Source organism: Streptomyces sp. NPDC056600, assembly GCF_042792855.1.
Taxonomy (GTDB): domain Bacteria; phylum Actinomycetota; class Actinomycetes; order Streptomycetales; family Streptomycetaceae; genus Streptomyces.
This window is the reverse complement of record NZ_JBHTVQ010000001.1, coordinates 189,622-244,627: the sequence shown is the minus strand read 5'-3', so window position 1 is coordinate 244,627 and position 55,006 is coordinate 189,622. Positions and strand designations below refer to the sequence as shown.

Here is a 55,006-nt window from a genome sequence, read left to right as displayed (position 1 = left end):
GCCGGTCGCGGTCGCCGATGGTGATCCTGTCCTCGACCAGGTCCTCCCGGGTGACGCCCATGGACCGCAGGAAGGTGTCCAGGCCCGCGTCGGTGGTCAGGAACTGGACGTGCAGCCGGCTGGTCCGCCAGTTGTTGGTCTCGTACTGGGCGACCAGCTCCGCCGGGTGCGGGATGGGCACCTGGTAGATGCGGCGCTGCACCTTGGAGGGCCAGCCCCAGGTGAGGCCGGTCGCGGAGTACCGCGCCTCCTTGTCCTTGCCGCTGTCCCGGCTCTGGGCGCCGGAGATCATCAGGTAGACGGCCGGGATGCCGATCAGCAACACGATGGTCAGCAGCGTCAGCGCGCGGCGCCGGATCACCCTGCGGCGGGCCTCCGGGTCGTCGCCGGCCAGCAGCAGCGGGTCCTGGGGCGTGTCCGGGCGGGACGGCTCGACGTCACCGCCGGGCTGTGGGGGCCGGGCGTCGGTCACAGGCCGTCCCCGGAGGTGCGGGCGGCCGCGTCGGGGACCCGCTCGAAGCGCTCGGTGCGGCGCCGCTTGGCCCGGCGGAAGCGGCGGGCGACCAGCCGGGACAGGTCGGCGGCGCCGACCATGCCCGCCTCGGGGCCGAGCTGGGCGCGGGCGATCCGGGCCTCGGGGCGGTAGCCGCGGCCGGTGAGCTGGCGGCGGAAGGCGTCCCGGGCGGGACCGATCAGCAGGTCGTCGGCGGCCGAGACGCCGCCGCCGATCACGAAGCAGGAGGGATCCAGGGCGGCCGCCAGGTTGGCGATGCCGACGCCGAGCCACTGTCCGATGTCCTGGAGCAGCTCGACGCACATGGCGTCGCCCTCGCGGGCCAGCTCGGTGATCATCGGCCCGGTGATCGCGGAGATGTCGCCCTTGACGTGCTCGAGGACGCCGAAGGCGACCGGGGAGTCGGCCGCGGCCAGCTCCCGGGCCTCACGGACCAGGGCGTTGCCGGAGCTGTACTGCTCCCAGCAGCCGCGGTTGCCGCAGGGGCAGCGGTGCCCGCCGGGGACCACCTGCATGTGGCCGAACTCCCCGGCCACGCCGAACTTGCCCCGCTTGACCCGGCCCTCCTCGAGGATGGCGCCGCCGATGCCGGTGCCCAGCGTGATCATGACGAGGTGGTCCTCGCCCTTGCCGGCCCCGAACCGCCACTCCGCCCAGGCCGCGGCGTTGGCGTCGTTGTCCACGAGCACCGGCACCGACAGGCGCTCGGCCAGCCGGTCGCGCAGCGGCTCGTTGCGCCAGGACAGGTGCGGGGCGAAGAGCACGCGGTTGAGGTCGGCGTCGATCCAGCCGGCCGCGCCGATCCCCACGGCGTGCACGTCGTGCCGGTCGGAGAGATCCAGGACCAGCTCGGTGATGGTGTCCTCGACGACCTTGGGGCTCTTGGACTTGTCCGGCGTCTCGGCCCGGAGCTTCTCCAGGATGTTGCCGTCGGCGTCGACGACGCCGGCCATCACCTTCGTACCGCCGATGTCGATCCCGACCGTGGGCACGCGGGGCGCCGACAGGTGCGAACGGCGTTCCCGGGAGCCGACCGTCCTGAGGACGGGGGTACGGCGCGAGCCGATGGGGGCTCCGGCCGCCCTGGCCGGGTTCAGCGCCCGGGGCAGTGCGAGGTCGCGGTAGGTGCTCATCGCGCCGATTCTGCCTCAATCCGAGGAGCCGCCGCATGGCGCCGCTCCACCCGGCCCGTCCGCCCCGGGCGTCCCGCCCGTCCCACCGGCCCCGGAAGCCGGGTCCGTCCTGTCGCTCCGGTCACGGCCGCGGGCGCTCCTCGTCCGCCCCCTTCACGGCCTCCGGGCCGCCGGGAGCGGGCGGTCCCGGACGCTCCAACTCGTGCCGCAGGTCCTCCAGCTCGTCGCCGCCGGCCATCTGCCGGGTCAGCTCGTCGAGGGTGATCCGGTCGCGGGTGTAATGGCCCGCCATGGTGCCGCGCTTGAGCAGCACGAAGCGGTCGCCGACCAGGTGGGCGTGGTGCGGGTTGTGGGTGATGAACACAACAGCCAGCCCGGCGTCCCTGGCGGCCGCCACATATTTGAGAACCACACCCGACTGCTTGACGCCCAGCGCCGCGGTCGGCTCGTCGAGGACGAGCACCTTGGCGCCGAAGTACACGGCGCGGGCGATGGCCACGCACTGACGCTCGCCGCCGGAGAGCGTTCCGATGGGCTGGTCGACGTCCCGCAGGTCGATGCCCATGCGCAGCAGCTCGGCGCGGGCCGTGCGGCGCATGAGGTCGACGTCCATGCGCCGGAAGGGGCCGCGCCCCTTGACGGGCTCGGAGCCGAGGAAGAAGTTCCGCCAGACCGGCATCAGCGGGACGACCGCCAGGTCCTGGTAGACGGTGGCGATCCCGCGGTCCAGCGCCTCGCGGGGGCCGGCGAGCCGGGTCTCCTCGCCCGCGATGCGGAAGGAGCCGGCGTCGTGGCCGTGCAGACCGGAGATGATCTTGATCAGGGTGGACTTGCCCGCGCCGTTGTCGCCCAGCACGCAGGTGATCTCACCCGCCCGGGCCTGGAGGGAGACGCCCTCCAGGGCGCGCACGTTGCCGTAGTACTTGCTGACCCCTTCGAGCTCGACCAGGGGGGCCGCCCCGGGGGTCCGCTCGGCGGTCGGTTCGGTCGCCGTGGTCACTTCGTCGCCTCCGCGCGCTTGCGGACCCAGTGGTTGAGCAGGGTCGCCAGGAGCAGCATCGCCCCGAGGAAGAACTTGAACCAGTCCGGGTTCCACTCCGCGAAGACGATGCCCTTGCTGGTCATGCCGAAGATGAGGGCGCCGACCGCGGAGCCGACGGCGGACCCGTACCCGCCGGTGATCAGACAGCCGCCGATCACCGCCGCGATGATGTAGATCAGCTCGTTGCCGACGCCCTCGCCGGACTGGACGACGTCGTAGCTGAAGAGCAGGTGCTGGCCGGAGATCCACGCGGCCAGGGCCACGCCCATGTACAGGCCGATCTTGGTGGCCCGCACCGGCACGCCGACCGCCCGGGCAGCCGTCCCGTTGCCGCCGACCGCGAAGATCCAGTTGCCTGCCCGGGTGCGCAGCAGGATCCAGGAGGCGACGGCGATCAGCACCAGCCACCACAGGATGGTGATCTTGAAGTTGATCCCGCCGACGGTGAGCGTGGAGGCGAACACCGCCTTGGCCTGCGAGAAGCCGTCCATGTCCGCGATGGACCGGGTGGAGACCGTGTCGCTGATCAGCTTGGTGAAGCCGAGGTTCATGCCGATCAGCATCAGGTAGGTGCCGAGCGTGATGATGAAGCTCGGCAGCTTGGTGCGGGTCAGCATGAAGCCGTTGAAGGCGCCGACGGCGAGCGTCACCAGCAGGGAGACGCCGACGCCGACCCAGACGTTGGCGGTGGTCTGGTAGCTGAACATCGACGAGATCAGCGCCGACGAGGTGACCAGCACGCCCGCGGAGAGGTCGAACTCGCCGCCGATCATCAGCAGCGCCACCGGGACGGCCATGATGCCGATGGTGGAGGCGGCGTAGAGGACGGTGCTCAGGCCCGCGCCGGTCAGGAAGCTGTCGGCGGCGAAGGCGAAGAAGACGAGAACGGCGACGGCGCCGACCACGGCGCCCAGCTCGGGCCTGCCGAGCACCCGCCGCAGCGGCGAGGTGCGCAGCAGTCGTTCGTCCACCGCGGCGTCGGCCGGGGTGGTGGTGCTCATCGGGTTCCCCGCTCCGCGTACTCGGCCAGCTCGGCGGCCTGCTCCTTGGTGACGATCTGCGGGCCGGTCAGGACGGGCCGGCCGCCGCCAAGGACGTCGGCGTTGTACTTGTACAGCCACAGCAGGTCGACGGCCTGGTAGCCCTGCAGGTACGGCTGCTGGTCCACGGCGAAGCCGAGGGTGCCGTCCTTCAGGCCGGCGGCCACCTTGCCGTTGAGGTCGAAGGTGTCGATCTCGGCCTTGCTGCCGGTCTCCGCCTTCGCCTTCGCCGCGGTGTCGGCGAACGGGGCGCCCAGGGTGACGATGGCGTCGATCTTCTTGTCGGCCTGCAGCTTGGCGCCGATGGAGGACTGGACGTCGGGCATGTTGGTGCCCTCGACGTAGAGGTTCTCGACCTTGCCGTCGAAGGTCTCCTTCACGCCGTCGCACCGCTGCTCGTGACCGACGTTGCCCTGCTCGTGCAGGACGCACAGGACCCGCTTGCGCCCGCGCTCGTTGAGCTCCTCGCCGACGGCGCGGCCCGCCACGGTCTCGTCCTGGCCGATGTGGGTGAGGGCGCCGAAGTCCTTGGAGACGTCGGAGCCGGAGTTGACCGTGATCACCGGGATGCCGGCCTTCACGGCGCGGTCGACGGCGGCCTTCATGGCGTCCGGCTTGGCGAGGGTGACGATGATGCCGTCGACCTTCTTGTCCACGGCGGCGTCCACCAGCTGGGCCTGCTGCTGCGCCTCGGCGTCGTGGGAGTAGAGGAAGTTGATGTTGTCCTTGGCGGCGGCCTGCTCGGCGCCGTTCTGCACGATGTCCCAGAAGGTGTCGCCGTCACCCGAGTGGGTGATCATGGCGAACGTCCACTCGGGAGTGTTCACCGCCGCCTTGCCCGGGGACGCCGAGGCCTTCCGGGCGTCCTCGGCGCGCTTGCCGCCGGTGCTGCTGCAGCCCGCGACCGAGACGCACAGCGCCCCCGCCACCGCGATACCCACCCAGGTCCGAAACCGTCCCACGAGGCGTGACCTTCTTCCTTCTCGTTTCCACGGATCTTCGTCCGCGTTGTGCGGCACCGGGCTCCGGCCACCGGCGGCCGCACCCGAACGCAGCATTATCGAACATCCGGATGGGGGGAAGGTCGGCGGGGGGAGGCATCGCGGGCCTTCCCGCCGGAGGCGTGGAATGCGTCACGCCGACGCCCGGACGGGCCGGCGGAGGGGCATCGGGCCTCCCGGTCTCCGGGCGCGGGAGGGCGGAGCCGATCGGTGGTGGAAGTGAAACCGTATGTCCGGTCAAACGGACATGCGCTTTGACATCACGTCAGGTGAGGGCCATTTTTTGTCCTCATGCGCATCGGAGTCATCGGTACGGGACGGATCGGGGCCCTGCACGCCCACATGCTCAGCCGGCACAGCGAGGTGGGGTCCCTGGTCGTCACCGACACGGACCAGAACCGGGCCCACGAGATCGCCCAGCGGCTGGGGGCGACGGTGGCGCCCGGTGTGAACGAGGTCTTCAGCTGGGGCGTCGACGCGGTGGTCATCACGGCGGCGACGTCGGCGCACTCCGACCTGATCCGGCGCGCCGCCCGGTACGGGCTGCCGGCGTTCTGCGAGAAGCCGATAGCGCTGGACCTGCGGTCCACGCTGGAGGCGATCGCCGATGTCGAGGCGGCGGGCACGGTGCTGCAGATGGGGTTCCAGCGCCGCTTCGACACGGCGCACGTGGCCGCGCAGGAGGCGGTGTGGAACGGCAGGCTGGGGCGGCTGCACACGGTGCGGGCGCTGTCCGCCGAGCCGGCCCCGCCGCCCGCGGAGCACCTGGCGCTGTCCGGCGGGCTGTACCGGGACGTGCTGATCCACGACTTCGACTCGCTGCGCTGGGTGACCGGCCGCGAGGTGGCCGAGGTGTACGCCGCCGGGTCGGCCGCCGGTCCCTCGATGTTCCGGGACGCCGGGGAGGTGGACACGGCGGCCGTGGTCCTCACTCTGGACGACGGGACGCTGGCCACGGTGACCGGGACCCGGCTGAACGGCTCGGGGTACGACCAGCGGATGGAGCTGGCCGGGGAGCTGGACCAGATCGTGGTGGGCCTCGACGAGCGCACGCCGTTCTTCTCCGCCGGGCCGGGTGGCCCGGCCGCGGCGGAGAAGCCGTGGTCCGGGTTCCTGGAGCGGTTCGCCCCGGCCTACCAGGCGGAGCTGTACACCTTCCTCGACGTGGTGCGGGGCGACCGGCCCAATCCGTGCGACGGCCGCCAGGCGCTGGAGGCGCTGCGCGTCGCGGAGGCCTGCGAGCTCTCCCGTCGTGAACGGCGCCCCGTCCACCTCGGCGAGATCCCCTCCGGGCTGTACTGATCCCGCGGCGGGCCGGTCGGCGCGACGCGGGGCGGCGGCCGCCGCATCCGGCCGGCGCGCCGCGGGCCCGGTGCCGTCACCGGCGCTCGGGCCCGCCCGTCACCACTTCAGCGGCAGGGCACGCAGACCTCGGACGAGCATGCCGGGCAGCCACTCGCCGGGCGGGCCGTCCAGGGCGAGGCCGGGGGCGCGCCGCAGCAGGGAGCCGATGGCGATCCGGGCCTCGAGCCGGGCCAGCGGCGCGCCCAGGCAGAAGTGGATGCCGTGGCCGAAGGCAAGGTGCCCGGTGCTCACCCGGCGTATGTCGAAGCGGTTCGGGTCCAGGTGGCGGCCGGGGTCCCGGTTGGCGGCGGCGAGGCCGATCATCACCTGGTCGCCCCGGGCGACGGGCACGCCGGCCAGCTCCAGCGGCTCGGCGGCGAAGCGGAAGGTGGCCGTCTCGACCGGTCCGTCGTAGCGCAGGGTCTCCTCGACGGCTCCCTCGAGCAGCCCCATGTCCGCGCGCAGCAGCTCGAGCTGATCGGGGTGGGTGAGCAGGGCGTGGACCCCGCCGGTGATCAGGTTGACCGTGGTCTCGTGTCCGGCGAGCAGCAGGACGAAGGCCATGCCGATGAGCTCCCGGTCACAGAGGCGGTCCCCGTCGTCGCCGGCCACGTCGATGAGTTCGCTCAGCAGGTCGTCGCCGGGCCCGGCGGTCCGCTTGTCCTCGATCAGTCGCGTGAGATAGGCGCCGAAGGACTCCGCGGCCTTCTGCCGGTCGGCCTCCGTGGCCGGCGCGACCGCGTCGTTGGACATGGTGCGGAAGGCGGCGCGGTCGCCCTCCGGGACGCCCAGGAGCTCGCAGATCACCGCCATGGGCAGCGGGTAGGCGAGCGACTCGACGAGGTCGGCGCGGCCCGCGGGCAGCATCCGGTCGAGCAACTCGTCGGTGATCTCCTGGACGCGCGGGCGCAGCGCCTCGACCCGGCGCGGCGTGAACGCCTTGGAGACCAGGGTGCGCAGCCTGGTGTGCTGGGGCGGGTCGGAGGCCAGCATGTGCTTGCCCACCGGGTCGCCGTCGAACCTGCTGGAGCCGAGCTTCTCCGGGTCCTTGGACAGCCGCGGGTCGGCGAGCGCGGCGCGCGCCTCCTCGTGGCCCACGACCAGCCAGGTCTCGTACTCGTCGGGCGCCGGCAGCAGCACCCGGTGCACCGGCCCCTTGCGCCGTAACTCGGCGTACACCGGGTGCGGGTCGGCGCGGAAGCTCTCGCCGTACTGCCGAAGGTCCACCACGTCCGTCATCGGATCCCCCTGTGCGTCGCTCGGGGGCGCCCCGTGCCCCCCGGCCCGTAGAACGGGTGGGAGGCATGGCGAGTTCCGGGAGCGGTGTGGCGCGCGGGCGTCAGCGGCCCGGTCCGCGCAGCCGGGTGGTGAGGGTCCGGGCTCCGTCCCGGGTCAGGGCGCCGTGGAGGCGGAGACGGGAGATTCCGCCGTCGGGGTGGACGTCGAGGCGCGCGTGGGTGCCGGTGGCCGGACCCGGCAGGAGGAAGCGGTGGTTGGTGTCGGGCTGGAGCCGGGTGCGGGGGACGATCTCGGTCCAGGGGCCGCCCTCGCCGTCGCGCAGCGAGACGGACGCCCAGCCGGCGCTGTTGCCCTTGAGGCAGGCGGTGTCGATCTCCACGGCCCGTACCGACGCCTGGGCCGCGAGCCGATAGGTGATCCAGTCGTGGCCGCGGTCGCGCCGCCGCCGGGTCTCCCAGCCCTCGTCCATCCGGGACGACCGGCCGGGCAGGATCGTGTGGAAGGCCGGGGAGTAGAAGCGGTCGGAGACGTCCTCGACGACGCCGCCGTTGACGAGCGCGACGACGTCGAAGACGCCCAGCGCCGTCAGCCACCCGGGGTCGGGGACGACCTCGCCGTGGACCCGCAGCCGCGCGATCCCGCCGTCGGGGTACTGGCGCACCCGTAGGTGGGTGAACCGCTGCTCGACGGACACCTCGAAGCCGTTGGCCGCGTGGCCGCCGACGGGGGTGCGCGGCACCAGCGGGGTCCATGGCACACCGTCGGCGAGCAGTTCCCCGGGCGACGGTGTGCCCGGCAGGGCGGCGCCCTCGAGGGAGATCTCCTGCGGGTGGTTGCCGCGGAAGTGGGCGGTGTCCACCACGACGCCGCGGACCACGCCGGGGGCTCCGAGACGCACCAGCGCCCAGTCGTGGTCCTCGGCAGTGGGCCAGGGGTGTTCGGCACAGGCGCCGCGGCGCCGGCGGGTCTCCCAGCCGTCCATCACCTTGCCCTTGTGGCCGAAGACGTCCGGCTCGAAGACGGCGGGCCCGGGCAGCAGCAGGTTCTCCCGGGGGGCGAAGAACTCGTCGTTGGCGGCGATCACGGCCGCCCCGAGCCGGCGGTCCGCCAGGTCGGGCAGGCCGGAGAAGGGGAAGGGGGCCGTGCGGTGGTCGGCGTAGGGGTCGCCGCCCCGGTAGGGCTCGGCGGGGCCGGTGAAACGGGGGATCGCCGTCACGTGAGGGGGTCCTGCCTTTCGGGCGTGCGGTCGGCGGTGCGGCGGGCGGCCGGCCGGCGGTCCAGCAGGCGGCCCGAGGGTTCGGTGAACGCGCCGTCCCGGTGGATCCTCCGTCCGCGCAGCCAGGTGGAGCGGACGACACCCCGCAGGGTGCGGCCGGCGTAGGCGGTGACCGGGTTGCGGTGCTGGAGGCCGGCCGGGTCGACGGTGAAGGAGGCGTCCGGGTCGAAGGCCACGAGGTCGGCGTCGCGGCCCGCGGCGAGGGCTCCCTTGTGGTCCAGCCCGGCGAGGGCGGCGGTGCGTTCGGACATCCAGCGCACCACGTCGTCCAGTCCGTGCCCGCGGCGGCGGGCCTCGGTCCAGACGGCGGACAGGCTGAGCTGCAGCGAGGAGATGCCGCCCCAGGCCGTGGCGAAGTCCGGGGTCTTGAGGTCGGCGGTGGACGGGGAGTGGTCGGTGACCACGCAGTCGACGGTTCCGTCGGCGAGGCCCTGCCACAGCAGGTCCTGGTTGGCCGCCTCGCGGATCGGGGGGCAGCACTTGAACTCGGCGGCCCCGTCGGGGACCTCCTCCGCGGTGAGCGTCAGGTAGTGCGGGCAGGTCTCTGCGGTGACCCGGGTGCCGGCGGCCCGGGCGGCCGCGACCAGGGGCAGGGCGCCGGAGGAGGACAGGTGCAGGATGTGCACCCGGGCGCCGGACTCGCGTGCCAGGGCGAGGACCTGGGCGACGGCGCTGTCCTCCGACCCGCGGGGCCGGGAGGCCAGGAAGTCCGCGTACCGGGGACCGCCGCAGGGCGGAGCCTCGGCGAGGCGGTGGGGATCCTCGGCGTGCACGACGAGCAGGCCGTCGAAGGCGGCGATCTCGTCCATGGCGCGGGCCAGCCGCCCGAGGTCCAGCTCGGGGAACTCCTCGACGCCGGAGGGTGAGAGGAAGGCCTTGAAGCCGTACACGCCCGCCTCGTGGAGCGGACGGAGTCCGCCCGCGTTGGCGGGTACGGCGCCGCCCCAGAAACCGACGTCGACGTGGACGCGGCCCCGTGCGGCCTCCCGCTTGATCTCGAGGTGGCGCGGGGTGGTGGTCGGCGGGAGGGAGTTGAGCGGCATGTCGATCAGCGTCGTGACGCCGCCGGCCGCGGCGGCGCGGGTGGCGGTCCAGAAGCCCTCCCAGTGCTCCCGGCCGGGGTCGTTCACATGGACGTGGGTGTCCACCAGGCCCGGGAGGACGGCGAGGTCGCCGAGGTCCTCGAGGCGGGCGCCGGCCGGGACGGGGGCGTCGTGACCCGCCACCTCCGTGATCACCCCGTCGGAGACGGAGACCCTGACGGAGGCGGGGCGGATCCCCTCGGGGGTGACCACGCGGGTGGAGCGCACCACCAGTTCCGTCCCGGGCGTTCCTGCTTCGGGCACGAGGACGGCCCCCTCTCCCGCTCCGCGCGCCGGACCGGGTGAACCGGCGCGCTTCAACGATTTGTTGAAGGATTCCTCCGCGCCCCCGCCCCGTCAAGAGCCACCTGCCGACGCCGCGCCGCAGCGGGGTGCGGCTACGCTTCCCCCGTTCCGGACCCCGGCCGAAAGGACCATGCCCGTGCCGACGCCCAGCTCACCGAGCGGATCGGTCCAGTCCCTCGAGCGCGCCTTCGACCTGCTGGAGCGGATGGCGGACGCGGGCGGCGAGGTCGGCCTGAGCGAACTGGCGACGGACAGCGGTCTGCCCCTGCCGACCATCCACCGCCTGATGCGGACCCTGGTGACCTGCGGTTACGTGCGTCAGCAGCCGAGCCGCCGGTACGCGCTCGGGCCGCGGCTGATCCGGCTGGGCGAATCCGCCTCGCGACTGCTGGGCTCGTGGGCGCGGCCGTCCCTGGCCCGGCTGGTCGAGGAGACCGGGGAGACGGCCAACATGGCGCTGCTGGACGGCGACGAGGTGGTGTACGTGGCCCAGGCGCCGTCCCGGCACTCGATGCGGATGTTCACCGAGGTGGGCCGTCGGGTGCTGCCGCACTCCACCGGCGTGGGCAAGGCGCTGCTGGCCGACTCCTCGCCCCAGGAGGTGCGGGCGCTGCTCGCCCGCACCGGGATGCCGGCGGCGACGGACCGGACCATCACCACGCCCGACGCCTTCCTCGCGGCGCTGGAGGAGGTCCGGCGGGCCGGGTACGCGGTGGACGACAACGAGCAGGAGATCGGCGTCCGTTGCCTCGCGGTGGCGGTGCCCGGCTCGCCCACCCGGACGGCGCTGTCGGTGTCCGGACCGGCGGGACGTCTCACCGACGAGGCGACGGAACGGATCGTGCCGGTGCTGCGGGCGGTCGCGACCGAACTGGGCGAGACCCTGCGGGGAGCCGCGCCCACACCGTGATCCCCGCCGCCAGGGTCCGCCGTGGCGATCGTCCCGGCGGCCCGGCCGGCGGGCGGACAGCGCGTCAGGCGGACGTCGGAGGGCGACGCCCCGGTCCGCCTGGGCCGCCCTCGCCACCCGGCAGGCGGCCGCACCGGCGAGGCGCCGGCCCACCCGACGGACCGACCGACACCAACCGGCCGGCAGCGGGTGGACATCGGGCGGGCGGCAGCAGGCGGGCCCGCGTCGCAGGCGCGTCCGAGACGCGACGGCCCGGCGCGGCGACACCGCCCGGGGCGGCAGCAGCCCTACCGGGCAGGCGCCGAAAAGGAGTTCAGGCAGCGGTCCCCGTACGGGCAAACCGCTCGGTGGCGGACCCGGCGGACCAGCCGTGGAAGCGGAGTACCCGTCGAGGCGGGCGAACCTGACGCGCTGGCGACCCGGCCCAGGGCCCTGCCGACCGCTTCCGGCCGCCCCGCCGCACGCACCCCCTGCGATCGGACAGCCCGCCCCGGGACGCCTCGTCTGTGGTCGTCCGCCCCGGCTCGGCGGCGCCGGGCACCAGCGCCACCCCGCGGCCCTACAGCCCCGCCACCCCGCGGCGCCCGTGGACGAGCCGTCAGACCGTCGCAGCCGGGGAGTCGAACCGCTCCACCGCGTGGCGGACGTCGCGCATGCCGCCGGCCAGGGCGGAGACGGAGCCGACCGCGCTCGCGATCAGCAGCAGCGACCGCCGCAGCCGGGCCGGATCGGGCGAGCCCTCGGCCGCGAGCGCGGCGAGGCCCGCGATCTCCTCCTCGGCGACCGCCCGGTCGGTGAACTCCACCTGATAGGACGCCAGCTCCCGCCGTAGCCGCGCCACGGCGGCCTTCAGACCCGCCACCCGCGGGTCCTCCCCCCGGCCGTCGGCCGGCGGACGTTCCAAACTCCGCAACACCGCACTCCCCCTCACGTCGTCGGCCGGGCACCGTGTTTCGCACGTCGACTCCCCTGGGAACCAGGGCCACGAGCCGCCGCGCAGATCATGCGCTCGCTCATGCGCGACCCCTCCCGCGCACGGCACTGGTCAGGCGCCGAGGAACGCGGGGCAGCCAGTAAACGCCACCCCACCGCGCTCGCGCCACTCCAAGGCGACAAATTCCACCCATAGGGTTCACTCCCGGCAACGAAGCTGCCGGTCGTCCACAGGCCCGCGACGTCGTTCGCCCAGGTCAGGTATGCAATACCCATGACAGACGTTCATCAGGCCCCGGAGGCCGCCGAGAAGGTCGTCGGACTGCTGCTCGCCGCGGGCGGAGGCCGGCGGCTCGGAGGCCGCCCCAAGGCCCTGCTGGAGGACCGCGGCGCCCTCCTCGTGGAGCGTGCGGCCCAGGCCCTGCGCGCCGGCGGCTGCGCCCGCGTCCACGTGGTGCTCGGCGCGGCAGCCGAGGAGGTTCGGGCGCGGGCCCGCCTGCCCGACTGCGTCCTGGTCGACAGCCCCGACTGGCGGCAGGGCATGGGGGCGTCGCTGCGCGCCGGACTGGCCTCGCTGGAGGGGACCGGCGCCGAGGCCGCGCTGGTTCTCCTGGTGGACCAGCCCGGCATCGGCGCACCGGCCGTGCGGCGGGTGCTGGAGGCGGCTCTCGCCGAGGGCGCGCGGGCCCTTCCAGGGGCGCTGGTGTCGGCGGCGTACGCCGGGGCACGCGGCCATCCGGTGCTGTTCGGCGCCGCGCACTGGCCGGGGATCGCCGCGGATGCGGTGGGCGACCGGGGGGCACGTGCCTACCTGAAGGAGCGCGAGGCGGAGGTCGTGCGGGTGGAGTGCGGGGATCTGGCCGATCCGTACGACATCGACACCGAGGCGGATCTGGCCCGGCTGCGGCCTGGGCGTTGACCCCGCCTTTCCGCCATGAGGAAACTGTTGTCCACTGTCCAGAAGTACTGACGTGCAGATGTGCAGAATGCCCAGAAGTGCCGTGCCGAAGGAGTCCGCTGATGTCCGCTACCGCGCCGTCCCCGGCCGTCGTCGTCGACGCCGAGCCGCTGCCCAGGCAGGAGGAGGTCCTGACCGGTGAGGCGCTCGCCTTCCTGGCCGAGCTGCACCGCCGCTTCGCCCCGCGCCGCGGCGAGCTGCTCGAGCGCCGCGCCCGGCGCCGCGAGGAGATCGCCCGCACCGCCTCCCTCGACTTCCTGCCCGAGACGGCGGCGATCCGCGAGGACGACACCTGGCGCGTGGCCCCGTGTCCCGACGCGCTGCAGGACCGCCGGGTGGAGATCACCGGCCCCACCGACCGCAAGATGACCATCAACGCGCTCAACTCCGGCGCGCGGATCTGGCTCGCCGACTTCGAGGACGCCCTCTCCCCCACCTGGGAGAACGTGGTGCTCGGCCAGGCCAACCTGACCGACGCCTACACGCGGAGCATCGACTTCGCCGATCCCGCCTCCGGCAAGTCGTACGCGCTGCGCCCGGACGAGGAACTGGCGACGGTGGTGATGCGGCCGCGCGGCTGGCACCTGGAGGAGCGCCACCTCGAGGTCGACGGCGAGAAGGTGCCGGGCGCGCTGGTCGACTTCGGCCTGTACTTCTTCCACAACGCCCGTCGTCTGCTGGAGATGGGCAAGGGCCCGTACTTCTACCTGCCGAAGCTGGAGTCCCACCTGGAGGCCCGGCTCTGGAACGACGTCTTCGTGTACGCGCAGGACGCCCTGGGCGTCCCGCAGGGCTCGGTGCGGGCGACGGTGCTGATCGAGACGATCACGGCCGCCTACGAGATGGACGAGATCCTCTACGAGCTGCGCGACCACGCCTCCGGGCTGAACGCCGGCCGCTGGGACTACCTGTTCTCCATCGTGAAGAACTTCCGTGACTGCGGCCCGAAGTTCGTCCTGCCGGACCGCAACTCGATCACCATGACGGCCCCGTTCATGCGCGCCTACACCGAACTGCTGGTCCGCACCTGCCACCGGCGGGGCGCCCACGCGATCGGCGGCATGGCGGCGTTCATCCCCTCGCGGCGTGACGAGGAGGTCAACAAGGTCGCTCTGGAGAAGGTGCGGGCCGACAAGGACCGGGAGGCCGGCGACGGCTTCGACGGCTCGTGGGTGGCGCACCCGGACCTGGTGCCGCTGTGCAGGGCGTCCTTCGACGCGGTGCTGGGCGAGCGCCCGCACCAGAAGGACCGGCTGCGTGAGGAGGTCGAGGTGCGGGCGGCCGACCTGCTCGCGGTCGACTCGCTGGAGGCGCGGCCGACCTCCGCCGGCCTGGTCAACGCGGTCCAGGTGGGCATGCGGTACATCGAGGCGTGGCTGCGTGGTCTGGGCGCGGTGGCCATCTTCAACCTGATGGAGGACGCGGCCACCGCGGAGATCTCCCGTTCGCAGATCTGGCAGTGGATCAACGCGGGCGTGGAGTTCGAGAACGGTGAGAAGGCCACCCCGGAGCTGGCGCGCCGGGTCGCCGCCGAGGAGCTGGAGAACCTCCGTGCCGAGCTGGGCGAGGAGGCGTTCGCGGCGGGCCGCTGGCAGGAGGCGCACGACCTGCTGCTGAAGGTGGCGCTCGACGAGCAGTACGAGGAGTTCCTCACGCTGCCCGCGTACGGACACCTGGCCGGCTGACCGCGCGCCCTCCCGGCCCCGCACCCCGATCACGGCCGGCCCGCGGCCCCGGGGCGTCCCGGGGCGGGGTCAGCTCGCGTCGTCCAGGTGGGCGGACCAGTCCTGGGCCGCGGCCGGCTTCCCGTGGAGGTCGGGGACGCGCTGGAGCCACCCGGGGCGTCCGCGCCGGCTCTTCTCCCGCCGGGCGTGCTCCTCCGCGGCGAGCTGGTCGCCGCTGGGGAAGTCGACCGGCAGCCAGGCGGCCGAGGAGGCCGCCCGCGCGGTGAGCCAGGCGACGTAGGCCTCGCGAAGCGCGTCCGGTCCGGGGAAGCCGGGCTCGGCCTCCAGCCACTCGTCGGGCACCTCGGCCGCCACCTCGCGTAGCAGCACCTCGGTGACCAGGGGCGCCAGCGCGGCGTCGGCGGCGCGGGTGTCCGGGGCGTAGCGGCCCAGCGCGTGGTGGCGGAAGTCGTAGGCCTTGTCGGGTGCGGTGTCGTCCCACCGGTGGTGGAACACCAGGGCGGCGCCGTGGTCGATGAGCCAGAGGCGGGCCGGGGCGGTGCCGCGGGTGGGCCAGACCATCAGGTTGGAGCTGTGCACGGTGCGGTCGACGTTGGCGGTGAGGGCGTCCAGCCAGACGACCCGGCCGGCTTCCAGGGGGTCGACGGTGAAGGTCTCGGCCAGCTCCGGGGTGAGGTCGGCGCCGCCGGAGAGGAGGTCCATGCCCAGGTTGAGGCCCGCGCTGGCGTCCAGCAGGCCGCGGACCTCGGCGTGCGGCTCGTCGGCGCCGAGGGCGGGGTCGAACCGGACCCGCACCAGTTCGGGCACCCGCAGCCCGAGCCGGCGCCCCAGCTCCCCGACGATCACCTCGGCGACCAGCGCCTTGCGGCCCTGCGCGGAGCCGGTGAACTTCACGACGTAGGTGCCCAGGTCGTCCGCCTCGACGACCCCGGGAACCGATCCACCGGTCCGCAGCGGTTCGACGTAACGGGTGGCGGTGACCTCTCTCAGCATGTGTCCCAGGCCCTACCGGTCGTCCCTCGCCGTCACGGCCGGCTCCGAGGCGGTGGGCTCCCGCCCAGTGTGCCTGCCTCGCCTGCCGCCTCCGGCACGAAGGAAGCATGGTAACCGGGCGAGGACCCGGCGGTCACGCCAGCGGGTCGTGGCCCCAGTTCATGAGCGAGTGCCGCCAGCGGGTGTCCCGCACGTCGCCCGAGGGGCGCTGGGCGAGGTGCCGTCGGACGTAGCCGACCACCTTGCGCATGTGCCCGTAGTCGTCGTCGGAGAGGTCGCCCTTCTTGGCGCGCAGGATCTCGACGATCCTGCGGCCGGAGGCGTGGCCCGTGGACTCGCCCCCGTCCTTGTGCCGGCCCGCCTCCTGCGACTCCTCGGAGGCGAGCCACTTCTCCAGGTCGGAGGGGCTCATGTTCACCAGTTCGCGGAACTCGCCCCAGGTCTCCTCGCGCTCGCCGTCGTCCACCGGCGTCACTTCTTCTTCAGCGAGGACGGCTTGTGCACCGCCGACCGGCCGGACTTCTCGCTGCGGACCTTGTACTGCGGGTCGTCCGACGAGGCGTCCACGGTGCGTCCCGCCGCCTCGGTCCGTTCGGTGATCTTCTTCTCCACCTTGCCCTCGGTCTCGCTGCCGTGGCTGCTCCAGGCGACCTTGTCGCCCTTCTTCAGCTTCTTGCCGCCGCCGTCGCTCTTGGCCATCGGGCACTCCCTCGCCGGTGCGCCGCGCACCGCGCGCGACGTCTCCTCCCAGGGTGAGGGCTCGGGACCCGCTCCGCAGGTCCGGTTCTCCCGCCCGGGCCCGTCCGGTCGGTCACGCCGTCGCCGTCAGCGGATTCGGCAGCGGGAGGTAGCGGGCGTCCGCCCCGTCCGCGCCGGTCCACCGCAGCAGCAGGTTCGTCTTGCCGGGCAGCGTGGGCTGGGTGAGCAGCCGCCGGGCCTCCGGGAAGTCGTGCCGGGCGACCTCGCGCCGGACCGCGGGCCACGGGTCGACCTCCGGGTGCCGCTCGCGCAGAGCTTCGGCCACTTCGCCCAGATGGTTGACGAGCAGGCAGTAGACCAGCCGCTCCCAGCCCGCGGCCCTCTCCTCCGCGCCTCCGGCCACGCCGTCCGCTCCCTCCACGTCCTCCGCTCCCTCCGCGGGCACCGTCTTGACCCCCTCCGCGTCGCGGAAGAGGGCACGCACGGGCCGCCCGTCGGGGCCGACGGCGATCAGGCAGTTCTGCAGGTGGGCCTCCAGGACCACTCCGTGCCGGTGGAAGAGGTGGAACGCGGGCGGGACCACCGCCCGCAGGTACGCCGTCCACCAGGGCAGCGGGTCGTCGCCGGCCCGGTCCAGGGGACTGCCGTCGAAGCCCTCGGCGAGAGCGGCGGTCAGCAGCGCGGTGGAGCCGGGCGGGAGGTGGGCGGTGAGGCCGTCACGGACCAGCACGGCCAGCTCCTCGAAGGCGAAGGACGCCGTCCGGTAGCCGCGGTCGCTCAGCCAGGCCGCACCCGCCGCCTCCTCGGCCGGCAGGGCGGCCAGCGCGGTGGTGACGGCGGAGTCCGTGCGGCGCAGGCGCAGCAGGTCGTGCCGCCACAGGCGCCGGACGTCGTTGGTGATCCGCACGTCGAGGCTGAACTTCAGGAAGAGGTCCGCACCCGACAGGTACAGGGTGCGCACGGCGGCGGTGGGCCAGGCGGACTCGGCGGTGACGCCCAGGCGCAGCAGTCGCCCGTCGGCGAAGGCCCGGCGGATCTCGGGGTGGCCGGACACCAGGTCCAGCTGCCAGGGGTGGGCGGGGAGCAGCCGGTAACCGGGCGGGGCCTCACCCAGGGCGTCCAGGGCCCGGACGTCCCCCTCCTCGACGACGGCGTCCTCCCGGACGGCGAGCAGGGTCAGCGGGAAGCGGGCATGGGCCTCGGGCGCGTAGGGGAGCCAGGCGGCCGCCGGGCCGGCGCCGCGGGCCTTGGGCGCGGGGTGGAAGGGGTGGCCGGTCAGCAGCGACTGCTCGGAGCGGAGGTAGAGGTCCGCGGGCGGCTCGGCCGCGGCGCGGGCGGCGAGCAGGGCGGCGACAGCGTTGCGACTGTCGAGCATCTCGCCGGGCAGCTCGTCGTTGGTGAGGCCGGTGTGCAGACGGAGCTCCTCGGCGACGAGTTCGACCAGTTCCGTGTGGTCCAGCCGCCGCCATCCCGCCTCTGCCCGCACCTCCGGTCCGGTGGGGCGCCTGGTCCCGCGCACTCCGAGCAGCCGGCCGCTGCCCGCCAGCCGGTGCACGCGCCGGCCGGTGGCCTCCTCGCCCGCGACGGCCTCCGGCCGGGCGGCCTCCCGCAGCAGGCAGTTGAGGAGCGGCGTGCAGGCGTAGGCGTCGGCGCTCGCGCCGAGGTCCGCGATGGGAGGCATGTGCGCTGATGGTCCGTTCGTCCGGCGGCGCGGTCGCGGTCAGTATCTCCGGCATCGACACGGCGGCGAAGACCGCGCCGGAGGGAGGGGCGTGGGACGGCCATCCGCGGGAGACGGCCTGGACAAGTGCCGCTCCGCTGTGAAGGATCTTGTCGCGGCACGCAGAACCGCACCCGGGGCGGGGGGCCACGGCCGTCCACGCCGGCTCGCTCGCCCCACCGGCGTAAGGACACCCCCCGTGGACCACCGGCAGGAAGTCGACCTGAACGACGCCACCGACACCACCTGGCTCAATCCGCCCCTGGCCACCGTGGTCGAGGGCACGGACCTGCTCGTCACGGCGCGGGAGCGGTCCGACTTCTGGCGCACCACCAGCTACGGCTTCGTCCGCGACGACGGCCACGCGCTGCTCACCGCGTTCCCCGGCGGGTCCGCGGTGGAGGTCACCTTCCTGGCCCGCTTCGACGCGCTGTACGACCAGGCGGGCCTCATGGTCCGCGTGGACGCGAGCACCTGGATCAAGGCCGGGGTGGAGATGAACGACGGGGTCCCGCATCTGGGCGCCGTCGTCACCCACGGCCGCTCCGACTGGTCCCTGGCTCCCGTCCCCGACTGGCACGACCGTCCGGTCACGGTGCGGGCCAGTCGCGCGGGCGACGCGGTGACCATCCGCGCGCGGGTCGCTGAGGAGCCCTGGCGCATGGTCCGCCTCGCGCCGCTGGCGCCGGACGCGGTGGCCGGCGCGGGACCCTTCTGCTGCTCGCCCCAACGGGCCGGACTCCAGGTACGGTTCACCGGCTTCACGCGGGGCCCGGCGGACGCCGGCCTCCACGAGGACCCGGACGCCTGACCGGCGCCACGGAGGCACGAACGGCGCGAAGGCGTGGCGCGCCACCGGGCGCGGCACGGTGCGAAGGCGCGGCACGGTGCGAAGGCGCGGAGCGGCCGGGGCACGGAGCGCCACGAGGCAGGAACCCGCGCGCCGCACCGACCGAATGTCCCGGCCCACAGCGACACGGAGGAGACGGCGACGTGCGGTGTTCGGCCCGCGAAGGGCACGCAGGGCGCGAGGAGCACGAGAGGGCGCGGCAGCTGGCGGAGGTCCGCCCCGATCTGGTGGAGCCGTTCCACGCGGCCCTGCCCGGGGCGCGGGCCGCCGTGCTGACCCGGCTGTGGCGGGCCCTGGCCTTCGAGCCGCTGCCGTGGGTCGCGGGACGCGGGCGCACGTCCGCCGGTCTGATCGTGCGGCTGACAGACGGCCGCGCACTCCACGGGCCGCCCGCCGACCCGTTCGTGGTGGTCGGAAGGGTGACGCGGCTGTGTCTGGCGGGCCAGGAGTACCAGGATCCGGCCGCGCTGGTGGAGGCCCTGGGTGTCCCGCACGGCACCGCGTTCGCCGCCGAACTCGAGCACAGCGTGGCCTCGTTGGCCCTGTCCCGCGCCGACGCGGCTCCGGCCCCCGGGGCTTCGGCGGCCTCATGGGAGTGGGAGCAGCGGGTGGTGGACGGCCACCCGTACCACCCGGGCTGCCGTGCCCGGCCCGGTTTCACGGTGGCCGACGAACTGGCCTACGCGCCCGAGCACCGGCCGGTGGTGCGGCTGTCGCTGCGCCCGGTGGAGCGGGAACGCTGCCTGGTGGCCGGTGACTGGCCCGCCGAGTGGCGCGACGGCGGCCGGCTGCTGCTGCCCGTGCACCCGTGGCAGGCACGGCACGTCCTGCGCCCGCCCGCGGACGGCGAGGGGACCGGCCCCGGCGACGCCACCGGGGGCGAGGGCGGATTCACCGCGCACCCCCTGATGGCCCTGCGCACCCTCGCGGTGCCCGGCGGGCCGCAGGTGAAGACCGCGCTGTCCGCCCGGCTGACCTCCTCCGTGCGGGACATCTCCCCCGGGTCGATCGCCTCCTCTGCGGTGGTCTCCGCCTTCGCCGAGTCCCTGACGCCCCGTCTGGACGGCCTGTTGCACGTCACCCGCACCCTGGGCGCCGCCTGCGACGGCACGCCGGACCTCGCGGCGGTGGTCCGCGAGGCTCCGGAGGCGTACGCGGGCGCCGGCGAGCGGGTCGTGCCCGTCGCCGCGCTCACCGCGCTCGCCGCGGCGGGGGCGATCGCCGCGTCCTCCTGGCTCGCCGATCTCACGGCGCTGTCCCTGGGCGTCGGCCTGCGCCTGCTGGAGATGGGGGTGGCCCTGGAGGCGCACGGGCAGAACCTGCTGGCGGTGCTGGCTCCGGACGGCAGACCGGTGCGCCTGGTCTACCGGGACCTGGCGGACATCCGGGTGAGTCCACGGCGGCTGGCCCGTCACGGCGTGCGGCTGCCGGACGGCTTCCCGCCGCGGATCGTCACCGACGACGTGACGACGCTGCGCCGCAAGCTCTTCGGGTCGCTGGTCGCGGGTGCGCTCGGCGCCGGGGCAGGCTCGTCCGAGGTCCTGGCCTCCGTGCTGCGGGAGGCCGCTCCCGGCCTGCCGGCCACCCCGGACCGCGAGGCGCTGCTGCGTGACCCGCTGCCCACCAAGGCGCTGACGCTGATGCGCCTCTCGCCGGACGCTCCGGGCGACCGGTGGACGTTGCTTCCGCCTGCGCTCGGCGGGTGACCGGGTTCGATCCGTCAATCCACCTTCCAGGTACGGGAGATCGACCCCGCCGCCACCGCACGACCCGTCATTCAATACGATCCGGCGATGATCAGAAGAAAACGGTTGGCGGCAGGCACACTCGCCCTGCTCGCCGCCCTGGCGGCAGGACCGGCGTTCCCCGCGTCGGCCGCGGCCGACGAGACGGACGGACGGCCCGCGCCACAGGTCGAGTTGGTGCTCGACGTCAGCGGCTCCATGCGCGAGCGGGACGTGGACGGCGGCAGCCGGATGGCGGCGGCCAAGCAGGCCTTCAACGAGGTCCTGGACGCGACCCCCGAGGAGGTGCAGCTCGGCATCCGGACGCTCGGCGCGAACTACCCGGGCGACGACCGCAAGGAGGGCTGCAAGGACACCGAACAGCTCTACGCGGTCGGCCCGTTGGACCGGGTGGAGGCCAAGACGGCGGTCGCCACGCTGGCGCCCACCGGCTGGACTCCGATCGGCCCCGCGCTGCAGGCGGCGGCCCGCGACTTCCAGGAGGGCGAGGGCACCCGCCGGATCGTCCTGATCACCGACGGCGAGGACACCTGCGCCCCGCTGGACCCGTGCGAGGTCGCCCGCGAGATCGCGGCCCGGGGCATCGGTCTGACCATCGACACCCTCGGCCTGGTCCCCGACGCCAAGACCCGCGACCAGCTGCTCTGCATCGCCGAGGCCACCGGCGGCACCTACACCTCCGTGCAGCACAAGGAGGAACTGGCGGACCGCGTGGGCCAGTTGGTCGAGCGTGCCGCGGACCCGACGGTCACCCCGGTGGCCGTCGAGGGCACCGGCGCCTGCGAGGGCGCGCCGGCGCTGAAGTCCGGCCTGTACACCGACCGCGCGGACTTCGGGAAGGCCCGCTGGTACCGGGTGGACCTGGAGCCGGGGCAGGAACTGCGCGCCGCGGTGAGCGTCGCGGCCGACCGAGAGGTGACCCCCGGGTACGGGGTCCTGCTGCGGGCGGTCACCGTCCACGGGCGGGAGATGGTGCGCGGCGAGGCGTCCGGACACGGACGCACCGACCTGGTCTCCACGGGCCTGAGGATGCCGAAGGCGGAGAGCGACGAGGACGAGGCGCCCGCCGAGGCGGTCTGCCTCGAGGTGACCCACTCCTTCTCCCCCGCGGCCGGCGTCAAGACGACGCCGGGTCTGCCGGTGGAGCTCACGGTGGACGTGGTGGACGGGCCGTCCGACGCCGACGACGTGGCCGCCTTCGGGCTGGGCCGCGGCTGGTGGCTGCTCGGCGCGCTGGTCCTCACCGGATTCCTGGCCGGCCTCGTCTGGGGCTGGGTCTCGCGCTGGCGGGTCGCCGTCTGGAGGACGAACTGATGCGAGTGCGACGTGCGTTGACCGCAGCACTGCTCCTGGCCGGGCTGGCCGCCGCACCCGCGGCCGCCGACGCCTCCCCCTCCCCCGGCGAGGACGGGACGAGCGCGGGGCCGACCGAGGCGGGCACCTCGTTCCGCAGCGCGACGGAGATCGATCCGGGAGTGAAGGCCACCGCCCAGGGCTCCACCGGTGACTACCTGTACTGGTCGTTCCCCGTGGACGCCACCCAGCGGGCCACCGTCCGCGCCTCCGTGCGGCTGCCCGAGGAGCACGCCGGGGAGACCTGGCAGATCGACGTCTACGACGGCCTGCGGCGGCGGCAGGCCTGCCGCTACGGGGCGCAGGCCCGTGCGGTCCCGGCGGGCACCACCTCGGTGGAGCTGGCGTGCGCGCTGCGCACCGTGCGCGGCTGGGCCGAGCCGTGGGCGAACGACCCGCTCCCGGGGACGTACTACGTGCGTCTGTCGGCCGTCGGCCTGCCCGTCTCGGACGTGGGCCGGGCCATATCGGCCGAGGTGGAGGTCGAGGTGGCGGACGCCGGCGGATCGGCGGCCGTGGACGGTTCGCTGGCGGAGCCGCTGATCCCGGGCGTCTCCCTGCGCACGGACGCCGAGGCCGGGGACGACGCGGAGGGCACGGACGAGGAGGGCGGCCTCCTCGACGACGCCGCGCCGGTCCTGGCCGGCACGGACCTGGAGGACGGCTGGTCCTCCGGGTGGTGGACGGACCGCTGGCTCTGGACCGCCGCGGGCGGCATCCTCGCCGCCCTCGCCGGAGTGTGGGGCTACACCCTCACCCGCGGCCGGGGCCGCCCCGGGGCGTGAACTCCGCCGCCCGCACCGGGCGGCACCTCTCCCGGCCCGTTGCCGGAGTCCCGCGACCGCAGGATCCCGGCAACGGGCCTCGGCGACGGACCCCGGCAACGGGCCTCGCCCCGGTCCCGGGCCGCGGGCCTGGTCACCACCGACACCCTTGTCGACGACCTGTGGACCGATCCGCCTGCCCGCGCCCTGGGCGCTTTGCGTACGTTCGTCGCCGCGCTGCGCCGCGCCCTCGAACCCGACCGGCCGCCCCGCGATCCGCCGCGCGTCATCGTCACCGAAGGTCCCGGCTACGCGCTGCGCCTGCCGCGCGAGGACGTGGACGTCCATCGGTTCCAGGACACGCTGGCCCAGGCCCGCCGCGACCCCGACGCGGTGACCGACCTCGGCGCGGTCCTCGCGGCATGGCGCGGCCCCGCCTACGCCGACGTGGCCGGTTCCGCATGGGCGCGGCACGAGCGGACCCGGCTGGAGGAACTGAGGTTGGAGGGGCTGGAACTGCGCGCCCGCATCCTCCTCGACTCCGGGGAGGGGGCCGATCTCGTCGCCGACCTGGGTGCCCATGTCGCCGAACACCCGTGGCGCGAGCCGGCCTGGGAGCTGCTGGCCCGCGCGCTACCGCGCGGGCCGCCGGGCCGACGCGCTGTCCGCTCTCCGCCGCGCCCGCGCGATGCTCGTCGGCCAACTCGGACTCGACCCCGGTGCCGACCTCCAGCGCCTGGAGACGGACATCCTCAACGGGTCGGCTCCCCACGAAGGCGTGCGTACGGAGTGGACCGGCCGTGGTGTCCGGCTCGGCCCACGCACCACCGTGGAGCTGGCCCGCACGCTCGCCCTGGCGGGCGGCGACGCCCTCGTCCACTCCCGGCGCGACCGTCTCGCCGCCATCCACGCGGCCGAACGCACGGGAGACCTCTCCCTGACCGCCCGGATCATCGGCGCCTACGACGTGCCCGCCCTCTGGAGCCGGGCCGACGACCCCGAGCAGTCCCGAGCGGTCGTGGCGGCTGCCGAGCGCACGCTCACCGGGCTCGGCCAGGACGGCCCCGCCGATCTGCGCGCCCCCCTCCTGGCCACGGTCGCCGTCGAGAGCCGCAGCGCCGATCTGTCCGGAACCGAGCTGAAGCGCGCGCAGCAGACGGCACGGCAGGCGGAGGAGCTGGCACGCGAGCTGGCCGATCCCGCCCTGCTGGTCTTCGCCCTCAACGGAGTGTTCCTGCAGTCCTTCGCCCGCCCCGGGCTCGCGGCGGCACGGGACAGGACCGGCGCCGAGATCCTCGGCCTGGCCACCCGGCACGAGCTGCCGAACTTCGCCGTACTCGGCCGGCTCGTCCGCCTGCAGTCCGCCTCGGCCCTCGGGGACCTCGCCTCCGCGACCCTGCACGCCGACGCGGCCGACCAGCTCGCCGCCACCACCGAAGCGCCCCTCGTCCCCGTCCTCACCGGGTGGTTCCGGGCCCGGGCCACGGCCGCCCGCAGCACCGAACCGGGCGGACCCACCGCCGCCACGGCCGCAGCGCACTACCGCGCTGCCGAGGACGCCCTCCGCGGGGCGGGAATGCCGGGGCTGCACCGCGGCCTGTTCCCGCTCGCCCTCCTGGGACTGCGTCTGTTGCACGACCGGCCGGCTCCCACCGACCCGCACCTCGACTGGGGCCCGTACACGCCCTGGACGCGCCCCCTCGTGCTGCTCGCCCGGGCCCGGGTCGACGAGGCCCGTACCGCCCTCGCCGCGGTGCCCGAACCACCGTGTGACCACATGCAGGAGGCCATGTGGTGCCTGACCGCCCGCGCCGCCGTACGCCTCGGCGAGCACGGAATCGCGGCACACTGCGCGGCTGCCCTGCGTGACGCCCGTGCGGAACACGCCGGCGCCGCCGGCGGCATGCTGACCCTGGGCCCGGTGGCGCGGCACCTGGCAGAGGCGAAGGCAGGCGCCCAAGCGGGGTGAGCAACCGCCCTCCGGCTCCCACCCCGCCGCGACAGCCGCGCCTCAGACCCGCACCAGCAGCGCCGCCGCGTCCAGCTCGCCCCGCGCCAGCGCAAGGCACGTCCGTGCGTCCAGGTCCAGGCGCAGGTCCGGCTCCCTGGGCGCCGCTCCGATGCCGTAGACCGGGCCCTCGGCCGAGCCCGCGTGGAGGTGGAACTCCCCCTCCTCCAGGGACACCTGCACCACTCCCCGCACGCCCGCGGCCTCCAGCGCCCGCAGCAGCGGCAGGGCGAACCAGTGGGCGCGCACCGCGTCCGTGGGCCCGCGGTCCCCGAGCTCGCCCTCGCCCCACTGTCCGAGCGCGTGCAGCACACCCGTCAACTGTCTTCCACGGGAGGTCAGTTCGTAGACGGAGGCGTTTCCGGGCGGCGCCAGCCGACGTCGGGCGATGAGCCCGTCGCGCTCCATGTCGCGCAGCCGGGTCGCCAGCATGTCGGTGCTCACGCCCGGCAGGTCGGCGTGCAGGTCGGTGTAACGGCGCGGTCCGGCGAGCAGCTCCCGGACGATCAGCAGGGTCCACCGGTCCCCCACGAGGTCGAGCGCCCGCGCGGCGGAACAGTACTGGTCGTAGCTGCGGCGAGGTGACATGACCGGCAGTCTAGACAACAGGTTGGACTTTCCAAGTGCCCGCTTGGTAAAACCAAGCAACACCACGAACCCGAGGGGCACACGATGGAGTTCCGCCAGTCGAGCAAACTCAGCGAGGTCTGTTACGAGATCCGCGGCCCGGTGATCGAGCACGCCAACGCGCTGGAGGAGGCCGGGCACAGTGTCCTGCGCCTCAACACCGGCAACCCGGCGCTCTTCGGGTTCGAGGCTCCGGAGGAGATCCTCCAGGACATGATCCGGATGCTGCCCCAGGCGCACGGCTACACCGACTCGCGCGGCATCCTCTCCGCGCGCCGCGCCGTGGCCCAGCGCTACCAGGCGCGCGGCGTCGAGGTGGGCGTGGACGACGTGTTCCTCGGCAACGGCGTCTCCGAGCTGGTCTCCATGGCGGTGCAGGCCCTTGTGGAGAACGGCGACGAGATCCTCATCCCCGCCCCGGACTTCCCGTTGTGGACCGCCGTCACCACGCTGGCCGGCGGCAAGGCGGTGCACTACCTCTGCGACGAGGGGTCCGACTGGTACCCGGACCTGGCCGACATGGCGTCGAAGATCACCGACCGCACCAGGGCGGTCGTGATCATCAACCCCAACAACCCGACCGGCGCGGTGTACCCGAAGGAGATCCTGGAGGGCATCCTCGACCTCGCCCGCCGGCACGGGCTGATGGTGTTCGCCGACGAGATCTACGACGAGATCCTCTACGACGACGCCGTGCACCATCCGGCCGCCGCCCTCGCGCCCGACCTGGTGGTGCTCACCTTCTGCGGCCTCTCCAAGACCTACCGGGTCGCCGGTTTCCGCAGCGGCTGGCTGGTGGTGTCCGGTCCGCGCGAGCACGCCAAGGACTACCTCGAGGGCCTCACCATGCTGGCCTCCATGCGGCTGTGCGCCAACGCCCCGGCCCAGTACGCCATCCAGGCGGCGCTCGGCGGCCGGCAGTCGATCCGAGAACTCACCGCGCCCGGCGGCCGGTTGCACGAGCAGCGCGACAGGGCGTGGGAGAAGCTGAACGAGATCCCGGGCGTCTCCTGCGTGAAGCCGAAGGGCGCCCTCTACGCGTTCCCCCGCATCGACCCCGCGGCGCACCCGATCGTCGACGACGAGCGGTTCGTGCTCGACCTGCTGCTGCGGGAGAAGATCCAGGTGGTGCAGGGCACCGGCTTCAACTGGCCCGGCACGGACCACTTCCGCATCCTCACGCTGCCGCACGCCGACGTCCTGGACACCGCCATCAGCCGCATCGGCCGCTTCCTGTCGGGCTACCGCCAGTGACCTCGCGCGCCCATGGACGCGCGCGCACGGACGGGGGCGACGGAGGCGCCGGCGCCGCGCCCGGTCGTGCCGGCCCGCCGATATCGCCGTGCGGACGCGGCGGCCGCTCTGCGATGCTCTGACGATGGCTGACTTCGACGAACTGCTGGCCGAGGGGGCGTCGGTCCCGACGGAGGGCTGGGACTTCTCCTGGTTCCGTGGCCGGGCGAGCGAGGCGCGTCCTTCCTGGGGGTACGCCCGGCTGCTCGGGGAGCGGATGGCCGGCGCCCGGGCGGCGCTCGACGTGCAGACCGGCGGCGGGGAGGTCCTGGCCACGGTACGGCGGGCGCCGGCGCTGCTGGCCGCGACCGAGGCGTGGCCGCCGAACGTGGCGATCGCCCGCCGCACGCTGGCGCCGCTGGGCGGGACGGTGGTGCACGTCGGGGAGAGCGACGGGCTGCCCTTCCGCGACGGGCTCTTCGATCTGGTGGTGAGCCGTCACCCGGTGGTCACCCGCTGGGACGAGGTGGGCCGGGTCCTCCGGCCCGGCGGGACGTACCTGTCGCAGCAGGTCGGGTCGGGGACGGTGCGCGAGCTCGCCGAGTTCATGCGGGAGGGGCGCGGCGACGGGCCCACGAGCGCTGCGGGGGCGAAGGCGGACCCCCTGGTCACCCGCTCCGGAAGCACGCCGCACGCCGCGACGGCCGCGGCGGAGGCGGCGGGCCTGGAGGTGGTCGACCTGCGCCAGGAGGCGCTGCGGATGGAGTTCCACGACGTCGCCGCGGTGGTGCACTTCCTGCGCAAGGTGATCTGGACCGTCCCCGGCTTCACCGTCGAGGAGTACCGCGACCGGCTGGCCGTGCTGCACGACTTCATGGAGCGTCACGGTCCCTTCGTGGCCTACTCCCAGCGGTACCTGATCGAGGCGCGGAGGCCATGACGATGGCGGGGAGCACTTCGGGAGGCGGCCCGAGCACTGCGGGAGGCGGCCCGACGGCCGCGCAGCGGCGGGTGATCGACGCGGCGGACCCCGCGACGGGCAGGCTGAGGGGCGCCTCCGCCCAGCTGACGGCGCTGGTCCGGCTGGGGCTGGCGTTCCGGCACCCCCGGCCGCCGCACGACTGCTACCTGACCCCGGCGGGCCGCCGTCTGCGCGATCAGCCGGAGACCGCGTCCGCATCCCCGCCCGGGCCGGACGCGGCGGAGGGCGATGCCGTGCGGGCGGCCCCGGCCGAACCGTCCCGGACCGGCGTGTTCGCCGCCCGGCTCGGCGGGGAGAGCGACGCCCCGGCCCGCACGGCGGAGGTGCGGGGGGCCTGGCAGGGGCTGCTGGAACTGCGGCGGATGACCAACCCCGACGGTTCGGTGGACCGCCCGTGCGGCTGGGAACGCTCGCACCTGCCCCAGGCGGCGGCCATCGCCCTGGAGGCCGCCGGCTGCCGCCCGGCGGGGCCGGGCGCCGAGGGCTACCGCGTCGAGCCGTCCGCCCAGCCGGAGGCGGTGGAGGTACGGACCGCCGACCCCGCCCTGCTCGGTGCCTGCGAGGAGACGCTGAACGCCTCGGGGTGGCACGCGGGCGCCTACAGCGAGCCCCGCACCGGCGTCCGCTACCTCGTGGCCTCTCCCAGGCGCAGGTGACTCCGCACACCGCCCCGCCTCCGCAGCCGTGACTCCCGCACCCCCGGCCCCGGCCGCCGGCACGAACGACTCCCGGGCCCCCGACCCGGCCGCCGCGAACGCCGCGAGCACCGGAGCGCCGCCGCCGGCCGAGCGCCCGGCCGCCCCGCGACCCCGGCCACCCGGAACCCGCAGGCCACGGGTCGCGGGGCGCGGGGCCCGCCCGGGGGAAAACCACGTGGAGCCGTCCCGCCCCGCCGGTTAGGGTCGCCGGATGAGCACACGCACCTTCCGCATCACCGTCCGCGGCGTCTTCGACGGCCTCGACGCCGGGCAGCGGTCGGAGCTCCTGGCCCACGCCGCGGAGCACGACATGCTGCGGGCCGCCTTCACCCCCGAGGGCCACCTCAGCTACGACGTGGCCTCCCGGCCGGCCTTCACCTTCCGCTTCCAGGACTCCGGGGAGGCGGAGGAGGACATCCTGGAGGCCACCGAACGCGCCGAGCGGACCGCCCGGGCGTGGCTGGAGGAGCGGGGTTGCGGCTACAAGCACCTGCGCTCACAGGCCGAGGACCTCTCCCAGGCGCCCCTGGGCAAGCGGCAGCGCCAGGCCGCCCGCAAGCAGGCCTGAGCCGCCCCGCGCCCATCGACCCGCGCCCCGTCTCAGCGGCCCTCGCCGCCGGTGAGCCACTCGGCCAGGACCGCCGTATGGCTGATCGCCGGGTCGCGGGTGGCCGTCAGCAGGGTCAGCGGGCCCTGGTCGGCGAGTTCCCGCAGGCGGTCCGCGGCCTCGCGGTGCGCGTCGTCGGCGAGCTCGGCGAGGTAACGGGCGCGGAACTCCTCGTAGCGCTCGGGGTCGTGCCCGTACCAGCGGCGCAGCTCGTTGGTGGGCGCGACCTCGCGCAGCCACGCGTCGAGGTGCGCCGCATCCTTGCTGATGCCGCGCGGCCAGAGACGGTCGACGAGGACGCGCGCTCCCTCGTCGTCGGGGGAACTGTCGTAGACGCGGTGCTGGGTGATCTGCCTGTCCATGCCTCCACTCTGGCGGGCCGGGCCCGCTCCGCCACTCGAAAACTCCGGTGCGCCCGCACCGGGGCCGCTGGGATCATCCCGGCATGCACACCGCCTTCGAACAGTTGGTCGTCCGCCGCGCCTTCCGCCTGCCTGCTCCCACGGGCCGGCCGGGTGACGGCGCCTCACTCGCCCGGCAGTTCGACGCGGCGTTGCTGTCCGCGGGCTTCACCCTCTCCGGCGACCTGCTGAGGCACCTCTCCGGGCTGGCCCCGGAGTTCGTCGAGCCGGTGGCGCGGCGCACCCTGGCGACGGTCCGGGAGCTGGTGGGCGACCACGTGCGGCACAACACGTACTTCAAGGACTTCCCGGCCGGCGTGCCGGACACCGTGGAGTTCTGGCACCGCTGCGTGAGCGAGGCGCTCGCGGACGAGGCGGCCCGGCCCGGCCTGCTCGCCCAGCTGAGCGACGGTGTGCTGAATCTGCTCACCCTGCCTTCCTACGGCTCCTACGGGCACGGTTGGGAGGAGATGCTCGCCGCGCACGACGAGCTGATCGCCGCGGCCGGCGACCGCGTCACGGTTCTCCACCTCGGTGGCGCGCGCGAGGACGAATTCACCGCGCTGTACCTGTCGTTGGCCGGCTCCCCCGTCCCCCTCGGCGAGGACGGGCTGGTGGACCTGCGGCTGCTCGCCGGGCACTGCGCGCGCGGCCCGCAGCCGGAGACGATCCCGCTGCGCGAGAACCGGGCGGTGATCAACGCGGTGCGGGCGGCCGCCGGGCAGGAACTCCTGCTCGACACCGTGACGGACGTGCTGCGGCTGGCCTGCGCCCTCTCCGGCGCGTCGGTCACCCTGGAGGAGCCGGTCCGGTTCCGTTCCCTGCGACGGCCGTTGCGCAGGGCCCTGCTCGCGGGCCTGGACGCTGTGGTCGCAGGCTCCCCCGCGAAGCTGGCCGACGTGCACCGGCACCGTGAGCGGTGGAAGCGGCTCGGCGAACGGCTCCACCCGCACGAGTACCCGCGGTGGCCGCACGCCGCGAAGGTGTTCGCGGTGGCCCGCGGCGAGCTGGAGGCGCCCACCTTCGAGAGCCGTGTGGAGAGACTGCTGGCGGACGGCGACATCGCGGGGGCGGCGGGTCTGCTGGCCTCCGCGCCGGGCCGGCTGTACCGGGCGCTGGACCGCCTGGTGCTGGCCGCCGCCGACGAGGCGCAGCGGGAGGCGGTGCTGGACGCCGCCGCACGGGTCGCGCCCGAGGTGTCGGGACGGGTCCTGCTCTCGCTGCGCGAGCACCTGGAGAACCGGGCCGGCCGCTTCGGCGGGCAGCGGCTGTTCCTCAACCGTTCGGGACGCGCCTGGGCGACGGCCGACGCCCGGTCCGGCATGCCGCGCGAGGTCCGCGAGCGGCTGGCCACGCTGGCCGACACGGAGCTGCGGCGGCGTCTTCCGGCGGCCGGAACGGTGGTCGTGGACCCGGCGATGCTCGACGTGGCGCTGCCGTTGAGCGGGAAGAACGTCCCCTCGGACCTGGGTGTGCTGCCGCGCGGCTCGTCGTCGGCGGTGGAGGGCGAGCTGCTGCGGTTCTTCATGTACTGGAGGCAGACGGAGCGGACCACCGACCACGACCTGTCCGCGCTCCTCCTGGACGAGCACTACCGGACGCGTGGATGGCTCGACTGGACCGCCCTCACCGCGGTCGGCGGCGCCCACTCGGGCGACATCACCGACGCGCCCGAGGGCGCCTCGGAGTTCATCGACCTGCGGCTCGCCGCCGTCGAGGCGGCGTTCGTCGTGCCGATGGTCCACGTCTACAGCGGGGAGAACTTCGAGCAGGTGGCGGAGTCCTTCTTCGGCTTCATGCTGCGCGACGCCGAGCAGGCCGGGGCGCCCTTCGAGCCCCGCACCGTCCGGATGAAGTCGGAACTGCGCGGTCCCGGCCGGGTGGCGCTGCCCCTGGTCTTCGCCCGTGACGAGCACGGCGGCTGGCACGCCAGGTGGATGCACGTCCACCTCAGGGGCCACCCCGAATCCAACCGGGCGGCCGGCCACCAGGTCTCGACGGGCATGCTGGTGCGGGGCGCGGTCGAGCGCAGGCCGCTGACCGTGCGGTACCTGACCGGACTGCTCGCGGACAACGGGGTGCGGGTGATCGTGGGCGACGAGGAGGGGGCCCCGGACGGCCCGGTCACCTTTCTCGGCCTGGCACGGCCGGAGGGACTGGGCGCCGACGCGCGGGTGATCACCCCGGGAAATCTCCGCGACCTGGTGCCGGAGTGACTGTTAGGGTGCGGACCGCGGCGAGGCCATGACGGGGCTTCCTTCTCCACTCTTCCTGATACCAGCCCTGTCGCTTTCCTCGCCGCTTCTTCACGCCCTCAGGCCGGCATGGCGTGCTCCGCGTCGTAGGCGACCCGGGAACGGTGGATGGTGGTGCGGTGGCGCTCCGCCCAGTCGGTCAGCCGGAGCAGCGTCTCGTACAGCTCCCGGGCGACGGGGGTGATCTCGTACTCCACACGGGGCGGGACCGTCGGGAACACGGTGCGGGTGACCAGTCCGTCACGCTCCAGGTTGCGCAGCGTGAGAGTGAGCATGCGGCGGCTGATGCCGGTGACCGCCCGCTCCAACTCGGTGAAGCGGATCGGCCCTTGGGCCGCCGCGACCAGGATGCCGACGCTCCACTTCCCCGACACCCGGTCCAGCACCTCCTGGACCGGACAGGCCTCCGCGGTCACTGCCTGGGAGGTAACACCGGTGTTCCGCTGGGACATAAAAGTGCCTCCTTACGCCGGAGCTCCATGGTCACCCACGATGTACTCCGTTACAAGTCGTGCACCATGGAACACGCAGGGGGATCCGCCGTCATGTCATTGCTCAAGCCTTCACCCCGGAAGGACGTCAACTCCGCTGCCGGAACGCCTCGTTCACGGTCGCTGTCGCTGCTGACGCTCTGCGCGGGCGCGCTGATGACCATCCTGGACGGCAACATCGTCACGGTGGCGATGCCCGCGATCCAGCGTGACCTCGGGTTCTCCGGGGCAGGGCTGGCGTGGGTGGTGAACGCCTACCTGATCCCGTTCGGCGGACTGTTGCTGCTGGCCGGCCGGCTGGGCGATCTGCTGGGCCGCAAGCGGATGTTCACGTCCGGGCTCGCCCTCTTCACCCTGGCGTCGGTGCTGTGCGGGGTGGCCGGCGACCAGGGCACGCTGGTCGCCGCCCGCGCCCTCCAGGGCGTCGGCGGGGCCGCGACCATGGCGGTGGTGCTCGGCATGATCGTCGCCCTCTACCCGGAGCCGCGGGAACAGGCCCGCGCCATCGCGGTGTTCAGCGCCGTGGGCGCCACCGGGGCGGCGCTGGGCACCTTCCTGGGCGGAGCGCTCACCCAGGCGGCGGGATGGCACTGGATCTTCCTGATCAACCTGCCGATCGGGGTCGTCGCCTGGTTCGCGGCGGTGCGGGTGCTGCCCGCCGACCGGGGCGCGGGGCTGGGCCGGGCGGCCGACTGGTGGGGGGCGCTGCTGGTCACCGGGGCGCTGATGACGACCGTCTGGACGATCATCGGCTCCGGCGGGCGCTCCGCCGGGGCGACGCTCGCCCTGACTGGTGTCTCGGCGGCGCTGTTCGCCGGCTTCATCGTCCGTCAGAGCCGGGCGGCGTACCCCCTGCTGCGCCTGGGCGTCCTCCGCTCCCGCGCCCTGGCCGGCGCCAACGGCACCCAGGTGCTGATGCTGGGGACCATGTACGGCTTCCAGTACATCGGCACCCTCTACCTGCAGCGGGTGCTGGGCCACGACGAGCTGGCCACCTCGCTCGCCTTCCTGCCCGCCCCGTTGCTGATCGGCGCGATCACGCTGGGCCTGGCCGCCCGGCTGGTGGGCCGTTTCGGGCCGTACCGCGTGCTGCTGGCGGGGCTCGTCCTGGCCACCGCCGGTATGGGGCTGCTGGCCACGGCACGGGCCGACGGTTCGTACACCGCCGACGTGCTGGCGCCCCTGCTGCTGCTGTCGGCCGGGTTCGCCGTGGCCATGCCGGCGCTCACGGGGCTGGCCATGGCCGGGGTGGCGGAGCGGGACGCCGGGCTGGCCTCCGGCCTGTTCAACACCACGCAGGTGGTGGGCGGTTCGCTGGGGCTGGCGGTGCTCACCACGCTGGCGGCGGGCCGGACCGGGGAGCTGCTCGAGGAGGGCTCCCCTCTGGTGGCGGCGACCGCGGAAGGCTACCGCCTGGCCTTCCTGGTGGCCGCCGTCCTGGGAGCCGCGGCCCTCGCCCTGGCCGCGGCGACCCTGCGCCCGGGGCGGGAGACGCGCTGACCGGGCACTTCCCGTGCGCTTCCCCTCCCCGGCCCACGACCGCCCCCGGCGTCCGGTGACACCGGCCCCGCGCCCCCGCACCCCGGCGTCACCGGACGACGCGGGCGCGGAAGAGCGGGGCACGGGTGCGCGGAAAGGCGGGACGCGGGAAAATCGCTGTCGCGCGCCGGTCCGCCGCTGGGAGGCTCGGCGCATGAGCCGGCGACGCGTGAAACCCAGCCTGTACATCTCCGTGGACGTCGAGGCGGACGGCCCGGTCCCCGGCCCGTACTCGATGATCAGTTTCGGCGCCGCCGTCGCCGGGCGGCAGGACGCCGACGGCTTCACCCCCACGGACCCCGAGGAGCACACCTTCTACCGCGAACTGCGGCCCATCTCGGACGAGTTCGATCCGCGGGCGCTGGCGGTCAGCGGCCTCGACCGGGACCGTCTGTGCCGCGAGGGGGCGGACCCGGCGGCCGCCCTGGCCGAGTTCACGGCCTGGGTGGGCGAGGTGTCCACGGGCACGCAGCCGGTGGTCTGCGGCTACCCGGTCGCGTTCGACTGGATGTTCCTGTACTGGTACCTCGTCCGCTTCACCGGCGGCAGCCCGTTCGGCCACTCCGGCTGCATGGACATGAAGTCCCTGTACGCGGCCAAGGCCGGCCTGCCCCTGCGGGCGGTCGCCAAGGGGACGATGCCCCGGCACCTGCTGTCGCGGCGCCGGCACACCCATCACGCGCTGGACGACGCCGTGGAGCAGGCCGAGCTCTTCGCCAACCTCATGCGCTGGGAAGGCCCGGACACCTGACCGGCCGGCCGCCGGTCACTCCTCGCCCGCGGTGACGCGGGCCAACCGGCGGGCCTCCTCGCGGGTGGTGCGGGCCACCGCGTCCTCGTCGACGGTGAGCAGCCGCCCGTCCTCCACCACCGGGACGCCGCCCACCAGGGACAGCGTCACCGGAGCCGCCGCGCCCAGCACCAGGGCGGCCACCGGGTCGGCGATCGAGGCGTGCGCCAGGGTGTCCATCCTCCACAGCACCAGGTCGGCGAGCTTGCCCGGCTCGAGGGAGCCGATCTCCGCGTCCCGCCCCAGGACCCGGGCGCCGCCGTGGGTGCCCAGCCGGAGCGCCTGGCGCGCGGTGAGGGCTGCCTCGCGGTGCGGGCCCAGGCGGTTGACCAGGAGGGCGTTGCGCAGTTCGGTGTGCAGTTCGCCCGACTCGTTGGAGGCGGTGCCGTCCACGCCGAGCCCGACCGGGATCCCGGCGGCGAGCATGTCCGGCACCCGGGCGATCCCGGCCGCCAGGCGGGCGTTGGAGGACGGGCAGTGGGCCACGCCGGTCCCGGTGCGGGCGAACGCGGCGATGTCGGCGTCGTTCATGTGCACGCAGTGCGCCATCCACACGTCCTCGCCGAGCCAGCCGGTGGACTCGAAGTAGTCGGTCGGCCCCATGCCGAACAGCTCGTGGCAGAACTTCTCCTCCTCCACCGTCTCCGACCCGTGGGTGTGCAGCCGGACCCCGAGCCGGCGTGCCAACTCGGCGCCCTGCCGCATGAGTTCGGTGGACACCGAGAAGGGCGAGCAGGGCGCGACGGCGACCTGGGTCATCGACCCGAACGAGGCGTCGTGGTGCTCGGAGACCGTCCGCTCGGTGGCGGCCAGTGCCCCGTCCAGGCTCTCCACCGCGAAGTCCGGCGGCAGTCCGCCGTCGGACTCGCCGCGGTCCATGGAGCCCCGGGCGAGGGTGAAGCGCACCCCGGTCTCCCGCGCGGCGCGGATGACGGCCCCGGCGAGGTCGCCGGTGCCGCGGGGGAAGACGTAGTGGTGGTCCATGGCGGTGGTGACGCCGCCGCGCGCCATCATGGCCAGCGAACCCTGGGCGGCCGCGTGCACCATCGGCTCGTCGATCCGCGCCCAGGTCGGGTAGAGGGCGACCAGCCAGTCGAAGAGGTTGTGGTCGGTGGCCAGGCCGCGGGTGAGCCACTGGTAGAAGTGGTGGTGGGTGTTGACCAGCCCGGGGGTGACCAGGTGACCGGTGCCGTCGATCCGCCGCACCACGTTCTCCAGCCCTTCGGGGGCCTTCCCCTCCCCCACCGACTCGATCACCTGGCCGGCGACCACCAGGTGACCCTCGGCGTACTCGGTGTCCTGGGCGTCGACGGTCGCGACGGCGCAGTTCTCGATGACGGTGCGGGCGGGGTGTCCGGCTGTGGCTGCCATGGTGGTTCTCCGGTCGGGCTGCGGGGAGGAGCGGTGGCGGTACGGGTCTCAGAGGTGGGTGAGGTCGGCCGGGATGAGGGCCTGGGCGCCGTCGCGCAGGACGGTCGCCTCGATCAGCCCGTAGGGACGGTCGGCGGCGACGTACACCTCGTTGTCGTTCTCCAGGCCGAACGGCTCGAGGTCGACGAGGAAGTGGTGCTTGTTCGGCAGCGAGAGGCGTATCTCCTCGATCTCCGGGCGGCTCTCCACGACCCGCGCGCCCATCCGGTAGAGCGTCTGCTGGAGGGAGAGCGAGTAGGTCTGGGCGAAGGCGTCCAGCAGGTGACGCCGGGACTCCTGATAGCAGAGGTCCCAGTCGGGCGCGGTCGCGCCGTCCGCGCCGGTCCAGGCGTAGCGCCAGCGGGCGGAGACGTCGGTGGCCAGGATCCGGTCGTAGGCCTCGGGCAGCGTGGTGTACCGGTCCTTGCGGTAGCCCCAGAACTCGGAGTCGGTGGTGTTCAGGACGGTCAGGTCCTTCAGGCCGGAGACCACCTCGCAGCGCTCCCCGTCGTGGACGACCTGGGTCACCCGGGTGCCGCCGCCGGTGCGGGCGAAGGAGTGCTGGGCGTCGGGGCCGCCGATGCGCTCCCAGGCGTACTCCTCGATCCGGATCCGCGCCCGCCGGATGGGTTCCTGCGACCCCACGAAGTGCCGGGCCAGCAGCAGGCCGAACTCCTCCGGGGAGGCGATGCCGTGTTCCTTGGCGAAGGCGTAGACCGTGTTCTTGGTGGTGTCGGTGGGCAGCACGTTGGCGTTGGACCCGGAGTAGTGCACGTCGTCCATGTCGCCGGAGAGCGAGACGGAGACGTTCAGGTCCTTGATGTGGTGGAGTTCGCCCTCGCGGGTGATCCGGACGACCCGGGTCTCCGCCTTGCCGTACTGGTTCTGGCCCAGGCGCGCGGTCCGGGCGGGGTGGTCGGTCATGTCGCTAGCTCCCTCGGTATACGGAGTAGCCGAACGGGCTGAGGAGCAGGGGCACGTGGTAGTGCTCGCCGGGCTCGACGGCGAAGGCCACCGCCACCTCCGGGAAGAACGCGCCCTCGGCCCCCTCCCGGCCCGCCAGGTAGGCGCCGGTGTCCAGGACGAGACGGACGTGGGTGGCGCCGGCGGGCGGGCCGGGGAGGTCCCGGCAGCGTCCGTCGGCGTCGGTGGCGGAGCCGCCGAGCGCCTGCCAGGGCTCGTCGGCTCCGGTGCGGGCGGCCAGGGAGACCCGCACGCCGGCGGCGGGCCGGCCGAGGCCGGTGTCGAGGACGTGGGTGGACACGGTGGCGGGGGCGGCGCCGGACTTCATCGGCGTGCGTCCTCCTCGGACGGGCCCGCCTCGGCGAGGCGGGCGAGACGGATGCGGTTGATCCTGCCCAGTTCCCCGCGGACGATCTCCGCCTCCCGCTCCGGCGTGTTGCCGAGGCGGTCTCGGACGGCGTCCCGCATCTCCTCGGCGGTGAGGCCGGTGGCGCAGATCAGGAACACCTGGCCGAACCTCTCCTGATAGGCCAGGTTGAGCTCCAGCATCTCGGCGCGGAGCGCCTCGTCGGCGCCCGCCATGCCGCGCTGCTCCCGGGCGGACACCGGGTCGCCGGGCTTCGGCCGCCCGATCGGCGGGTGTGCCGCCATGGCCTCGGCCAGGCCGTCCGCGGTCAGGGCCGCCGTCGCCGCGTCCCCGGCGGCGCACAGCGCCTCGGCGTCGGCGTAGGGGCGGCGCGCGACCAGGTACGAGGCCCAGGACGGGGCGGCGCAGATCTCGTTCAGGACCGCCCGGGCGGCGGCCTCGTCCAGGGCGTTGAACCGGGCGAGGCCCCGGGAGGCCGGTGTCGGAGAGCTCGCTGTCACATCAGGCAGCCAACCCCACCCGGCCGCTGGGCGTCAACAATTTGTTGAAGAATGGCCGGCCGGTGGGCCGTCCGCCCTGCCGAGAGGAAAGCGGAGCCACTGCCGCCACTCCACTCCGTCGTACGCCACCAGGTCGACCGCCTCGACCCGTTCGGTCAGCGGCAGGTGCGGGGCGAGCGCCGCCTCGATCAGGTCGTGCTGCCGCGCGTCACCGCTGTTGGCGACCGTGACATGGGGGTCGAGGTCACCGAACAGCCCGTCGTACGGGCGGTGTTCGGGCCAGTGCGCGGTGACGTCCGCGGTGAGGGCGCGCAGCGGGGCGTCCGGCTCGGGGCGCAGCCACAGGACGCCGGGGAAGCGGGCGCACCCGCTGAACCGCAGCGCGAACGGCGGGTGCGCCGCGAAGACGCGGGCGAGGGCGGCACGGGCGTCGCCGTCCACCCGCTCGCGGGGCAGGAAGGGGAACAGGACGGTCGCGTGGGCGGTGCCGCCGTGGCGGGCCGCGGTGTCCCAGACGCGCCGCCAGGGGGCGACCAGGCGGTCGAGGCCGGGCAGCGGGACGCTCAGCGAGGTGGTCCCGACGGCGACCGGCCAGCCCTCGTCCTCCTCGACGTCGACGCCGGCCTCGGCCTCGGCCTCGGCCTGACCGAGGGTGTCGCCGGCCGTGGGGGTGCGGGACACCCCGGGGGACGTGACGCGGCGCTGCATGGCGTTCACGATAGCGCCCGGCCTCCCCACCGCTGGGGGGAGGCCGGGCGACGGACCCGGAGCATGCCTCCGCCGGCTACGGCCGGCCTTCGCGGTGTTCGGCCAGGGTCCGCCGCGCGGGAAGGCCATGTCCGGGGCCGACGGGAGGACCGATGCACGACAAGCCACTGAGCAGGGTCACCGGGAGACTGCGGCGCCGCCTGCGGAACGAGGCGCACGACCCACCCGGCGACCCGGGCCCCGACGCGTTCGGGCTCGACCAGTACCTGGCCAACCGGTTCGAGGACGGCGCGCTGGCGCCCGAGGACGAGGCGCGGCTGGCCGAGGAGGTCGCCACGCTCCTCCCCAGGCGCTGGTCCCTGTCGCCGCGCGCCGAGGAGCGCCTGAGCCAGGTGAACGACCGTCTCGGGGGGTACCGCCAGGTGCTGGAGTGGCTGGACGGTCATCCCGGTCTGCCCCGCCTGACGGCCCGGCTCCTCGTCCTCACCGAGAACCTGGACCACTTCGGCGAGAACACCGCCGTCGTCGACGCGGTGCGCGCCCAGCGGGGCCGCTCGCCGCTCCCGGCCGCGCTGCGGGACGTGCTGCCGCCGGCCACCGACGAGGAGACCCTTCCCGACATCGCCCAGCGTCTGGAAGGGCTGCTCGGCGACCGCCGCCCCGAGGACGCGACACGGCTCGCCCTGGCCACGACCGAATGGCTGGGAGGCGTCGCCCGGGGGGCGGCGCCGGACTCCCCGGAGGTCACCGAGATGAGCGAGCTGATGTCCCATCTCCACACCGACATCGACCGGGCGGCCCCCACGGCCTGACGGCCTGGGACCTCAGCGATCCGCCTCGGGGGTCACGGCCGCTCCGTCCGGCGACGGCGGCGGCGGCGCAGGAGGTGCCGGGCGACGACCGCGGCGACCAGGACGCCGAGACCCGCCGGCACCCACCGCTGGTAGCGCGAGACGGCGGTGTAGATCTCGGTGATGTGGTCCCCGGCGGCGTAGGCGAGCGTGGCCCACAGGCCCACCCACAGGGCCGCGCCGAGGGCGTTGAAGGCGAGGAACCGGCGCCAGGGCATCCCGGTGGTGCCGGCGACGATCCCGTTGACCTGGCGCAGGCCGTCGACGAACCGGGCCACGGTGACGATCTTGCCCCCGTGACGGGCGAAGAAGGCCTCGGCCCTGGCGAACCGCTCCGGCGTCAGGAACACGTACCTGCCCCAGCGGTGGACCAGGGCGCGTCCTCCGTACCTGCCGATCAGGTAACCGATGTTGTCGCCCATGACGGCGGCCACGAACGCGATCAGCGCCACGGCGACGATGTCCAGCCGTCCCGCTCCCGCGAAGACGCCCGCGGCGATCAGGATCGCCTCGCCGGGGATGGGGACGCCGAAGTCCTCCACGAGGATCACGCCGGCGACGGCCCAGTAGCCGTAGTGGCCGAGCAGGGGTTCCAGATGCGCCAGGGGGCCCGGCAGGGGATGGGCCATGGCGTCATCGTAGGCGCGAGGGCGCCGCCCGCCCCGGAGCCGTGCGGGTGCGGGTGCGGTCGGTCGCGGTCGGTCGCGGTCGGTCGCGGTCGGTCGCGGTTGCGGCCGCGGGGGGCGGTTCAGCCGGCCGGGGGCCGGTCCGTCTCGTCGCCCCGGCGGCCTCGCTCCGGGGCCCGCTCCCCGTGCGCCCGGTTGAGGTAGTTGTAAACGGTGAACCGGCTGACGCCCAGCGCGCCCGCCACCGTCTCCACGCCGTGGCGGACGGCGAACGCGCCGCGGGCCTCAAGGGTGCGGACCACTTCCTGCTTGGCCCTGCGGTCGAGGGCGGCGAGCGGCCCGCCGGCGGTGCGCTCCATGGCGGCCAGCACGTGGTCCAGCGACTCGGCGAGCTGCGGCAGCCGGACGGCGACCGCCTCGGCTCCCTCCCAGCGCAGCACCACGTCGTCCGGGCCGGCCTCCTGCGGGGGCAGCAGCACGGCGCCCATGGCGTCGGCCAGTGGCCGGACCGCGTCGACGAACTGGTCCCGCGCACTCCCGGCGGCGCTCACCCGGCGTCCCCGTCGGCGGCGTCCACCACGTTGACCTGCAGCGTGACGCGGGACGCCCCGGCCCGCAGGGAGCGGCGCAGCACGGTGTCGACCGCGGCGAGCACGGCCTCGGCGTCGCCCTCGGCGGTGGTGCCGAAGGGGCCGACGTCGACGGATTCCAGCCCTTGGGCCCCTTCGACGGCCTCCCGGGCCGCGACCGCGTGGCCGGGGACCTCGTCGAGGTCGAACGGCTCGGTCGTGAACTCCACCCGCACACGCATTCCTGCCCCCAGAGCACCCTGAGTACCGGGCCGGACGTCCGCGCCCGGCCCGGCGGCGACTCTAACCGACGGCCGCCCGGCCGCCGCGGCCCGGCGGACCGGCGGTCAGGCGGCCCGGCGGCCGGTCAGATGCGGGAGAAGACCCCGCACTCGCCTCCGCCGCCGACGGCGCCGCTGCGGTCGTAGGGGTCGACGGTGGCTCCGTCCGACGGCGCGGCCTCGTGCGGGTCGGAGGGGAACTCGGGGTGCGCCCATCCGTCGGCGGCCCCGCAGCCCCCGTTGCTCCACTCGCTGTCGTACCGCTCGACCATGAGTTTTCCGGGGGTCGCCACGATGCGGTCGGGGTCGGGCATCTCCAGCTTCAGCACCCGACGCACCACGGCCCGCGTCACCTCGGTGGAGCCTTCGTCGGCCCGCGTCACCGGGTAGACGAAGGTGTAGTCGGCGGTGATGGAGAGGGCTCCGCGCTCGCCCTCCTCCAGCGTCGTCCGGCCGCGGGCGCGGACCCGGTCGCCGACGACGCGGGACTCGTCCGGGTCGAACCGGCTGAAGACGAGCAGCGGGTTGTCGTCCTCGCCCGGGTCGCTCAGCGACCTCCTCAGGTCCTCCAGGAGCTTGGGCTGGAGCGGGTCCAGGACGCCCAGCGCCGCCTTCGGCGCCGCCCCGCGCAGGGTGGCCGGGGCGATGTTGGCGTCGACCAGCAGGGTGCGGGTCCCCTCGAGGGCGCGCCCGACCTGTTGCCTCGAGAAGACGCCGGTCGCCTCGGCGGGAGGCATCACGATGCTCTGCGCGCCCTCCTGCCAGCGGGCGGCCGGGGACCCGGCGAACGGGTCCTCGAGGGTGGCGGCGCCGGGCGCCGCGCCCGGGGCGGCCGTGGGGGCGGCGGTCTCGGCGGGCAGCCTCCGGGCCGTGGCGGTGGCGTCCGTCCCCTGGTCGCCCCACGGGTATCCGGGGAGCAGGGACGGGTTGAGGGCGAGCACGGCCAGTCCGAGGACCACCACACCGGCCAGGGCGGCCTTGACACGACGGTGGCGGGCGGCACGCCGCCGGTACCGGCCCAGGTCGGTGGGGGTGCGCCATCCCTGTGGCAGTTCGCCCCGCGCCTCCTGCTCCCTGAGCCGCGCGGTGACCATCCGGGCGCGCGCCGTGGGCTCCTTCGGCGCGCCCGCCGCGGTCCCCTCGGCGCTCTCCCGCAGGAACCGGGCCAACTCCTCGTCGGACAGGTGCTCGGACACGGCCCTCCCCCTCCCTGGCCGCCTCCCGTTCGCGGCCGAAGATCCAGTGCGGCAGGTTAGGGCACGCGCGTCCGACCGGCGGCACGGGGTAGGCCGTTGGGCGGGACCGCGGACCGTCCGAGGTGCGCGGGCCGTCACCGCGCAGCAGCCTGGGGACATGAACCGACCGCACATCGTGGTGCATCCGCCGGGGCTCGACGGGTCCCGGCGGGTGACCGCCGACGACGAGGCCCTCGGGGTCGCCTCGCACCTGGACGACGTCCGCGAGATCCTCCGGCTCTCCGACCTCGACGCGGGGGACGTCGAGACCGGCGACCGGATCGACTGGCAGGGCGGAGGCCCTGGGCAGTGGCCCGGCCTGGAGGAGCATCACGACCTCGAATAACCTTCGCCCGTAAGGCCGTTGACGCTCTCAGGCGGCCGCGGCGCAACCTCAAATCAACCTCTGAGAACGCCTTCACCTCTTCAACAGACCTATGCCCGGGCCGCATTGTTGTGTCCACGAGGTCCGCCGGCACGGGGGCGGCGGACCTCGCTCCGGCCACGGGGGAGTCGGAGAAACGGGGGATACGCCATGGGGGAACGCGGCGAGGGCGACGGGGGACGTCCGCTCGACGCGTACCGCATCGCCGTGCTGCGCGGGGGCGACCGCGCGGCCGTGACGGTCGCGGTCGTGGCGCTGTACGGGCGCGGCCTGGTCGAGGCGGCGGAACCGGGGTTCCTGAGGAACACCGGTCCGCTGTCCGGCCGGGCCGCGCACCCGTTGGAGAAGGCGGTGCACGCCGCGCTGTACCGGCCGCTCACCTTGCTGGAGCTGACGGAACGCGCCCGGGTCCGGATGTGCGTGCGGACGCTGCGTTCGGCCCTGGTGGCCGAGGGTCTGCTGCACCGGCGCACGTACACCTCGACCCGTGCAGGCCGACGGCTCCTGCACGCGCTCGGTGCGGCCTTTGAGTCACCGGCCCACGCGACCGACCCGCCGGAGGAGCGCGACGCCCCGCGGGCGGTCGCCCTGCACGGTGACGCGGCCCTGCTCGCCCTGGTGCCGCACCTCGCCCGGGACGCGCGGCTGACCGGGCCGCCGGTCAGGCGTCAGGAGCTGCTGCCGGACGCCCCCGACGCCCCGGGCCGCCTCACCACCCGGATGTACCGCGAGCTCCACGACCGCGACGGCGAAGAACGCGGCGGGGACGGACGCGACGGCGACGGGCACGGCGCCGGAGGCGGAGGCGGGGGCGGCCACGACGCGGGCGGGCATCACGCGTGCGGCTCGGGATCCGGCTGCGGCGGCGGCTGGTGACCGCCGGGCGGCGGCCGTCGCACGGCTCGGATGCGCGAGCGCACGCCCTCCGCCGAACGCAAACCGACCGCCCTGCCCGGTATTCGGCGAAACATCGCCGAAAGGCCGTCAACGGACGGACAGGCGGCCCGCGCCGGGCGCACCATGGGAGTCCGACCGCATCACGTCCTGGAGTGACCATGTCCGAAAAGGTTCCGGTGCGTTGCCCGGCCTGCCGGCGGGAGCACGTCTACCGGGTACCGACGTTCCCCTGCGCCTGCGGCACCCCGGTGGCCCCCGCGCTGGACGTCTCGGGCGAACCGACCCAGCTGACCCGCCGGGTCTGGCACGAGAGCTGGGTGACCGTGCCCTGCCCCCGCTGCTCCCTGCGCAGCCAGTGGCCGTGGCCGGAACTGGGCTGTCCCTGCGGGGCCGTGCTGCGGCTCCCGCTGCTGGTTCCCGGGGACGCCGGCGGCCCCTCGGCGGCGCGGCCGGCCTTCCAGCCGGTGACCATCCGCACGCCCCTGGACGCGGTCACCGCGGCGGCGCTGTACCTGCGGTGGCTGGGTCACCCGGACGTGCGCCGGGCCGACCAGCGTCCGCCCTCCGGTGTCGCCCTCGCCGCGCGCGGGCTGATCGCCCACGTGGACCCGGGCCCGCGGGCGGCCTCGACCCGTGAGGTGGAGTGCCTGTGGCTGACCGCGATGAGCGAGTCGGCGCAGGGGGTCCACTTCTCGCTCGCCGGGTACGACCCGGCGGCCCTGGAGCTCGCCGAGCAACTGTCCACGCCGCTCTTCCTGCTGGACCGCACCGGCATGCCGCAGGCGGTCAACGACGCGGCGGACACGCTGGCCGAGGGCTGACCGCCCGGCCCGCCCCCACTCCTCGGGCCGCCGCCTGCCCGGAGAGCGCCCCGCGCTCCCCCGCCCTGCGCGAACGCCCCCGAAGGCACCCGGCCCCGCGCCGCCGCGGGGTCGTGCCGCCCCGCGGCGACTCCCGCCGCAGGGCCGGTATTTGACCGGACTCCGACCTTTCCTTTTCCCCATTTTCAATTACGCTCCGGCCGGACGACCGGAGTTTGCGCAGAACGCCCGGATACCTCCCGCCCGATTAGTGCCGCACGTTGCTTACCATTGACCAGAACACGACATTCGAGGGGAGCGGTGACCGTGCCATACGACGTCCAGGATCTCGCCGACCACCGCTCCGACCGGACGAACGAGCAGGTCATCGGACAGGAGGAGCTCTTCGCCGCGGCCCGGCGAAGACTCGCCCAGGGCGGTGGCGTGCTGCTCCACGGACCGGCCGGAATCGGCAAGTCGACGGCGCTGCGGGCACTGACCGCCGAATATGCCGGAAAGTCGCGGACGGTACTGCGCTGTTCGGCCACCGAGTCGGAATCCCACCTCCCCTTCCTGGCCATCGCCGACCTCCTCGGCCCCGTCCTGGACCGGGTCGCCGACCGCCTGCCGGACACCCAGCGTTCGGCGCTGGAGGCCGCCCTGACCGGGCACGGCGAGGCGGTGCTGCGGCCGGACGGCCACCACGGACTGGCCCTGCGCCTGGCGGTTCTGGCCGCCTTCCGCGCGCTGGCCGCCGACGGGCCGGTGCTGGTGGTCGCCGACGACCTGCAGTGGCTGGACCGGGCCAGCAGCGAACTGCTCGGCTTCGCCGCCCGCCGGATCAACGGCACCCGGGTGCGGATGCTCTGCGCGCTGCGCACCGGGACGCCCGGCGGGCCGGACGTGAACGACTGCCTGCGCGCGCTGCCGCACGACTCCGAGGCGCTGCGGGTCGCACCTCTGGACCGCGGGCAGATTTCCGCCCTGCTGGCCCGCCGCGGCCACCGGTCGCTGCCGCGTTCGACGGTGCGGGCCATCGGCGCGGCCAGTGCCGGCAACCCGATGTTCGCCCTGGAGCTCGGCCGCGCGCTGGCCGAGAGCCCCACGCCGCCCGGGCCGGGCGAGCCGCTGCCGGTGCCGACGTCCCTGCGCGCGCTGCTGCTGGGGCGGCTGGACCGGCTGCCCGCCGAGACCCGCCGGACGCTGCTGGTGGCCGCCGCCGGGGCGCGCCCGACCCTGGCGCTGCTGCACGCCGCCGGCCGGACGGACGCCGAGGCGGACGTCGCCCGCGCCTGCGCGCTGGGGGTGCTGATCGCCGATCCGGAGAACCACACGGTCCGCTTCACCCACCCGATGGTGCCCTCCGCGCTGTACGCCGCGGCCGACGGTCCCGAGCGGCGGGCCGTCCACGCGGCCCTGTCGCGGGTGGCCGTCGACCCCATCGACCGGGCCCGTCACCTGGCCCTGGCGACCGCGGGGGCCGACCCGGAGGTCGCCGCGCGGCTCTCCGAGGCGGCCGGCCTCGCCCGTGACCGGGGCGCCCCGTCGGTGGCCGCCTCGCTGGGACTGCTGGCCGCGCGGCACGCCCCTCCGGACGCCCGCCATTCCCCCGACGCCCACCGGCTGCGCGCCGCGGAGGACGCGCTGACCGCCGGCGAGACCGATCTGGCCCGCGACATCGCCCAGGACGTGCTCGGCCGGGCCACCGAGGCCGCCGAGCGGGTGCGGGCCTGGATGGTGGTGATCGACGCGGCGGGCCAGGCGCTGACCGAGGTCGACGCCGTCTTCCCGCAGGCCCTCGCCGACGCCGGGGACGATCCGCGGCTGCTCGGTCTGGTCCACCACCGGCTGGCCTGGCAGGCGCTGCTGGTGGAGGGGGACAGCGGCCGGGCCCGTCAGGAGGCGGCGCTCGCCGCCCGGCTCGCCGCGGCGGGCGGGGACCGGAACACCGAACTGCTCTCGCTGGCCTTCCAGGCCCACATGGAGGTGCTGCGCGGCCACCCGGACGCCCCCGCCACCATCCTGCGGGCGCTGGAGGCGCCGCAGGACGACGCGCTGGCCTACGACCACAACGGCGCCGGAGCGGTGCACTGCCGCTGGATGATGATGAGCGACCGGCTGGACGAGGCCCGGTCCACCGTCACGGCGTTGCTGCGGGGCGCGCGGCGGCGCGGCATGGTCGAGGCGGAGGTGCAGTACCTGCGGCTGCTCGCCGAGACCGAGTTGGCCTCGGGGCACTGCGGACGCGCGGTCGACCTCGCCCGGGAGTCGCTGCGGCTGGCCCGGGACACCGGGATCGGCGAGGCGGCGGCCGGCGCGCTGGCGGCCCACGCGGAGGCGTCCGGCGGCGACCCGGCGAGCGCCGCGGAACTGGCCGAGGAGGCGGTGCGCACGGCGGAACGGGACGGCGACCAGATCTTCCTGGCCCACGCCCTCGCCGCCCTGGGTCACGTCCGGCTGCTCAGGGGCGACGCTGCCGGGGCGGTGGAGGTGCTGAGCCGGGTGCGCGCCCTCGAGGCGGGCGTCGGCATCGACGACCCGGCCGACGGCCGCTGGCACGGCGACCTCGCGGAGGCGCTGGTGCGCACCGGTCGGCCGCAGGAGGCACGGCGGCTGGTGGACGAGACCCGCGCCCGCGCGGTCCGGCTGCGCCGGGAGGGCGTGCTCGCGGTGACGGACCGTGCGGAGGCGCTGGTGCGGATCGCCGAGGGCGACGCGGAGGGGGCGGAGTTCCTGCTGACGCGCTCACGGGAACGGCTGGCCCTGCTGGGACGGCGGCTCTCGGAAGGCCGCACGCTGCTGGCCCTGGCCGATCTGCTCGCCCGCACCGGGCGCGGCGGGGCGGGCCCGCGCGAGGAGGCGGGACGACTGTTCCGCCGGTGCCGGGCACTGCCGTGGCTGCGCCGGGTGGAGGCCATGGCGGCCGCGGACACCGCCGCGGCAGCCGCCGTGAGCGCCGTGGCGGGCCAGGGCGGCGGGCCGTCCGCCGGCCACGCGGGGCCCCCGGCCGCACTCCCGGGCGTCGCCGGCGGTCCGGCCGTGACGGCGGGCGGCGGGGTCGCGCTGCTGGAGGGACTCGCCGCGATGGAGCGGCAGGTCGCCGGGCTGGTCATGGAGGGCGCCACCAACCGGGAGATCGCGGGACGGCTGTACGTCAGCGTGAAGACGGTGGAGGCGACGCTCACGCGGGTCTACCGCAAACTCGGCATCCGCTCGCGCATCGACATCGTCCGCCTCACCGCCCACCACCCGGCCTCCGGCTGACGCCCCCTCACCCGGAGGCCGGGGGCCCGGCCCACCTCCGCGTCCGCTGCGCGTGCGCGCCGGACCACCGGATCCGGGACCGGATCAGAGCACGGCGAGCCGGTCCACCAGCAGCTCGATCCTGCGCGCGCTGTCCCCGGGCGGCAGCCGTCCCGCACGGGTGAGGGTCGCCAGCCCGTGCAGGGACGCCCAGAACACCTCGGTGAAAAGCGCCGGGTGCACGCCCTCCCCCGCGACCTCCCCGAGGGTCTCCAGCAGGGCGGCGAAGCCGTCCTTCAGGGGCTCGGGGGTGTCCTCCCGCGCGAACGCCAGGCCGCCGTCGAGCTGGAACATCGCGTCGTAGACCGCCGGGTTGCCCTCGGCGAAGCCGAGGTAGGCGCGCGCGAGGGCGGTGACCCGGGCGCGCGGGCCGTCCGCGGAGCGGGCCGCGGTCCGCAGCAGGGTCGCCATCTCGGCCGCGCCCGTCAGGGCGACGGCGCCGATGATCTCCCGTTTGCCGCGGAAGTGGCTGTAGAGGACGGGCTGGCTGTACTCGATGCGCTCGGCCAGCCGGCGGGTGGTGACCGCCTCCCAGCCCTGCTGCTCGGCGAGTTCACGGGCGGTGGCCACGATCAGGCGCTCGCGGGCAGCCCGCTCGCGCTCCTTGCGTTCCTGTACCGACATGCAGCGAATTCTAGCATCGCTAGACAACCGAGCGTTAGCAACGCTAGCGTTGCCCCATCAACTAGCGGCGCTAGATTCCGGAGATCCCAGGGGGTTCCCATGTTCAACGCACTCGAGATCGTCACCACCGTGATCGTCGGCGTGATGGTGGGGGTGGAGTTCTGCGTCGCGGTCTTCGTCAACCCGATCCTCGACGCCCTCCCCGGCGACGGCGCCCAGCGCGGCCGCAGCCACGGGGCCCGGCTGCTGGGCGCCGTGATGCCGTTCTGGTACCTCTCGTCGCTGGTCCTGGTCGTGGTCTGGTGGGCCGCCGGACGCGGCGAGGACGGCGCCCGACTCGTCGCCGCCGGCGGCGGGCTGCTGCTCGTCAGCGTGCTGATGTCCGTCCTGCTGCTCGTGCCGATCAACAACCGGAGCAAGGAGTGGACGGTCGGCGACCGGCCCGCCGACTGGAAGCAGCAGACGCGGCGCTGGGACCGCCTCCACCTCGTGCGCGTCGCCGTCATCGTCGGCGCCTTCGCCCTGCTGGTCACCGCCCTCGCCTGACGGGGCGGGCCGAGGGAGGGGAAACCCTCGGCCCGCCCCGCAGGGCAGTCCCTCATGTGCGCCGGGCGGGCATCCTCCTAGGCTGACCTTGTCCCCAACGGGCCGCAGACCGGGGGGCGTTGCGGACGACCACGAGCGACCCGCAGCGCCCCCCATCCACGTGTGGAAGGACTGTCACCTTCCTCCCTTCCGGTGCTTGCCGCGGCCGCTCTCGCCGCTGATGCCGCTCGTGTCGACGCCCGGCGCGGCATCCGTCCCCGTGGTCTCCATGCCCTCCGACTCGATCCGCTCCTTGCGGACGCGGCCGGTGACGGTACGGTTCTGGACCCGCTCCTCGGTGGTGAGCTTGACCCGCTCGACCGGGACCACCTCGGTCTCGATCACGGGCCGCTCGGCGTGGAGCGTCACCTCGAACTCCGCCTCCTTCAGCGGCTCGCCGGAGAGGGCCGAGGAACGGTTGGCGTCGGTGATCGGCTCACGGACGACGCGGACCTCCTCGTACCGCAGCGGAACGCTCTGCTGCACCTCTTCGGTGTCGACGTACTTGTGCAGCCTGGCGCGGCCGCTCTCCTGACGCTCGACCCGGACGTGCATGCGCTCCTCGGAACGCGTCATCGCGTTCTCGGCCGTCTCCTTGCCCAGGTCGGCGCCGGCGGCACCGGACCGCGAACGGGACTCGGCACCGGAGGCGCGCCCCTCGGCGCCGATGCCCCTGCCCTCGGCCGCGGTGCCCTGCGCGTAGGCCCTGCCGGACTCGTCGACGCCCTCGCCCTTGCGGCCACGTGCGGACGCCTTGCCGGCGATGCCTCCGGCCACACCCCCGGCCGCGCCGGCCGCGCCGGCCGTCCCCTTGTCCATGCCGCCACGACCGGACGTCGCGTCCTTGTCCTGGCCCGTGGACTGCTCCCAGGGTTCGTCCCACTTGACGCCGTAGTACTCGTACAGACGGTGCTCCTCCTCGCGGGAGAGGTGACCGCCGCTGTCGACCACGACGTCCGGGGCGTCCTTGACCTTGTCCTTGGTGTACGGCACCTCGAGGTGGTCCTCCACCAGCGAGGCGTCACGGATCGGGACGAACGTCTCGCTGCTTCCGAAGAGGCCGGTCTTGACGCTCACCCACTCCGGGCGGCCGGTCGCATCGTCGAGGAAGACGTGCTTGGCCTCGCCGATCTTCGTGCCCGTGCCGTCGTACACCGGATGGTCGAGGACGGCGGGGATCTGGTCTCGGGTGATCATTTCATCACCCTCCTTCCACACTCGGCTCGCCCAACGGGTAGACACGGACAAACAGTGTGAAACGGCCTTTCGGTCGCGAAGTCGTCGGAAATCGCGGTAAACGGCGGTCCTTCCATGCTTGACGCGGGACGGAAGGGGCACCCGCTTCGCACTGTGCGTACGAGCGATGACGGCGCGCACCCGCTCGCACCGGAGGCGGGGCGGCCGCGACGGATCCTGGTGACCGGGTGGTTCAGCTTCCTGTACGGGGAAGCCACCGCCGGGGACGTGCTGGCCCTGGACCGGGTGCGGGAGGTGCTGGACGGGGCGGACCTGCCGTACGACGTGGCGTGGAGCCCCGGTTTCCGGCCTCAAGAGCTCTCCCTGGACCGGGCCGACCCGCGCGACTACTCCCACCTGGTCTTCGTGTGCGGACCGCTGCACGGGCTCCAGATCGAGCAGCTGCACGAGCGGTACGCGGAGTGCGTGCGGGTGGCGGTGGGGGTGTCGGTGATCGACCCCTCCTCACCCGCGGCGCAGGGATTCCACCGGGTGCTGGCGCGGGACGCGTCCGGGGCGGCGGCGCCCGACCTGGCGGCCAGGGCCCCGGTCCCGGATCCGGTGCCGGTGGTCGGGGTGATCCTCACCCACGGTCAGCACGAGTACGGCGGGCGGCGGCTGCACGAGGCGGTGGCGGAGACGGTCACCGGCTGGCTCGCGGGCCTGGACTGCGCGCGGCTGGACCTGGAGACCCGGCTCGACTCCCGCGACTGGCGGCTTGCCGCGACGCCGGGGCAGCTGGAGTCGCTGCTGCGCAGGCTGGACCTGGTGGTCACCGACCGGCTGCACGGCCTGGTGCTGGGGCTCCGGTCGGGCGTCCCGGTGCTCGCGGTGGACCCCGTGGCGGGCGGCGCGAAGGTCGCCGCGCAGGGGCGGGTGTGGGGGTGGCCCGCGGTGGTGCCGGGCGAGCACGTCTGCGCCGGCGCCCTGGACCGCTGGCTCCACTGGTGCCTCTCCCCCGAGGGCCGCGCCGCGGCGGCCGGCGTCGCGGGTTCCACCGCCCGCGACCCCGCCGACACCCTGCTCGCGGCCCTCCACCACGAGGCGTGACGCCCCCGGAGCGGGAGGCGGACGAAGGACGCCCGCGCGGCGGCCGGCGCGGCGAGCGAGGGCGCACCCGGCCTCCCGTCCGGTGCGGTGGGCGTCGCAGGCACACCGCGGGTGGCACCGACGCGGGAGCCCGGTTCGCGGTGCGCCGACAGCAAGACGCCCGCTCGCCGTACGATGGGCGGGTGATCACCGGCCTCGGAACGCACCGCCGCCCCGCGGGGCGGCTGTTCGCCCTGCTGGTGCTCGCGGTCCTGGCCGGGTTGTTCGGCATGCACGCCCTCGCCCCCGGCGGCGGGCTCGACCGGCCGCGCTCCGAGTCGCACAGCATGCAGGCGGCCCACGGCGAGCAGGCGACCCACAGCGAGCAGGACGCCCGCGGCATGCAGGCGGCCCACTCCCCGGTGCGGACCGTCGACGCCGGACCCCACCAGGGTCACGGAGGGGGATCCGGCCACCTGAGCCACGCGGACGACACCTGTGCCGCCGCCGGGCCGGTGTCCGCGTACACCCCTCCCCCGCCCACCGGCGTCCCCGCCGTCCTCTCGGCCGCCCCACCGGCCCACCCCTCGGGCGCTCCCGCCTCGGCCCTGCCCGTCCGGGCTCCCCCGGATCTGACCGCACTGCAACTTCTGCGGATCTAGACGGTCCCGCACGGCACCGCGCACCCCTGGGCGCATACCCCCCGGGGGTCAGGTGCCGCGCTGCCACCCGTCATGCAACGGATCCACACGAACCAGGAGTCGCACCACCATGCCCGACAAGCGTTCCCTCGCCCTCCGCGCCGCCGCACTGCTCGCCGCCGGCGCCGCCGCTCTCGCCCTGACCGCCTGCGGCGGGGGCCGGAGCCACGACTCCGCCGGACACGGCGGCCACTCCCCCGCCACCGCGACGGCCTCCCCGGGACAGCCCAACGCCGCCGACGTCGCCTTCGCCACCGGGATGATCCCGCACCACCGGCAGGCGGTGGAGATGGCCGGCCTCGCCCCCGACCGGGCGGCGTCGGCCGAGGTGAAGCGCCTCGCCGCGGAGATCGAGAAGGCCCAGGACCCCGAGATCACCACCCTGTCCGGCTGGCTCGAGTCCTGGGGCGAGGACGTTCCCGCCGAAGGCGCCGCCGGCGGTCACGCCGCACACGGCGGCGGAGGGATGATGTCCGCCGAGGACATGGAGTCCCTTCGCGAGGCCTCCGGTCCGGCGTTCGACGAGGCGTTCCTGCGCATGATGATCGAGCACCACGAGGGCGCCGTCGCCATGGCGGGGACGGAGCGCGCGGACGGTTCCCATCCGCCGGCCCGGCGGATGGCGGCGGACATCATCGACGCGCAGTCGTCGGAGATCGCGCGGATGAAGGACCTCCTCGGCCGTAACTGACAGGCCCTCGGCACCTGTTGTCACCCGGTGGGGCGGGCGTCGCACATCGCGGCGCCCGCCCCACCGGCGTGACGCGAACCCGTTTTCCTGTCATCGCGGAATACCCCCGGGGGGTATATGGTTCCGGTGTGGGGGGCGCCGAGACACGGGCCCCACCCGACGACGAGGGGAGAACCGTCATGGAGCACACCGGACACCACTCCGGCGACGCCCACGGCCACACGGGGCACGGGGACCACGCGGGGCACGGGGACCACGCGGGGCACGGGGACCACCACAGGGTGCACGGGGGTCACGCGGGGCATCGGGCCGGGCCTGACGCCGGGCGGCACCACGCGGCCCGCGCGGGTGCGAGCTGGGCCATGGCGGCGAAGGCGACGCTGCACTGCCTCACCGGCTGCGCGGTGGGTGAGATCCTCGGCATGGTCATCGGCACGGCGCTGGCCTGGGGGAACGTGCCGACCATGGTCCTGGCGATCGGCCTGGCCTTCGTGTTCGGCTACTCCTTCACCCTGTTCGGGGTCCGCAGGGCCGGACTGGAGCTCAGGGCGGCGATCAAGGTGGCGCTGGCCGCCGACACGGTCTCCATCGCCGTGATGGAGCTGGTCGACAACGGCATCGTCGCGCTGACCCCCGGGGCGATGGACGCGCAGCTCTCGGACGGCCTGTTCTGGTCGGCGCTGCTGGGCGGATTCGCCGTGGCCTTCCTGGTCACCACTCCGGTGAACAAGTGGATGATCGGCCGCGGCAAGGGACACGCGGTCGTCCACGCCCACCACCACTGACCCGGGGCGGGCAGGGCGGACGGTGCGTCAGGCGGGGTCCGCCGGGTCCAGGTGGGCGGTGTCGCCCCAGCGGGTCGGGCGCAGGCGCCGCCCGTCGCCCTCCCAGTGCGCCACCGAGGCGTTCGGCACGGGCGGCAGCGACTCGGGCGAGGTGGCCCCGACGCCGGCGAGGACATGGCGCAGGGCGACCAGCACCCCGTCGTGCGCGACGACCAGGACGCGCCGTCCGGGTGCGGCCCGGCCCAGGTCGGTGACGAGCTGCCCGACGCGGACGGAGACGTCGGTGAACGCCTCACCGCCGGGCGGCCGGTAGTACCAGTCCCCCAGCAGCTCCCGGCGGGCCGCCTCCTCCGGGGCCCGGGCGCGCAGCGCGGTCGGAGGGTGCAGCTCGAAGACGCCCATCTCCCGGTCCCGCAGCCGGTCGTCCACCAGCACGTCGGGCGACGCGACACCGAGCTCGGCGGCGCGGGAGGTCATCAGCTCCCAGGTCTGCCGGGCTCGGAGGTAGGGGGAGCACACGACCAGCTCCGGGCCGGTTCCGGGGGGCATCCCGGCCAGCCAGGTCCCCAGGGCGAGGGCCTGCGCCACCCCCCGGCCGGTCAGCGGGACGTCCCGGTCGCGGCCGGGCACGGGCTCCGTGCGGTGCGCTGCCTCCGCCGCGGCGAAGGCCACGTTGGCCGTGCTCTGTCCGTGCCGCACGGCCCACAGACCGGCCAGGGCGCAGGGCGGCGCCGGGCCGCCCCGCGCCTTGGCGCCGCCCGCCGTCATCCCGTGTACTGCCGCGCCCGCGAGGCCCGTTGGGAGGCCTCCAGCAGGACGAGACGGGACTCGACCGCCGCCGGGAGCACCCGCCGCTCCCGCACCACCCACGGCAGCCCGGCCGCCGCCAGGGCGAAGCCGCGCAGCGACGCGGCGTCGCGCGGCACGGTCCGCGCCAGGTGCAGGGTGCGCCGCAGCGCCGCGCGCGCCGGACGCCGCAGCCAGGTGAACCACAGGGTGTTGCGGATGCCGTGCGTGCGCCGCAGCGTGGAGTCCCGCGCCACGGACGCCCGGTGGTGGATGGTGAGGGAGTCCGCGAAGACCAGCCACCACCCCGCCGCCGCGAGGTCCACGGCGAGCAGTTCCTCCTCGCCGCCGAGCCAGAGCCGCGGCGAGAACCCGCCGGCCGACCGGAACGCGTCGGTGCGCAGCACGGTCGCCGCCGCGAGGAACGAGCCCAGCGCGGGTCCGGGCAGCCAGTCGGGTCCCGGCAGGGGCGAGTCGCGCAGCTCGGCGACGATGGGGTCCTCGGCCCCTCCCGGCTCCACGAGGATCCGGGCGGTCACCGCGGCGACGCCCGGGAAGCGGTCCAGCAGGTCGGCGGCGTCGCGCAGCGAGCCGGGCTCCCACCAGGTGTCGTCGTCGCAGAACGCCACGTAGGGCGTGGTGACGTGTCGCACCGCCAGGTTGCGGCCCACGGCCCCGAGGTTGCGGCCCGGGCGCAGCAGCCGCACCTCGGGGTGGCGGCGCTCGACGGCGGCGGCGGTGCCGTCGGCCGAGGCGTTGTCGGTGACGATCACCCGTGGCCGCTCCGGCAGTTCCGCCAGCCGGTCGAGCGTGTACAGGAGTTCGTCGCGCCGGTTGTGCGTGATGATCACGACGCTGACGCGCGGGTCGGCTCCGGAAGGGTTCACGCGCGGGCCCCGTCCAGCAGCCGGGCGGCCCGTTCGACGTGCGGCGGCAGCGGTGCGCGGGCCCGCAGCGCGCCCGGCAGCCGCACCAGCGTGCCGCGCAGCGCGTGCCGGGCGGGGCCGCCGTGCCGTGCGTCGACGGCGAGTTCGCGGGTGCGGGCCAGGGCGAGCGGCAGCGGCCGGCGCAGCCAGGCGGTCAGCACCTCGTTGCGCCGCTGAAGGGCGGTGCGGTGCGGGCGGGGCGCGGTGGCGGGGTGGTGGCGGGCGACCACGTCGGGGCAGTAGGTCACGCCCCAGCCGCGGGCCGCGAGGTCGTAGGCGAGCAGGGTCTCCTCGGCCCCGAAGAAGAGCACCCGGTGGTAGCCGCCGGATTCCAGGTAGGCGGTGCGGCGGGTGACGGCGGCGCAGCCGAGGAAGCCGAGCACCTGGGTGCCGGGCAGGTCGGGGACCGCACCCAGCGGGGAGCCGGCGAGGACCTCGTTCATGGGGTCGTCGGCGCCCTCGAGGCCGACCAGGGTGCGGGCGGCGAGGAGCCCGAGCCGCGGGTGGGCCTCCATGCGGCGTGCGGCGGC

Annotated in this window: 55 protein-coding genes and 1 pseudogene (2 of these 56 running past the window's edge); 26 read left to right on the top strand and 30 right to left on the bottom strand. The window is 74.7% G+C overall.

The features are described 5' to 3' along the window. The 5 genes from ACFRAV_RS01170 to ACFRAV_RS01150 form a co-directional block, all read right to left on the bottom strand. Positions 1-472, bottom strand: the 5' portion of a protein-coding gene (locus tag ACFRAV_RS01170; protein WP_382550227.1) for a sugar kinase. It extends 149 nt beyond the left edge of the window; 472 of the gene's 621 nt are visible here — the first part of the coding sequence; its start codon is at positions 470-472; its stop codon lies beyond the left edge, outside the window. Further along, the gene (locus ACFRAV_RS01165; protein WP_382550225.1) at positions 469-1,647 is read right to left on the bottom strand and encodes an ROK family glucokinase; all 1,179 of its coding nucleotides are present in this window, start codon (positions 1,645-1,647) and stop codon (positions 469-471) included. Before ACFRAV_RS01165 ends, ACFRAV_RS01170 begins: the two co-directional genes overlap by 4 nt. A gap of 121 nt (positions 1,648-1,768) precedes the next feature. After that, positions 1,769-2,647, bottom strand: coding sequence for an ATP-binding cassette domain-containing protein (locus ACFRAV_RS01160; protein ID WP_382550223.1), 879 nt, complete (start codon positions 2,645-2,647; stop codon positions 1,769-1,771). Then, positions 2,644-3,690, bottom strand: coding sequence for an ABC transporter permease (locus ACFRAV_RS01155; RefSeq protein WP_382550220.1), 1,047 nt, complete (start codon positions 3,688-3,690; stop codon positions 2,644-2,646). Before ACFRAV_RS01155 ends, ACFRAV_RS01160 begins: the two co-directional genes overlap by 4 nt. After that, positions 3,687-4,691 carry a sugar ABC transporter substrate-binding protein gene (locus ACFRAV_RS01150; protein ID WP_382550218.1) on the bottom strand — a complete coding sequence of 335 codons (1,005 nt, stop codon included), beginning with the start codon at positions 4,689-4,691 and terminating at the stop codon, positions 3,687-3,689. The genes ACFRAV_RS01155 and ACFRAV_RS01150 overlap by 4 nt, the downstream gene beginning before the upstream one ends. A gap of 330 nt (positions 4,692-5,021) precedes the next feature. Between ACFRAV_RS01150 and ACFRAV_RS01145 the strand changes: the two genes are divergently transcribed. Further along, positions 5,022-6,032, top strand: coding sequence for a Gfo/Idh/MocA family oxidoreductase (locus ACFRAV_RS01145; protein ID WP_382550216.1), 1,011 nt, complete (start codon positions 5,022-5,024; stop codon positions 6,030-6,032). Between the two features lie 99 nt (positions 6,033-6,131). Here the strand turns inward: ACFRAV_RS01145 and ACFRAV_RS01140 are convergent, their stop codons facing one another. The 3 genes from ACFRAV_RS01140 to allB all read right to left on the bottom strand — a co-directional run bounded on the left by ACFRAV_RS01140 (position 6,132) and on the right by allB (position 9,935). After that, a complete protein-coding gene (locus ACFRAV_RS01140) occupies positions 6,132-7,313 on the bottom strand; it encodes a cytochrome P450 (protein WP_382550214.1) in 1,182 nt (393 codons plus the stop codon). 100 nt (positions 7,314-7,413) lie between these two features. Then, the gene (gene alc, locus ACFRAV_RS01135; protein WP_382550212.1) at positions 7,414-8,529 is read right to left on the bottom strand and encodes an allantoicase; all 1,116 of its coding nucleotides are present in this window, start codon (positions 8,527-8,529) and stop codon (positions 7,414-7,416) included. Next, positions 8,526-9,935 carry an allantoinase AllB gene (allB, locus tag ACFRAV_RS01130; protein ID WP_382550210.1) on the bottom strand — a complete coding sequence of 470 codons (1,410 nt, stop codon included), beginning with the start codon at positions 9,933-9,935 and terminating at the stop codon, positions 8,526-8,528. Before allB ends, alc begins: the two co-directional genes overlap by 4 nt. 172 nt (positions 9,936-10,107) lie before the next feature. Between allB and ACFRAV_RS01125 the strand changes: the two genes are divergently transcribed. Beyond that, positions 10,108-10,887 (top strand): IclR family transcriptional regulator, encoded by a 780-nt coding sequence (locus ACFRAV_RS01125; protein WP_382550208.1) that lies wholly within the window; start codon positions 10,108-10,110, stop codon positions 10,885-10,887. Positions 10,888-11,485: 598 nt separating this feature from the next. On the opposite strand, the gene ACFRAV_RS01120 is transcribed toward ACFRAV_RS01125, so the two are convergent. After that, positions 11,486-11,749 carry a DUF5955 family protein gene (locus ACFRAV_RS01120; RefSeq protein ID WP_382550206.1) on the bottom strand — a complete coding sequence of 88 codons (264 nt, stop codon included), beginning with the start codon at positions 11,747-11,749 and terminating at the stop codon, positions 11,486-11,488. A gap of 345 nt (positions 11,750-12,094) precedes the next feature. Between ACFRAV_RS01120 and ACFRAV_RS01115 the strand changes: the two genes are divergently transcribed. Both ACFRAV_RS01115 and aceB read left to right on the top strand, forming a co-directional pair. Continuing rightward, positions 12,095-12,739: an NTP transferase domain-containing protein gene (locus tag ACFRAV_RS01115; RefSeq protein WP_382550204.1), complete on the top strand. Its 645-nt coding sequence runs from the start codon at positions 12,095-12,097 to the stop codon at positions 12,737-12,739. A 101-nt stretch (positions 12,740-12,840) separates the two neighbouring features. Further along, a complete protein-coding gene (gene aceB, locus ACFRAV_RS01110) occupies positions 12,841-14,463 on the top strand; it encodes a malate synthase A (protein WP_382550202.1) in 1,623 nt (540 codons plus the stop codon). 69 nt (positions 14,464-14,532) lie between these two features. On the opposite strand, the gene ACFRAV_RS01105 is transcribed toward aceB, so the two are convergent. The 4 genes from ACFRAV_RS01105 to ACFRAV_RS01090 all read right to left on the bottom strand — a co-directional run bounded on the left by ACFRAV_RS01105 (position 14,533) and on the right by ACFRAV_RS01090 (position 17,836). Next, entirely contained in the window at positions 14,533-15,456 is a 924-nt protein-coding gene (locus tag ACFRAV_RS01105) for a HipA family kinase (RefSeq protein ID WP_382550200.1), read from the bottom strand. 133 nt (positions 15,457-15,589) lie between these two features. After that, entirely contained in the window at positions 15,590-15,922 is a 333-nt protein-coding gene (locus ACFRAV_RS01100) for a DUF3140 domain-containing protein (RefSeq protein WP_382550198.1), read from the bottom strand. 5 nt (positions 15,923-15,927) lie between these two features. Next, positions 15,928-16,155: a DUF2945 domain-containing protein gene (locus ACFRAV_RS01095; RefSeq protein ID WP_351111546.1), complete on the bottom strand. Its 228-nt coding sequence runs from the start codon at positions 16,153-16,155 to the stop codon at positions 15,928-15,930. Between the two features lie 112 nt (positions 16,156-16,267). Beyond that, positions 16,268-17,836 (bottom strand): IucA/IucC family protein, encoded by a 1,569-nt coding sequence (locus tag ACFRAV_RS01090; RefSeq protein WP_382550196.1) that lies wholly within the window; start codon positions 17,834-17,836, stop codon positions 16,268-16,270. A 238-nt stretch (positions 17,837-18,074) separates the two neighbouring features. Here ACFRAV_RS01090 and ACFRAV_RS01085 point away from each other — a divergent pair, with 238 nt between their 5' ends. The 5 genes and pseudogenes from ACFRAV_RS01085 to ACFRAV_RS01065 all read left to right on the top strand — a co-directional run. After that, positions 18,075-18,686 carry a DUF1349 domain-containing protein gene (locus ACFRAV_RS01085; protein WP_382550194.1) on the top strand — a complete coding sequence of 204 codons (612 nt, stop codon included), beginning with the start codon at positions 18,075-18,077 and terminating at the stop codon, positions 18,684-18,686. 182 nt (positions 18,687-18,868) lie between these two features. Beyond that, positions 18,869-20,431 (top strand): IucA/IucC family protein, encoded by a 1,563-nt coding sequence (locus ACFRAV_RS01080; RefSeq protein ID WP_382550192.1) that lies wholly within the window; start codon positions 18,869-18,871, stop codon positions 20,429-20,431. An 87-nt stretch (positions 20,432-20,518) separates the two neighbouring features. Next, positions 20,519-21,784, top strand: a complete 1,266-nt coding sequence (locus ACFRAV_RS01075) for a VWA domain-containing protein (RefSeq protein WP_382550190.1) — start codon at positions 20,519-20,521, stop codon at positions 21,782-21,784. Further along, a complete protein-coding gene (locus tag ACFRAV_RS01070; RefSeq protein WP_382550188.1) occupies positions 21,784-22,608 on the top strand; it encodes a hypothetical protein in 825 nt (274 codons plus the stop codon). Before ACFRAV_RS01075 ends, ACFRAV_RS01070 begins: the two co-directional genes overlap by 1 nt. Before the next feature lie 87 nt (positions 22,609-22,695). Then, positions 22,696-24,556: pseudogene (locus ACFRAV_RS01065) on the top strand (BTAD domain-containing putative transcriptional regulator); the annotation flags it as partial. A gap of 42 nt (positions 24,557-24,598) precedes the next feature. On the opposite strand, the gene ACFRAV_RS01060 reads toward ACFRAV_RS01065, so the two are convergent. Further along, positions 24,599-25,183 (bottom strand): winged helix-turn-helix transcriptional regulator, encoded by a 585-nt coding sequence (locus tag ACFRAV_RS01060; protein ID WP_382550186.1) that lies wholly within the window; start codon positions 25,181-25,183, stop codon positions 24,599-24,601. A gap of 84 nt (positions 25,184-25,267) precedes the next feature. On the opposite strand from ACFRAV_RS01060, the gene ACFRAV_RS01055 reads away from it, so the two are divergent. The 4 genes from ACFRAV_RS01055 (at position 25,268) to ACFRAV_RS01040 (ending at position 28,703) form a co-directional block, all read left to right on the top strand. After that, positions 25,268-26,476 carry a pyridoxal phosphate-dependent aminotransferase gene (locus tag ACFRAV_RS01055; RefSeq protein WP_382550184.1) on the top strand — a complete coding sequence of 403 codons (1,209 nt, stop codon included), beginning with the start codon at positions 25,268-25,270 and terminating at the stop codon, positions 26,474-26,476. Positions 26,477-26,600: 124 nt separating this feature from the next. Then, positions 26,601-27,395 (top strand): class I SAM-dependent methyltransferase, encoded by a 795-nt coding sequence (locus ACFRAV_RS01050; RefSeq protein ID WP_382550182.1) that lies wholly within the window; start codon positions 26,601-26,603, stop codon positions 27,393-27,395. Between the two features lie 2 nt (positions 27,396-27,397). Next, complete coding sequence (locus tag ACFRAV_RS01045; RefSeq protein WP_382550180.1) at positions 27,398-28,093, top strand: hypothetical protein; 696 nt, start codon at positions 27,398-27,400, stop codon at positions 28,091-28,093. Positions 28,094-28,346: 253 nt separating this feature from the next. Next, a complete protein-coding gene (locus tag ACFRAV_RS01040) occupies positions 28,347-28,703 on the top strand; it encodes a DUF6204 family protein (RefSeq protein ID WP_382550178.1) in 357 nt (118 codons plus the stop codon). Positions 28,704-28,735: 32 nt separating this feature from the next. Here the strand turns inward: ACFRAV_RS01040 and ACFRAV_RS01035 are convergent, their stop codons facing one another. Then, entirely contained in the window at positions 28,736-29,104 is a 369-nt protein-coding gene (locus tag ACFRAV_RS01035) for a DUF488 domain-containing protein (protein WP_382550176.1), read from the bottom strand. A gap of 83 nt (positions 29,105-29,187) precedes the next feature. Between ACFRAV_RS01035 and ACFRAV_RS01030 the strand changes: the two genes are divergently transcribed. Continuing rightward, complete coding sequence (locus tag ACFRAV_RS01030) at positions 29,188-31,359, top strand: hypothetical protein (RefSeq protein ID WP_382550174.1); 2,172 nt, start codon at positions 29,188-29,190, stop codon at positions 31,357-31,359. A gap of 98 nt (positions 31,360-31,457) precedes the next feature. On the opposite strand, the gene ACFRAV_RS01025 is transcribed toward ACFRAV_RS01030, so the two are convergent. Next, positions 31,458-31,850, bottom strand: a complete 393-nt coding sequence (locus tag ACFRAV_RS01025) for a winged helix-turn-helix transcriptional regulator (RefSeq protein WP_382550172.1) — start codon at positions 31,848-31,850, stop codon at positions 31,458-31,460. Positions 31,851-31,943: 93 nt separating this feature from the next. On the opposite strand from ACFRAV_RS01025, the gene ACFRAV_RS01020 reads away from it, so the two are divergent. Both ACFRAV_RS01020 and ACFRAV_RS01015 read left to right on the top strand, forming a co-directional pair. Beyond that, the gene (locus ACFRAV_RS01020) at positions 31,944-33,389 is read left to right on the top strand and encodes an MFS transporter (RefSeq protein WP_382550170.1); all 1,446 of its coding nucleotides are present in this window, start codon (positions 31,944-31,946) and stop codon (positions 33,387-33,389) included. A 193-nt stretch (positions 33,390-33,582) separates the two neighbouring features. Then, the gene (locus tag ACFRAV_RS01015) at positions 33,583-34,179 is read left to right on the top strand and encodes an exonuclease (RefSeq protein WP_382550168.1); all 597 of its coding nucleotides are present in this window, start codon (positions 33,583-33,585) and stop codon (positions 34,177-34,179) included. A gap of 15 nt (positions 34,180-34,194) precedes the next feature. On the opposite strand, the gene ACFRAV_RS01010 is transcribed toward ACFRAV_RS01015, so the two are convergent. From ACFRAV_RS01010 to ACFRAV_RS00990, 5 genes are read right to left on the bottom strand one after another with little or no spacing between them, the layout of a single operon-like run. Beyond that, on the bottom strand, positions 34,195-35,589 hold the full coding sequence (locus tag ACFRAV_RS01010) for an 8-oxoguanine deaminase (RefSeq protein WP_382550166.1): 1,395 nt from the start codon (positions 35,587-35,589) through the stop codon (positions 34,195-34,197). Positions 35,590-35,637: 48 nt separating this feature from the next. Continuing rightward, on the bottom strand, positions 35,638-36,552 hold the full coding sequence (pucL, locus tag ACFRAV_RS01005) for a factor-independent urate hydroxylase (protein WP_382550164.1): 915 nt from the start codon (positions 36,550-36,552) through the stop codon (positions 35,638-35,640). A gap of 4 nt (positions 36,553-36,556) precedes the next feature. Continuing rightward, positions 36,557-36,919, bottom strand: coding sequence for a hydroxyisourate hydrolase (gene uraH / locus ACFRAV_RS01000; RefSeq protein ID WP_382550161.1), 363 nt, complete (start codon positions 36,917-36,919; stop codon positions 36,557-36,559). Then, positions 36,916-37,458 (bottom strand): 2-oxo-4-hydroxy-4-carboxy-5-ureidoimidazoline decarboxylase, encoded by a 543-nt coding sequence (gene uraD, locus ACFRAV_RS00995; protein ID WP_382550159.1) that lies wholly within the window; start codon positions 37,456-37,458, stop codon positions 36,916-36,918. The genes uraH and uraD overlap by 4 nt, the downstream gene beginning before the upstream one ends. A 33-nt stretch (positions 37,459-37,491) precedes the next feature. Further along, positions 37,492-38,166, bottom strand: coding sequence for a 2'-5' RNA ligase family protein (locus ACFRAV_RS00990; protein WP_382550157.1), 675 nt, complete (start codon positions 38,164-38,166; stop codon positions 37,492-37,494). A 152-nt stretch (positions 38,167-38,318) separates the two neighbouring features. On the opposite strand from ACFRAV_RS00990, the gene ACFRAV_RS00985 reads away from it, so the two are divergent. Continuing rightward, positions 38,319-38,978 (top strand): hypothetical protein, encoded by a 660-nt coding sequence (locus tag ACFRAV_RS00985; protein WP_382550155.1) that lies wholly within the window; start codon positions 38,319-38,321, stop codon positions 38,976-38,978. 32 nt (positions 38,979-39,010) lie between these two features. On the opposite strand, the gene ACFRAV_RS00980 is transcribed toward ACFRAV_RS00985, so the two are convergent. From ACFRAV_RS00980 to ACFRAV_RS00965, 4 genes are all read right to left on the bottom strand, one after another. Continuing rightward, positions 39,011-39,646, bottom strand: coding sequence for a DedA family protein (locus ACFRAV_RS00980; RefSeq protein WP_382550153.1), 636 nt, complete (start codon positions 39,644-39,646; stop codon positions 39,011-39,013). Between the two features lie 119 nt (positions 39,647-39,765). Beyond that, the gene (locus tag ACFRAV_RS00975; RefSeq protein ID WP_382550273.1) at positions 39,766-40,131 is read right to left on the bottom strand and encodes a helix-turn-helix domain-containing protein; all 366 of its coding nucleotides are present in this window, start codon (positions 40,129-40,131) and stop codon (positions 39,766-39,768) included. Between the two features lie 59 nt (positions 40,132-40,190). Then, entirely contained in the window at positions 40,191-40,454 is a 264-nt protein-coding gene (locus ACFRAV_RS00970) for a thiamine-binding protein (protein WP_382550151.1), read from the bottom strand. A 125-nt stretch (positions 40,455-40,579) separates the two neighbouring features. After that, the gene (locus ACFRAV_RS00965; protein ID WP_382550149.1) at positions 40,580-41,689 is read right to left on the bottom strand and encodes a hypothetical protein; all 1,110 of its coding nucleotides are present in this window, start codon (positions 41,687-41,689) and stop codon (positions 40,580-40,582) included. Positions 41,690-41,846: 157 nt separating this feature from the next. Between ACFRAV_RS00965 and ACFRAV_RS00960 the strand changes: the two genes are divergently transcribed. The 4 genes from ACFRAV_RS00960 (at position 41,847) to ACFRAV_RS00945 (ending at position 47,074) form a co-directional block, all read left to right on the top strand. Further along, positions 41,847-42,074: a hypothetical protein gene (locus ACFRAV_RS00960; protein WP_351118715.1), complete on the top strand. Its 228-nt coding sequence runs from the start codon at positions 41,847-41,849 to the stop codon at positions 42,072-42,074. A gap of 18 nt (positions 42,075-42,092) precedes the next feature. Next, positions 42,093-42,989, top strand: a complete 897-nt coding sequence (locus ACFRAV_RS00955; RefSeq protein WP_382550147.1) for a TIGR04222 domain-containing membrane protein — start codon at positions 42,093-42,095, stop codon at positions 42,987-42,989. A 179-nt stretch (positions 42,990-43,168) separates the two neighbouring features. Then, on the top strand, positions 43,169-43,831 hold the full coding sequence (locus ACFRAV_RS00950; RefSeq protein WP_382550145.1) for a hypothetical protein: 663 nt from the start codon (positions 43,169-43,171) through the stop codon (positions 43,829-43,831). A gap of 300 nt (positions 43,832-44,131) precedes the next feature. Continuing rightward, on the top strand, positions 44,132-47,074 hold the full coding sequence (locus ACFRAV_RS00945; protein WP_382550144.1) for an AAA family ATPase: 2,943 nt from the start codon (positions 44,132-44,134) through the stop codon (positions 47,072-47,074). An 84-nt stretch (positions 47,075-47,158) separates the two neighbouring features. Here ACFRAV_RS00945 and ACFRAV_RS00940 read toward each other — a convergent pair whose 3' ends face one another. Then, entirely contained in the window at positions 47,159-47,737 is a 579-nt protein-coding gene (locus tag ACFRAV_RS00940) for a TetR/AcrR family transcriptional regulator (protein ID WP_382550142.1), read from the bottom strand. Positions 47,738-47,836: 99 nt separating this feature from the next. Between ACFRAV_RS00940 and ACFRAV_RS00935 the strand changes: the two genes are divergently transcribed. Continuing rightward, positions 47,837-48,283 (top strand): anthrone oxygenase family protein, encoded by a 447-nt coding sequence (locus ACFRAV_RS00935; RefSeq protein ID WP_382550139.1) that lies wholly within the window; start codon positions 47,837-47,839, stop codon positions 48,281-48,283. Positions 48,284-48,457: 174 nt separating this feature from the next. Here ACFRAV_RS00935 and ACFRAV_RS00930 read toward each other — a convergent pair whose 3' ends face one another. After that, entirely contained in the window at positions 48,458-49,519 is a 1,062-nt protein-coding gene (locus tag ACFRAV_RS00930) for a DUF2382 domain-containing protein (protein WP_382550137.1), read from the bottom strand. 153 nt (positions 49,520-49,672) lie between these two features. Here ACFRAV_RS00930 and ACFRAV_RS00925 point away from each other — a divergent pair, with 153 nt between their 5' ends. The 4 genes from ACFRAV_RS00925 to ACFRAV_RS00910 all read left to right on the top strand — a co-directional run bounded on the left by ACFRAV_RS00925 (position 49,673) and on the right by ACFRAV_RS00910 (position 52,764). Continuing rightward, positions 49,673-50,608, top strand: a complete 936-nt coding sequence (locus ACFRAV_RS00925) for a polysaccharide pyruvyl transferase family protein (protein ID WP_382550135.1) — start codon at positions 49,673-49,675, stop codon at positions 50,606-50,608. A gap of 182 nt (positions 50,609-50,790) precedes the next feature. Further along, positions 50,791-51,249 (top strand): DUF6153 family protein, encoded by a 459-nt coding sequence (locus ACFRAV_RS00920; RefSeq protein WP_382550133.1) that lies wholly within the window; start codon positions 50,791-50,793, stop codon positions 51,247-51,249. A gap of 109 nt (positions 51,250-51,358) precedes the next feature. Then, a complete protein-coding gene (locus tag ACFRAV_RS00915) occupies positions 51,359-51,979 on the top strand; it encodes a DUF305 domain-containing protein (protein WP_382550131.1) in 621 nt (206 codons plus the stop codon). A 179-nt stretch (positions 51,980-52,158) separates the two neighbouring features. Next, a complete protein-coding gene (locus tag ACFRAV_RS00910) occupies positions 52,159-52,764 on the top strand; it encodes a DUF4396 domain-containing protein (protein ID WP_382550129.1) in 606 nt (201 codons plus the stop codon). A 27-nt stretch (positions 52,765-52,791) separates the two neighbouring features. Here the strand turns inward: ACFRAV_RS00910 and ACFRAV_RS00905 are convergent, their stop codons facing one another. The 3 genes in view from ACFRAV_RS00905 to ACFRAV_RS00895 are tightly spaced (each overlapping or abutting the next) and all read right to left on the bottom strand, a layout consistent with a single transcriptional unit that may run on beyond the window. Next, positions 52,792-53,532 (bottom strand): histidine phosphatase family protein, encoded by a 741-nt coding sequence (locus ACFRAV_RS00905; protein WP_382550127.1) that lies wholly within the window; start codon positions 53,530-53,532, stop codon positions 52,792-52,794. Next, positions 53,529-54,437, bottom strand: coding sequence for a glycosyltransferase family 2 protein (locus ACFRAV_RS00900; protein WP_382550125.1), 909 nt, complete (start codon positions 54,435-54,437; stop codon positions 53,529-53,531). The genes ACFRAV_RS00905 and ACFRAV_RS00900 overlap by 4 nt, the downstream gene beginning before the upstream one ends. Then, positions 54,434-55,006, bottom strand: the 3' portion of a protein-coding gene (locus tag ACFRAV_RS00895; protein WP_382550122.1) for a glycosyltransferase family 2 protein. 318 nt of this gene lie beyond the right edge of the window; only the last 573 of its 891 coding nucleotides appear in the window; the start codon falls outside the window, past its right edge; its stop codon occupies positions 54,434-54,436. The genes ACFRAV_RS00900 and ACFRAV_RS00895 overlap by 4 nt, the downstream gene beginning before the upstream one ends.

Coding starts and splice junctions, on each gene's coding strand:
- ACFRAV_RS01020 (WP_382550170.1), top strand. CDS start 31,944: ATGTCATTGCTCAAGCCTTCACCCCGGAAGGACGTCAACTCCGCTGCC.
- ACFRAV_RS00905 (WP_382550127.1), bottom strand. CDS start 53,532: ATGACGGCGGGCGGCGCCAAGGCGCGGGGCGGCCCGGCGCCGCCCTGC.
- ACFRAV_RS00990 (WP_382550157.1), bottom strand. CDS start 38,166: ATGCAGCGCCGCGTCACGTCCCCCGGGGTGTCCCGCACCCCCACGGCC.
- ACFRAV_RS01045 (WP_382550180.1), top strand. CDS start 27,398: ATGGCGGGGAGCACTTCGGGAGGCGGCCCGAGCACTGCGGGAGGCGGC.
- ACFRAV_RS01060 (WP_382550186.1), bottom strand. CDS start 25,183: ATGTCACCTCGCCGCAGCTACGACCAGTACTGTTCCGCCGCGCGGGCG.
- ACFRAV_RS00985 (WP_382550155.1), top strand. CDS start 38,319: ATGCACGACAAGCCACTGAGCAGGGTCACCGGGAGACTGCGGCGCCGC.
- ACFRAV_RS01165 (WP_382550225.1), bottom strand. CDS start 1,647: ATGAGCACCTACCGCGACCTCGCACTGCCCCGGGCGCTGAACCCGGCC.
- ACFRAV_RS01090 (WP_382550196.1), bottom strand. CDS start 17,836: ATGCCTCCCATCGCGGACCTCGGCGCGAGCGCCGACGCCTACGCCTGC.
- ACFRAV_RS00950 (WP_382550145.1), top strand. CDS start 43,169: ATGTCCGAAAAGGTTCCGGTGCGTTGCCCGGCCTGCCGGCGGGAGCAC.
- ACFRAV_RS01155 (WP_382550220.1), bottom strand. CDS start 3,690: ATGAGCACCACCACCCCGGCCGACGCCGCGGTGGACGAACGACTGCTG.
- ACFRAV_RS00940 (WP_382550142.1), bottom strand. CDS start 47,737: ATGTCGGTACAGGAACGCAAGGAGCGCGAGCGGGCTGCCCGCGAGCGC.
- ACFRAV_RS00980 (WP_382550153.1), bottom strand. CDS start 39,646: ATGGCCCATCCCCTGCCGGGCCCCCTGGCGCATCTGGAACCCCTGCTC.
- ACFRAV_RS01015 (WP_382550168.1), top strand. CDS start 33,583: ATGAGCCGGCGACGCGTGAAACCCAGCCTGTACATCTCCGTGGACGTC.
- ACFRAV_RS00970 (WP_382550151.1), bottom strand. CDS start 40,454: ATGCGTGTGCGGGTGGAGTTCACGACCGAGCCGTTCGACCTCGACGAG.
- ACFRAV_RS00975 (WP_382550273.1), bottom strand. CDS start 40,131: ATGGGCGCCGTGCTGCTGCCCCCGCAGGAGGCCGGCCCGGACGACGTG.
- ACFRAV_RS00915 (WP_382550131.1), top strand. CDS start 51,359: ATGCCCGACAAGCGTTCCCTCGCCCTCCGCGCCGCCGCACTGCTCGCC.
- ACFRAV_RS00960 (WP_351118715.1), top strand. CDS start 41,847: ATGAACCGACCGCACATCGTGGTGCATCCGCCGGGGCTCGACGGGTCC.
- ACFRAV_RS01105 (WP_382550200.1), bottom strand. CDS start 15,456: ATGCTGAGAGAGGTCACCGCCACCCGTTACGTCGAACCGCTGCGGACC.
- ACFRAV_RS00910 (WP_382550129.1), top strand. CDS start 52,159: ATGGAGCACACCGGACACCACTCCGGCGACGCCCACGGCCACACGGGG.
- ACFRAV_RS01030 (WP_382550174.1), top strand. CDS start 29,188: ATGCACACCGCCTTCGAACAGTTGGTCGTCCGCCGCGCCTTCCGCCTG.
- ACFRAV_RS01040 (WP_382550178.1), top strand. CDS start 28,347: ATGAGCACACGCACCTTCCGCATCACCGTCCGCGGCGTCTTCGACGGC.
- ACFRAV_RS01115 (WP_382550204.1), top strand. CDS start 12,095: ATGACAGACGTTCATCAGGCCCCGGAGGCCGCCGAGAAGGTCGTCGGA.
- ACFRAV_RS01010 (WP_382550166.1), bottom strand. CDS start 35,589: ATGGCAGCCACAGCCGGACACCCCGCCCGCACCGTCATCGAGAACTGC.
- ACFRAV_RS01095 (WP_351111546.1), bottom strand. CDS start 16,155: ATGGCCAAGAGCGACGGCGGCGGCAAGAAGCTGAAGAAGGGCGACAAG.
- ACFRAV_RS01050 (WP_382550182.1), top strand. CDS start 26,601: ATGGCTGACTTCGACGAACTGCTGGCCGAGGGGGCGTCGGTCCCGACG.
- ACFRAV_RS01125 (WP_382550208.1), top strand. CDS start 10,108: ATGCCCGTGCCGACGCCCAGCTCACCGAGCGGATCGGTCCAGTCCCTC.
- ACFRAV_RS01070 (WP_382550188.1), top strand. CDS start 21,784: ATGCGAGTGCGACGTGCGTTGACCGCAGCACTGCTCCTGGCCGGGCTG.
- pucL (WP_382550164.1), bottom strand. CDS start 36,552: ATGACCGACCACCCCGCCCGGACCGCGCGCCTGGGCCAGAACCAGTAC.
- ACFRAV_RS01140 (WP_382550214.1), bottom strand. CDS start 7,313: ATGACGGACGTGGTGGACCTTCGGCAGTACGGCGAGAGCTTCCGCGCC.
- ACFRAV_RS00935 (WP_382550139.1), top strand. CDS start 47,837: ATGTTCAACGCACTCGAGATCGTCACCACCGTGATCGTCGGCGTGATG.
- ACFRAV_RS01025 (WP_382550172.1), bottom strand. CDS start 31,850: ATGTCCCAGCGGAACACCGGTGTTACCTCCCAGGCAGTGACCGCGGAG.
- ACFRAV_RS01145 (WP_382550216.1), top strand. CDS start 5,022: ATGCGCATCGGAGTCATCGGTACGGGACGGATCGGGGCCCTGCACGCC.
- ACFRAV_RS01035 (WP_382550176.1), bottom strand. CDS start 29,104: ATGGACAGGCAGATCACCCAGCACCGCGTCTACGACAGTTCCCCCGAC.
- ACFRAV_RS00930 (WP_382550137.1), bottom strand. CDS start 49,519: ATGATCACCCGAGACCAGATCCCCGCCGTCCTCGACCATCCGGTGTAC.
- uraH (WP_382550161.1), bottom strand. CDS start 36,919: ATGAAGTCCGGCGCCGCCCCCGCCACCGTGTCCACCCACGTCCTCGAC.
- ACFRAV_RS01055 (WP_382550184.1), top strand. CDS start 25,268: ATGGAGTTCCGCCAGTCGAGCAAACTCAGCGAGGTCTGTTACGAGATC.
- aceB (WP_382550202.1), top strand. CDS start 12,841: ATGTCCGCTACCGCGCCGTCCCCGGCCGTCGTCGTCGACGCCGAGCCG.
- ACFRAV_RS01075 (WP_382550190.1), top strand. CDS start 20,519: ATGATCAGAAGAAAACGGTTGGCGGCAGGCACACTCGCCCTGCTCGCC.